The sequence below is a fragment of the Phenylobacterium sp. GW823-FHT02A09 genome, assembly GCF_058797775.1.
The window spans coordinates 989,193-1,042,697 of the sequence record NZ_JBXAJZ010000002.1; the positions used below are offsets into that span (position 1 = coordinate 989,193).

At 69.0% G+C, this 53,505-nt stretch carries 59 protein-coding genes (1 of these 59 cut by a window edge); 32 read left to right on the top strand and 27 right to left on the bottom strand.

Features of this window, described 5'->3' with window-relative positions:
- From ftsY to AC1Q87_RS12100, 3 genes are all read left to right on the top strand, one after another.
- Positions 1-361, top strand: partial view of a signal recognition particle-docking protein FtsY gene (gene ftsY, locus AC1Q87_RS12090; protein WP_492609171.1) — the 3' portion only. The gene continues 575 nt to the left of window position 1, outside the view; only the last 361 of its 936 coding nucleotides appear in the window; its start codon lies beyond the left edge, outside the window; it ends in the stop codon at positions 359-361.
- Positions 358-966, top strand: coding sequence for an inner membrane-spanning protein YciB (locus AC1Q87_RS12095; protein WP_492609172.1), 609 nt, complete (start codon positions 358-360; stop codon positions 964-966). The genes ftsY and AC1Q87_RS12095 overlap by 4 nt, the downstream gene beginning before the upstream one ends.
- A gap of 106 nt (positions 967-1,072) precedes the next feature.
- Positions 1,073-1,663 (top strand): MarR family winged helix-turn-helix transcriptional regulator, encoded by a 591-nt coding sequence (locus tag AC1Q87_RS12100; protein ID WP_492609173.1) that lies wholly within the window; start codon positions 1,073-1,075, stop codon positions 1,661-1,663.
- A gap of 131 nt (positions 1,664-1,794) precedes the next feature.
- Here AC1Q87_RS12100 and AC1Q87_RS12105 read toward each other — a convergent pair whose 3' ends face one another.
- The 6 genes from AC1Q87_RS12105 to AC1Q87_RS12130 form a co-directional block, all read right to left on the bottom strand.
- Positions 1,795-2,037 (bottom strand): hypothetical protein, encoded by a 243-nt coding sequence (locus AC1Q87_RS12105; RefSeq protein WP_492609174.1) that lies wholly within the window; start codon positions 2,035-2,037, stop codon positions 1,795-1,797.
- A 63-nt stretch (positions 2,038-2,100) separates the two neighbouring features.
- Positions 2,101-2,619: a DsbE family thiol:disulfide interchange protein gene (locus AC1Q87_RS12110; RefSeq protein ID WP_492609175.1), complete on the bottom strand. Its 519-nt coding sequence runs from the start codon at positions 2,617-2,619 to the stop codon at positions 2,101-2,103.
- Entirely contained in the window at positions 2,616-2,759 is a 144-nt protein-coding gene (gene ccmD / locus AC1Q87_RS12115; RefSeq protein WP_492609176.1) for a heme exporter protein CcmD, read from the bottom strand. Before ccmD ends, AC1Q87_RS12110 begins: the two co-directional genes overlap by 4 nt.
- A gap of 4 nt (positions 2,760-2,763) precedes the next feature.
- A complete protein-coding gene (ccmC, locus tag AC1Q87_RS12120; RefSeq protein ID WP_492609177.1) occupies positions 2,764-3,492 on the bottom strand; it encodes a heme ABC transporter permease CcmC in 729 nt (242 codons plus the stop codon).
- Positions 3,489-4,079, bottom strand: coding sequence for a hypothetical protein (locus AC1Q87_RS12125; protein WP_492609178.1), 591 nt, complete (start codon positions 4,077-4,079; stop codon positions 3,489-3,491). The genes ccmC and AC1Q87_RS12125 overlap by 4 nt, the downstream gene beginning before the upstream one ends.
- A 28-nt stretch (positions 4,080-4,107) precedes the next feature.
- Complete coding sequence (locus tag AC1Q87_RS12130) at positions 4,108-4,608, bottom strand: Spy/CpxP family protein refolding chaperone (RefSeq protein WP_492609179.1); 501 nt, start codon at positions 4,606-4,608, stop codon at positions 4,108-4,110.
- 171 nt (positions 4,609-4,779) lie between these two features.
- Here AC1Q87_RS12130 and AC1Q87_RS12135 point away from each other — a divergent pair, with 171 nt between their 5' ends.
- Positions 4,780-5,235: a nuclear transport factor 2 family protein gene (locus tag AC1Q87_RS12135; RefSeq protein WP_436059659.1), complete on the top strand. Its 456-nt coding sequence runs from the start codon at positions 4,780-4,782 to the stop codon at positions 5,233-5,235.
- Position 5,236: 1 nt separating this feature from the next.
- Here the strand turns inward: AC1Q87_RS12135 and ccmB are convergent, their stop codons facing one another.
- Together ccmB and ccmA are read right to left on the bottom strand one after the other, a co-directional pair.
- Entirely contained in the window at positions 5,237-5,902 is a 666-nt protein-coding gene (gene ccmB, locus AC1Q87_RS12140; RefSeq protein ID WP_492609180.1) for a heme exporter protein CcmB, read from the bottom strand.
- Entirely contained in the window at positions 5,899-6,510 is a 612-nt protein-coding gene (gene ccmA, locus AC1Q87_RS12145) for a heme ABC exporter ATP-binding protein CcmA (protein ID WP_492609181.1), read from the bottom strand. Before ccmA ends, ccmB begins: the two co-directional genes overlap by 4 nt.
- 210 nt (positions 6,511-6,720) lie before the next feature.
- Here ccmA and acnA point away from each other — a divergent pair, with 210 nt between their 5' ends.
- The 3 genes from acnA to AC1Q87_RS12160 all read left to right on the top strand — a co-directional run bounded on the left by acnA (position 6,721) and on the right by AC1Q87_RS12160 (position 10,930).
- Positions 6,721-9,411: an aconitate hydratase AcnA gene (gene acnA / locus AC1Q87_RS12150; protein WP_492609182.1), complete on the top strand. Its 2,691-nt coding sequence runs from the start codon at positions 6,721-6,723 to the stop codon at positions 9,409-9,411.
- Positions 9,412-9,567: 156 nt separating this feature from the next.
- A complete protein-coding gene (locus AC1Q87_RS12155; protein ID WP_492609183.1) occupies positions 9,568-10,257 on the top strand; it encodes a DUF1223 domain-containing protein in 690 nt (229 codons plus the stop codon).
- A 340-nt stretch (positions 10,258-10,597) separates the two neighbouring features.
- Complete coding sequence (locus AC1Q87_RS12160) at positions 10,598-10,930, top strand: DUF2794 domain-containing protein (RefSeq protein WP_269627335.1); 333 nt, start codon at positions 10,598-10,600, stop codon at positions 10,928-10,930.
- 60 nt (positions 10,931-10,990) lie between these two features.
- On the opposite strand, the gene AC1Q87_RS12165 is transcribed toward AC1Q87_RS12160, so the two are convergent.
- Positions 10,991-11,740 carry a Bax inhibitor-1/YccA family protein gene (locus AC1Q87_RS12165; RefSeq protein WP_492609184.1) on the bottom strand — a complete coding sequence of 250 codons (750 nt, stop codon included), beginning with the start codon at positions 11,738-11,740 and terminating at the stop codon, positions 10,991-10,993.
- Between the two features lie 127 nt (positions 11,741-11,867).
- Between AC1Q87_RS12165 and thpR the strand changes: the two genes are divergently transcribed.
- Complete coding sequence (gene thpR, locus AC1Q87_RS12170) at positions 11,868-12,404, top strand: RNA 2',3'-cyclic phosphodiesterase (protein WP_492609185.1); 537 nt, start codon at positions 11,868-11,870, stop codon at positions 12,402-12,404.
- Between the two features lies 1 nt (position 12,405).
- On the opposite strand, the gene AC1Q87_RS12175 is transcribed toward thpR, so the two are convergent.
- Positions 12,406-12,789, bottom strand: a complete 384-nt coding sequence (locus AC1Q87_RS12175) for a DUF2237 family protein (protein ID WP_267234350.1) — start codon at positions 12,787-12,789, stop codon at positions 12,406-12,408.
- Positions 12,790-12,847: 58 nt separating this feature from the next.
- Here AC1Q87_RS12175 and AC1Q87_RS12180 point away from each other — a divergent pair, with 58 nt between their 5' ends.
- On the top strand, positions 12,848-13,696 hold the full coding sequence (locus AC1Q87_RS12180) for an HpcH/HpaI aldolase/citrate lyase family protein (RefSeq protein WP_492609186.1): 849 nt from the start codon (positions 12,848-12,850) through the stop codon (positions 13,694-13,696).
- Between the two features lie 8 nt (positions 13,697-13,704).
- On the top strand, positions 13,705-14,412 hold the full coding sequence (locus tag AC1Q87_RS12185) for a hypothetical protein (protein WP_492609187.1): 708 nt from the start codon (positions 13,705-13,707) through the stop codon (positions 14,410-14,412).
- On the opposite strand, the gene AC1Q87_RS12190 is transcribed toward AC1Q87_RS12185, so the two are convergent.
- Positions 14,409-14,819, bottom strand: coding sequence for an HIT domain-containing protein (locus AC1Q87_RS12190; protein WP_492609188.1), 411 nt, complete (start codon positions 14,817-14,819; stop codon positions 14,409-14,411). The two genes, AC1Q87_RS12185 and AC1Q87_RS12190, sit on opposite strands and share 4 nt — an antisense overlap.
- A gap of 110 nt (positions 14,820-14,929) precedes the next feature.
- On the opposite strand from AC1Q87_RS12190, the gene AC1Q87_RS12195 reads away from it, so the two are divergent.
- Positions 14,930-15,916 (top strand): malate dehydrogenase, encoded by a 987-nt coding sequence (locus tag AC1Q87_RS12195; RefSeq protein ID WP_492609189.1) that lies wholly within the window; start codon positions 14,930-14,932, stop codon positions 15,914-15,916.
- Positions 15,917-15,980: 64 nt separating this feature from the next.
- On the opposite strand, the gene AC1Q87_RS12200 is transcribed toward AC1Q87_RS12195, so the two are convergent.
- Entirely contained in the window at positions 15,981-16,706 is a 726-nt protein-coding gene (locus tag AC1Q87_RS12200) for a lysozyme inhibitor LprI family protein (protein WP_492609190.1), read from the bottom strand.
- Between the two features lie 78 nt (positions 16,707-16,784).
- Here AC1Q87_RS12200 and AC1Q87_RS12205 point away from each other — a divergent pair, with 78 nt between their 5' ends.
- Positions 16,785-17,321 carry a GNAT family N-acetyltransferase gene (locus AC1Q87_RS12205; protein ID WP_436059673.1) on the top strand — a complete coding sequence of 179 codons (537 nt, stop codon included), beginning with the start codon at positions 16,785-16,787 and terminating at the stop codon, positions 17,319-17,321.
- Positions 17,322-17,358: 37 nt separating this feature from the next.
- Here AC1Q87_RS12205 and AC1Q87_RS12210 read toward each other — a convergent pair whose 3' ends face one another.
- Positions 17,359-18,132: a LytTR family DNA-binding domain-containing protein gene (locus tag AC1Q87_RS12210; protein ID WP_492609191.1), complete on the bottom strand. Its 774-nt coding sequence runs from the start codon at positions 18,130-18,132 to the stop codon at positions 17,359-17,361.
- 237 nt (positions 18,133-18,369) lie between these two features.
- On the opposite strand from AC1Q87_RS12210, the gene sucC reads away from it, so the two are divergent.
- The 7 genes from sucC (at position 18,370) to AC1Q87_RS12245 (ending at position 27,033) form a co-directional block, all read left to right on the top strand.
- Positions 18,370-19,569: an ADP-forming succinate--CoA ligase subunit beta gene (sucC, locus tag AC1Q87_RS12215; protein WP_436059675.1), complete on the top strand. Its 1,200-nt coding sequence runs from the start codon at positions 18,370-18,372 to the stop codon at positions 19,567-19,569.
- Positions 19,569-20,447, top strand: a complete 879-nt coding sequence (gene sucD, locus AC1Q87_RS12220; protein ID WP_183775121.1) for a succinate--CoA ligase subunit alpha — start codon at positions 19,569-19,571, stop codon at positions 20,445-20,447. The genes sucC and sucD overlap by 1 nt, the downstream gene beginning before the upstream one ends.
- A 112-nt stretch (positions 20,448-20,559) precedes the next feature.
- On the top strand, positions 20,560-23,514 hold the full coding sequence (locus tag AC1Q87_RS12225) for a 2-oxoglutarate dehydrogenase E1 component (RefSeq protein ID WP_492609192.1): 2,955 nt from the start codon (positions 20,560-20,562) through the stop codon (positions 23,512-23,514).
- A gap of 57 nt (positions 23,515-23,571) precedes the next feature.
- Positions 23,572-24,795, top strand: a complete 1,224-nt coding sequence (odhB, locus tag AC1Q87_RS12230) for a 2-oxoglutarate dehydrogenase complex dihydrolipoyllysine-residue succinyltransferase (protein ID WP_492609193.1) — start codon at positions 23,572-23,574, stop codon at positions 24,793-24,795.
- A gap of 77 nt (positions 24,796-24,872) precedes the next feature.
- Positions 24,873-26,270, top strand: a complete 1,398-nt coding sequence (lpdA, locus tag AC1Q87_RS12235) for a dihydrolipoyl dehydrogenase (RefSeq protein ID WP_492609194.1) — start codon at positions 24,873-24,875, stop codon at positions 26,268-26,270.
- Positions 26,270-26,686 carry a GNAT family N-acetyltransferase gene (locus AC1Q87_RS12240; RefSeq protein WP_492609195.1) on the top strand — a complete coding sequence of 139 codons (417 nt, stop codon included), beginning with the start codon at positions 26,270-26,272 and terminating at the stop codon, positions 26,684-26,686. The genes lpdA and AC1Q87_RS12240 overlap by 1 nt, the downstream gene beginning before the upstream one ends.
- A 62-nt stretch (positions 26,687-26,748) precedes the next feature.
- Complete coding sequence (locus AC1Q87_RS12245) at positions 26,749-27,033, top strand: hypothetical protein (protein ID WP_492609196.1); 285 nt, start codon at positions 26,749-26,751, stop codon at positions 27,031-27,033.
- A gap of 133 nt (positions 27,034-27,166) precedes the next feature.
- Here the strand turns inward: AC1Q87_RS12245 and AC1Q87_RS12250 are convergent, their stop codons facing one another.
- The gene (locus AC1Q87_RS12250; RefSeq protein WP_492609197.1) at positions 27,167-28,018 is read right to left on the bottom strand and encodes an SDR family oxidoreductase; all 852 of its coding nucleotides are present in this window, start codon (positions 28,016-28,018) and stop codon (positions 27,167-27,169) included.
- Positions 28,019-28,106: 88 nt separating this feature from the next.
- On the opposite strand from AC1Q87_RS12250, the gene AC1Q87_RS12255 reads away from it, so the two are divergent.
- Positions 28,107-28,475 (top strand): winged helix-turn-helix transcriptional regulator, encoded by a 369-nt coding sequence (locus AC1Q87_RS12255; protein WP_492609198.1) that lies wholly within the window; start codon positions 28,107-28,109, stop codon positions 28,473-28,475.
- Here AC1Q87_RS12255 and AC1Q87_RS12260 read toward each other — a convergent pair.
- The gene (locus tag AC1Q87_RS12260) at positions 28,472-29,401 is read right to left on the bottom strand and encodes a fatty acid desaturase (RefSeq protein ID WP_492609199.1); all 930 of its coding nucleotides are present in this window, start codon (positions 29,399-29,401) and stop codon (positions 28,472-28,474) included. The genes AC1Q87_RS12255 and AC1Q87_RS12260 overlap by 4 nt on opposite strands.
- Positions 29,402-29,580: 179 nt before the next feature.
- Between AC1Q87_RS12260 and AC1Q87_RS12265 the strand changes: the two genes are divergently transcribed.
- A complete protein-coding gene (locus tag AC1Q87_RS12265; protein WP_492609200.1) occupies positions 29,581-30,105 on the top strand; it encodes a winged helix-turn-helix transcriptional regulator in 525 nt (174 codons plus the stop codon).
- On the opposite strand, the gene AC1Q87_RS12270 is transcribed toward AC1Q87_RS12265, so the two are convergent.
- From AC1Q87_RS12270 to fsa, 5 genes are all read right to left on the bottom strand, one after another.
- Positions 30,102-30,551: a GNAT family N-acetyltransferase gene (locus AC1Q87_RS12270; RefSeq protein WP_492609201.1), complete on the bottom strand. Its 450-nt coding sequence runs from the start codon at positions 30,549-30,551 to the stop codon at positions 30,102-30,104. The genes AC1Q87_RS12265 and AC1Q87_RS12270 overlap by 4 nt on opposite strands.
- 108 nt (positions 30,552-30,659) lie before the next feature.
- Positions 30,660-32,213 (bottom strand): arylsulfatase, encoded by a 1,554-nt coding sequence (locus AC1Q87_RS12275; RefSeq protein ID WP_492609202.1) that lies wholly within the window; start codon positions 32,211-32,213, stop codon positions 30,660-30,662.
- Positions 32,214-32,466: 253 nt separating this feature from the next.
- On the bottom strand, positions 32,467-33,396 hold the full coding sequence (locus AC1Q87_RS12280; protein ID WP_492609203.1) for a tyrosine recombinase XerC: 930 nt from the start codon (positions 33,394-33,396) through the stop codon (positions 32,467-32,469).
- On the bottom strand, positions 33,381-34,058 hold the full coding sequence (locus tag AC1Q87_RS12285; RefSeq protein WP_492609204.1) for a DUF484 family protein: 678 nt from the start codon (positions 34,056-34,058) through the stop codon (positions 33,381-33,383). The genes AC1Q87_RS12280 and AC1Q87_RS12285 overlap by 16 nt, the downstream gene beginning before the upstream one ends.
- Positions 34,059-34,075: 17 nt before the next feature.
- On the bottom strand, positions 34,076-34,729 hold the full coding sequence (gene fsa / locus AC1Q87_RS12290; protein ID WP_492609205.1) for a fructose-6-phosphate aldolase: 654 nt from the start codon (positions 34,727-34,729) through the stop codon (positions 34,076-34,078).
- Between the two features lie 78 nt (positions 34,730-34,807).
- Here fsa and AC1Q87_RS12295 point away from each other — a divergent pair, with 78 nt between their 5' ends.
- Complete coding sequence (locus AC1Q87_RS12295) at positions 34,808-36,970, top strand: primosomal protein N' (RefSeq protein WP_492609206.1); 2,163 nt, start codon at positions 34,808-34,810, stop codon at positions 36,968-36,970.
- Between the two features lie 142 nt (positions 36,971-37,112).
- Here AC1Q87_RS12295 and AC1Q87_RS12300 read toward each other — a convergent pair whose 3' ends face one another.
- Positions 37,113-37,919 carry a TerC family protein gene (locus AC1Q87_RS12300; protein ID WP_492609207.1) on the bottom strand — a complete coding sequence of 269 codons (807 nt, stop codon included), beginning with the start codon at positions 37,917-37,919 and terminating at the stop codon, positions 37,113-37,115.
- Between the two features lie 61 nt (positions 37,920-37,980).
- Positions 37,981-38,559, bottom strand: a complete 579-nt coding sequence (locus tag AC1Q87_RS12305; protein ID WP_492609208.1) for a TetR/AcrR family transcriptional regulator — start codon at positions 38,557-38,559, stop codon at positions 37,981-37,983.
- A 73-nt stretch (positions 38,560-38,632) separates the two neighbouring features.
- Here AC1Q87_RS12305 and AC1Q87_RS12310 point away from each other — a divergent pair, with 73 nt between their 5' ends.
- The 5 genes from AC1Q87_RS12310 (at position 38,633) to AC1Q87_RS12330 (ending at position 43,560) form a co-directional block, all read left to right on the top strand.
- A complete protein-coding gene (locus AC1Q87_RS12310) occupies positions 38,633-39,046 on the top strand; it encodes a VOC family protein (RefSeq protein ID WP_492609209.1) in 414 nt (137 codons plus the stop codon).
- Between the two features lie 325 nt (positions 39,047-39,371).
- On the top strand, positions 39,372-40,472 hold the full coding sequence (locus AC1Q87_RS12315) for an acyltransferase family protein (protein WP_492609210.1): 1,101 nt from the start codon (positions 39,372-39,374) through the stop codon (positions 40,470-40,472).
- A gap of 67 nt (positions 40,473-40,539) precedes the next feature.
- A complete protein-coding gene (locus AC1Q87_RS12320; protein ID WP_492609211.1) occupies positions 40,540-41,223 on the top strand; it encodes a CHAP domain-containing protein in 684 nt (227 codons plus the stop codon).
- A 66-nt stretch (positions 41,224-41,289) separates the two neighbouring features.
- Entirely contained in the window at positions 41,290-42,243 is a 954-nt protein-coding gene (locus AC1Q87_RS12325; RefSeq protein WP_492609212.1) for a magnesium transporter CorA family protein, read from the top strand.
- Between the two features lie 105 nt (positions 42,244-42,348).
- Positions 42,349-43,560 (top strand): pentapeptide repeat-containing protein, encoded by a 1,212-nt coding sequence (locus AC1Q87_RS12330; RefSeq protein WP_492609213.1) that lies wholly within the window; start codon positions 42,349-42,351, stop codon positions 43,558-43,560.
- A 143-nt stretch (positions 43,561-43,703) separates the two neighbouring features.
- Here the strand turns inward: AC1Q87_RS12330 and AC1Q87_RS12335 are convergent, their stop codons facing one another.
- On the bottom strand, positions 43,704-44,564 hold the full coding sequence (locus AC1Q87_RS12335) for a crotonase/enoyl-CoA hydratase family protein (protein WP_492609214.1): 861 nt from the start codon (positions 44,562-44,564) through the stop codon (positions 43,704-43,706).
- 202 nt (positions 44,565-44,766) lie between these two features.
- On the bottom strand, positions 44,767-45,399 hold the full coding sequence (locus AC1Q87_RS12340; RefSeq protein ID WP_492609215.1) for a COQ9 family protein: 633 nt from the start codon (positions 45,397-45,399) through the stop codon (positions 44,767-44,769).
- Positions 45,400-45,578: 179 nt separating this feature from the next.
- On the opposite strand from AC1Q87_RS12340, the gene rpsU reads away from it, so the two are divergent.
- The 3 genes from rpsU to folP all read left to right on the top strand — a co-directional run bounded on the left by rpsU (position 45,579) and on the right by folP (position 48,786).
- On the top strand, positions 45,579-45,812 hold the full coding sequence (gene rpsU, locus AC1Q87_RS12345; protein ID WP_111275467.1) for a 30S ribosomal protein S21: 234 nt from the start codon (positions 45,579-45,581) through the stop codon (positions 45,810-45,812).
- A gap of 194 nt (positions 45,813-46,006) precedes the next feature.
- Positions 46,007-47,884 (top strand): ATP-dependent zinc metalloprotease FtsH, encoded by a 1,878-nt coding sequence (gene ftsH / locus AC1Q87_RS12350; protein WP_436059699.1) that lies wholly within the window; start codon positions 46,007-46,009, stop codon positions 47,882-47,884.
- Between the two features lie 89 nt (positions 47,885-47,973).
- Positions 47,974-48,786, top strand: coding sequence for a dihydropteroate synthase (gene folP / locus AC1Q87_RS12355; RefSeq protein WP_492609216.1), 813 nt, complete (start codon positions 47,974-47,976; stop codon positions 48,784-48,786).
- Here folP and AC1Q87_RS12360 read toward each other — a convergent pair.
- Positions 48,783-49,517, bottom strand: coding sequence for an SDR family oxidoreductase (locus AC1Q87_RS12360; protein WP_492609217.1), 735 nt, complete (start codon positions 49,515-49,517; stop codon positions 48,783-48,785). The genes folP and AC1Q87_RS12360 overlap by 4 nt on opposite strands.
- Positions 49,518-49,613: 96 nt before the next feature.
- Here AC1Q87_RS12360 and thiD point away from each other — a divergent pair, with 96 nt between their 5' ends.
- Positions 49,614-50,417, top strand: coding sequence for a bifunctional hydroxymethylpyrimidine kinase/phosphomethylpyrimidine kinase (thiD, locus tag AC1Q87_RS12365; RefSeq protein ID WP_492609218.1), 804 nt, complete (start codon positions 49,614-49,616; stop codon positions 50,415-50,417).
- Entirely contained in the window at positions 50,414-50,989 is a 576-nt protein-coding gene (locus AC1Q87_RS12370; protein ID WP_492609219.1) for a nucleotidyltransferase family protein, read from the top strand. The genes thiD and AC1Q87_RS12370 overlap by 4 nt, the downstream gene beginning before the upstream one ends.
- 64 nt (positions 50,990-51,053) lie before the next feature.
- Here the strand turns inward: AC1Q87_RS12370 and AC1Q87_RS12375 are convergent, their stop codons facing one another.
- Together AC1Q87_RS12375 and AC1Q87_RS12380 are read right to left on the bottom strand one after the other, a co-directional pair.
- Positions 51,054-51,422, bottom strand: coding sequence for a hypothetical protein (locus tag AC1Q87_RS12375; protein ID WP_492609220.1), 369 nt, complete (start codon positions 51,420-51,422; stop codon positions 51,054-51,056).
- A gap of 118 nt (positions 51,423-51,540) precedes the next feature.
- The gene (locus tag AC1Q87_RS12380; protein ID WP_492609221.1) at positions 51,541-53,442 is read right to left on the bottom strand and encodes an ATP-binding protein; all 1,902 of its coding nucleotides are present in this window, start codon (positions 53,440-53,442) and stop codon (positions 51,541-51,543) included.
- Between the last annotated feature and the right edge of the window lie 63 nt (positions 53,443-53,505).

The window sequence follows — 53,505 nt, forward strand, 5'->3', positions numbered from 1 at the left end:
GCTGATCGACACCGCCGGCCGCCTGCAGAACAAGCAGGGCCTAATGGACGAGCTGCTCAAGGTCATCCGGGTGGTCAAGAAGGTCGAACCCGACGCGCCGCACGAGACCCTGCTGGTGCTGGACGCCACCGTCGGCCGCAACGCGCTGGCCCAGGAGAACATCTTCGGCAACCAGATCGGGGTGTCGGGCATCGTCATGACCAAGCTGGACGGCACGGCCCGCGGCGGCGTGCTGGTGCCGGTGGCTCAGGCGTCCGACAGCCCCATCAAGCTCATTGGCGTGGGCGAGGGGATCGACGATCTCCAGCCGTTCAAGGCGCGCGCCTTCGCTCGCACCCTGGTCGGGCTCGACGAGGCATGAAGCTTTCCCCCAGCGCACGTAAGTGGGTCCGCGGCGTCGTCGACTACGGCGGTCTGGTCGCGTTCCTGATCGGCTTTTTCCTCAACCGCGGCGGCGGCATGACCTCACAGGAGGCCCTGGTTCAGGCGACCTGGTGGCTGGTCGGCGGTTCGGTGCTGGGCCTCGTGGTCGGGTTCGTGTTCGAAAAGCGCATCGCGCCGTTCCCGCTGATCGCCGGCGGCGCCGCCTTGGTGTTCGGCGGCCTGACGCTGTTCTTCCACGACGTCCGCTTCGTGAAGCTGAAGCCGACGGTGATGAACAGCTTGTTCGGCGTGGTGCTGCTGGGCGGGCTGATCCTGCGCAAGAACCCGCTGAAGCTGCTGCTGGGCGACGCGGTGAAGATGCCCGACGTGGGCTGGCGCAAGCTGACCCTGAACTACGGCCTGTTCTTCCTGGCGCTGGCGGCGTTGAACGAGTTCGTCTGGCGCACTCAGCCCGACGACGTCTGGGTGGTGTTCCGCTTCCCGGGCCTGCTGATCCTCACGGTGCTGTTCGGCTTCGCCCAGGTCCCGCTGATGATGAAGTACGCCAAGACCGACGAACCGCCGCCGCCCCACGTCGAATAGCTTTTCGGCGCCCCTGGCGCCGGCGCCGTCCACTGACCATGTGTCGTCAAATCGACACCGTACGCCGGTAGCGTCCAGGCGTGTCGACAGGCGGGGGTGGAACCGGATGGCCAAGTCGAAATCCCAGGACAAGAAGAAGGGTCTGCCGGCCCTTGAGAAATCGCCCAGCCATCTGCTGCATCGGGCGTTGCAGCTCGCGCTCGACATCTACGCAGACGAGCAGGGCGAGGGCGGCGTCACCCAACGGCAGTACGCGGTGCTGGCGGCGGTCGAGGCCTATGAGGGCCTGACCCAGACCGACCTTGTGCGGACCACCGGCATCGATCGCTCGACCCTGGCCGACATGGTCGCGCGGATGATCGTCAAGGGCCTGCTGGAGCGCCAGCGCTCGACCTCTGACGCCCGCGCCAACGCGGTCAGCCTGACGCAAGCCGGACGCCTGGCCCTGGCCGAGGCGAAGCCGAAGATGGCGGCGGCGGATGCGCGGCTGCTGCGGCTGCTGTCGACGGCCAAGCGCGAGGCGCTGACGACGGGCCTGCGCGATCTGATCCGCGCCGCCGACGAGGCGTCCGCCGCGCCGGTGCCGATCGCCGCGCCGACCAAGAAGTCCAAGGCGGACAAGGCCGAGAAGCCGAAGAAGGCCAAGGCCGACAAGGCCGACAAATCCAAGAAAAAGAAGCTCAAGAAGGCCGCCTGAGCGGCCGGCTTTTCCCATCCGCTCATCCCGGCGAAAGCCGGGCCCCATGGGGCGTTCGGCAATGTCGGGCGTTGCTGGTTTGCTTGTGATTCAGCTTGGGTCCCGGCTTTCGCCGGGATGAGCGCCTCGTCTCAAACTCGAATGTCGAGGATCGAACCGGGGCGCAGGATCTTCTGCGGCGGGTCGGCCGGCAAAGAAGCGGGCATGCGCTGGACCGGCGCGGCGGGAGCCTGCGGCTGAGCCTGCGTCGGGGCGGCCGCCGGACGGCCCAACGCCGCGGCGAAGAACGCCTGCTGGGCGCTGTTGCGCGCCGGCGCCGTGGGCTGGGCCTGCGGCTGGGGCGTCGGGAAGATCGGCGGGCGGATCGTGCTCACGGGCGGCGCAACTATGGTTAACGGAACCTTGGCGAGGTTTCGTTGCGCCGCCTCAAGGATTGGTTAACGCGGCGCCTTGGCCAGTAGCTCGCGCGCTTTTTCCGGGGTGAGCGGTCCGGTGTGCTTGGCCAGGATCGTCCCGCCAGGCCCGACCAGATAGGTCTCGGGCACGCCGGTGACGCCGAGGTCGATGCCGGCCCGACCGTCGCGGTCGACCAGGCGCTCGGAATAGGGGTCGCCGAGCCGGCCGATGAAGGCCTTGGTGTTCTCCGGCGCGTCCTTGTAGGCGACGCCGACGATGCGCACGCCCTGCTTCTTGAGGTTGACGAGCACCGGGTGCTCGATCTCGCAAGGGGCGCACCACGAGGCGAAGATGTTGACCAGCACCGGGGCCGGCTGGGCGGCGTCGTGCAGCCGCACGGGCCGGCCGGTGTCGAGCGCCGGCAGCGTCAGCTCGGGCAGCGGCTTGCCGACCAGGGCGTCGGGCTGAACCTGGGGATCGCGCTTGAGGGAATAGAGGCCAAACAGCAGGCCGAGCGCCAGCAGCGCGGCCAGCGGCAGGAAGGCGAGGGTGCGGTTCACTTGCCGTCCTGCTCGGCGCGGCGACGCCAGAGGTGCGACTGGCGCAGGGTGAAGACGATCATGCCGATGAACACGAGAGCCGTCAGGCCATAGGCCGGCCACACGAAGATCGCGTACTTGCCGGCGTCGAGATCGAGCATCGGATTATCCTCTCGCCGCGCGCAGGGCGGCGGCCTCGGCGCGGCGGCGCCAGACCTGGGCGCGGATGCCGACCAGCCACAGCGAGCCGAAGGCCGACATGTAGGCCAGGCCCATCAGCAGCAGCGGCCACAGATAGTCGTTGGTCATGGCCGGGCCGTCGGCGCGGAACACCGAGGCGCCCTGGTGCAGAGTGTTCCACCAGTCGACCGAGAACTTGATCACCGGCAGGTTCACCGCCCCCACCAGGGCCAGGATCGCGCAGGCGCGGGCGGCCTTGGTCTCGTCGTCCAGCGAGGCGCGCAGCGCCATGTAGGCGAGGTAGACCAGGAACAGCACCAGCACCGAGGTCATCCGCGCGTCCCACTGCCACCAGGTGCCCCACATCGGCCGGCCCCAGAGCGAGCCGGTGAACAGCGCCATGAAAGTGAAGGCCGCGCCCAGCGGCGCGGCGGCGCGGGCGGCCGCATCGGCCAGGGCGTGGCGGAAGACCAGGGCGAGGAAGCTCGCCACCGCCAGGCAGGCATAGACGAACATGCTCATCCAGGAGGCCGGCACGTGGATGAACATCAGCCGGACGGTGTCGCCCTGCTGGTAGTCTTCCGGCGCGGTGAAGCCGAGCCAGAGGCCGGCTAGCGCCAGGACGACGGCGATGGCGCCGAACATCGGAGCGGCCCAGCGGGAAAAGGCCATGAACCGCTCGGGATTCGACAGAAAGGCCGGCGCCGGGATCATGCCTGCGGCTTAGCCTCGGGCGACCCTTGCTGCAAGCGGCGCGTGCGCAAAGCCTGGCCGCGGGGCGACAGCCGGTAGCCGACCTCGAGGCTCTCGGTCAGGCCAAGCGCCTTCAGCTTGCGCACGTCGGTCTTGAAGCCGAGCGTCTCGCGGCCGAGCCGGGCGGCGAGGTCGGGCGCGCGCACGCCGGGGTGGGCGGCGATCAGGTCCAACACCGCGCCCGTCCAGGGGCCGCGGGCGTCGAGCCGGGCCAGCCGCGCCTCGATCTCGTCCAGCGCCGCGCCAGAGACATCCAGCCGCAGGGCCCGGCGCGGGTCCTCGCCGATCAGGCGGAAGGCGATGCGGTGGATGGGGGCTTCGCCCTCGAGGGCGGCCAGGGCCTGCGCCGCCGATGCGTAGCCGGCCCGCACGGCGTCGGCCTCGCTGATGGCGTCCGGCGCGACGATCGCGATCTCGTCGATCGCCAGCACCCCGACCGGCGTGGTCAGGGTCCCGCCGGCCTTGACGGTCGGCTTGCGCCATCGACGGAAGGCCAGGTCGACCCTGCCTTCCACGATGGCCGCCAGGACGGGCGCCTTGAACAGCATCGCCCGTCCCTTTTAGCACGAGAGCGGCCTAGCCGCGCTGCGGTCCGTGGCCGCCGCGGCCGCCCTTGCCCATGCCCTTGCCGGGGCCGCGCGGGGCGAGCGTGTCGAAGGCCTTCTGCTGGGCGGGGCTCAGCTGGGCGTAGAACTTCTTGGTCGCCGCGGCCCGTTGATCGAAGCGGGCCAGCCGCTCGGTCATCCGCGTCCGCTGGGCGTCCAGCCGCTGGGGCGTGCTCATCTGGCCCATGGCGGCGCGATCGCCCGGGGCCGGGCGGACAGCGGGCTTGCCGGCGTCGAGGAACGCCTTCAGCGCCGGCTCCTGGTCGGGCCGCAGTTGCAGCGCCGCGCGCAGGTGCTCGGCGCGGCGCGCCGCCATCGCTTCCGGGTCCGCACGGCGCCACTCGCCGCGGCCGTCGCGCGGCTGGCCGGGCGCGGCGGCGGGCGGCGGTTGCTGGGCGACGCTGGCGGAGGCCATCAGGCCGGTCAGCAGGACGCCGCCGAGCGCGACGGGCGCGAGTTTCTTGAAGGTCATAGGTCAAATGCTCCGATTGCCGCCCCTCTGACCCTTCAACGGCGCGGTTGGTGAAGTCCGTCGCGGCCGCACGGCTTTTCGTCGACAATGCTGCAAGCGGTTCTGCTGGTTCGATTACACGCCGCGTGGCTTTCGGGGGCTGCGCCCCAGCGCAACATGGAGATGGAACTCATGCGCAAGCTTTTCGCGGGCCTGGCGGCGACCTGCGTCCTGGCGGGCGGACCGGCCCTGGCGGCCGATCTCGACGAGGTCGCGGTGCGCAAGATCGAGGCGACCGCCTACGACTATGTCGACGGCCAACTGGAGGGCGACGCCGACCGCGTCGCGCGCTCGCTGCATCCCGACCTCGCCAAGCGGGCGGTGAAACCGACCCCGGACGAGGCGCTGGGCCTGCGCCGGATGAGCAAGGAGGAACTCGTCGACCTGACCCGCCGCGGGGTGCTGAAGACGCCGCGCGAGCAGTGGAGCCGCTCGGTCAAGGTGCTCGACATCGCCGGCGACGTCGCCGTCGCGCGGGTCGAGACGCCCTGGTTCGTCGACTATTTCCACCTCGGCCGGTTCGGCGACCGCTGGGTGATCGTCAACGCCATGTGGCAGCCCAAGCCGCAGCCGGCCGTCACCGACTAGGCTAGCTCAGCGCGTTGCGGCAGGCCGCGGCCATGGCGATCGGGCCGAGCGCCACGGCCGCCGCCGCATAGGCCGCCAGCAGCGCGAACCCGGCCCGCCACGGCAGGCCGCCGGCGAAGGCGTCCAGCGCCCCGCCGCCGAAGATCACCGGCGGCACGAACAGCGGCAGCACGATCACCGCGGTCAGCAGGCCGCCGCGGCGCGCGCCCAGGCTGAGCGCCGCGCCGATCCCGCCGACGAAGGCGAAGGCCAGGCCCCCCATCAGCGCGCAGGCGAAGATCAGAGGCGTCAGATGCGGCTTGGCGCCCAGCGCGATGGCCGCGACCGGGGCGGCGAAGGCCAGCGGCGCGGCGGTGGCCAGCCACTGTCCCAGGCACTTGATCGCGCAGGCGATTTCCAGCGGCACGGACGACAGGGTCAGCAGATCGAGCGCGCCGTCCTCGTAGTCGCGCTCGAACAGCCGGTCGAGCGAGAGCAGGGCGGCGAGCGCTAGCGCCACCCAGGCGGCGCCGGGGGCGATCGCGGCCAGCCGCGCCGGCTCCGGTCCGGTGGCCAGCGGCAACAGGGTGGCGACCCCGCCATAGAAGGCCAGCGACACCATCGGGCCGCCCCCCCGGCCCCAGGCCAGGGCCGCCTCGCGCGACAACAGCGCCATGGCGCGGTTCATGGCGCGGTCTCCCCGATCTCGACGGCGAGCGCCGGGATCGGCAACGGATCGTGCACGGCCGCTACGATCAGGCCGCCGCCGGCCAGGTGCTCGCGCATGATCTCGCCGAAGCGGGCGCGCCAGTCGGCGTCGAGCGGGCTGAGCGGCTCGTCGAGCAGCCAGAGCGACCGCGGCGCGGCCAGCAGCCGGGCCAGAGACAGCCGCCGGCGCTGGCCGGCCGACAGCCGTCGCACCTCCAGGTCCAGCAACCGGGTCAGGTCCAGCCGGGCGGCCGCCTCGCGGGCGGCCGATTCGCCGGCCCCGTTCCAGCGCGCCCAGAAGGCCAGCTCCTCCCAGGCGGTGCGGGCCGGCTTCTGGCCGTCCTGGTGTCCGGCCAGATGGACGTGCTCGGCGCGGGCGTCGACGGGGTCCAGCGACCCGAACCGGACGGCGCCGGCCTCCAGAGGCACGAGCCCGGCGATAGCCCGCAGCAGGCTGGTCTTGCCGGCCCCGTTGCGGCCGATCAGCGCCGCGGCCCGCCCGGCCGGGAGTTCGAAGCTAAGTCCCGAAAACAAAAGCCTTCCGCCGCGCTGGAGCGCCAGATTTTCGATCACCAGCGCCTCGATCACGCGCCGGCTCCTTGCGGGTGATTCTCAGGTAGCGAGGAAATGCCCCGCCCTGCATGGACGGTTAGGAAATCAGGGTCTATGACGCGCGCGGCCGTCGCCACCTTGGGGGGCGTACGCGGCGCTGGGACGAACGCTGTGTGTCCGCCCCGAAAAGCGCGCGATCCCCGAAGTGGTCCAAGAGCGGCCGAGAACAGAGGAAGGATCCCTGATATGGCGTCTAACGACAGCCTGAAGACCCGCCGCGAACTGGTCGTCGGCGACAAGACCTACGTCTACTACAGCCTTCGCGCCGCAGAGGAAGCCGGTCTTTCGAACGTGGGGCGCCTGCCCGTCTCGATGAAGGTCCTTCTCGAGAACCTGCTGCGCAACGAAGACGGCACGACCGTCGGCGCCGACGACCTGAAGGCTCTGGCCGCCTGGATCGACAACAAGGGCGCCGTCGAACACGAGATCAGCTTCCGCCCCGCGCGCGTGCTGATGCAGGACTTCACCGGCGTTCCGGCCGTCGTCGACCTGGCCGCCATGCGCGACGCCATGACCAGCCTCGGCGCCGACCCCGAGAAGATCAACCCGCTCAACCCGGTCGACCTGGTCATCGACCACTCGGTGATGGTCGACCACTTCGGCACCGCCAAGGCCTTCGGCGAGAACGTCGAGCGCGAGTACGAGCGCAACATCGAGCGCTACCGCTTCCTGCGCTGGGGCTCGTCGGCCTTCAACAACTTCCGCGTCGTGCCCCCCGGCACCGGCATCTGCCACCAGGTGAACCTCGAGTACCTGGCCCAGACCGTGTGGCTGAACGAAGAGGACGGCGCCTCGGTCGCCTATCCGGACACCGTCGTCGGCACCGACTCGCACACCACCATGATCAACGGCCTGGCCGTTCTGGGCTGGGGCGTCGGCGGCATCGAGGCCGAGGCGGCCATGCTGGGCCAGCCGATCCCGATGCTGATCCCGGAAGTCATCGGCTTCAAGCTGACCGGCAACCTGCCGGACGGCGCGACCGCGACCGACCTGGTGCTGACCGTCACCCAGATGCTCCGCAAGAAGGGCGTGGTCGGCAAGTTCGTCGAATTCTTCGGCCCGGGCCTGGCCAACCTCACCCTGGAAGACCAGGCGACGATCGCCAACATGGCTCCGGAATACGGCGCCACCTGTGGCTTCTTCCCGGTCACCAAGGCGACCATCGACTATCTGCGCGCCACCGGCCGTGATCCGGCCCGCGCCGACCTGGTCGAAGCCTACGCCAAGGCGCAGGGCATGTGGGTCGAGGTCGGCGACGCCGACCCGGTCTTCACCGACGCCCTCGAGCTGGACCTGGGCGCGGTGCTGCCGTCGCTGGCCGGCCCGAAGCGCCCGCAGGACCGCGTGCTGCTGTCTGACGCCGCTTCCGAATTCAAGGCCGCCCTGGCCAAGGACTTCGGCAAGTCGGGTGAAGAGCCCCGCGTGCCGGTGGCCGGCGAGAAGTTCGACGTCGGCAACGGCGACGTCGTGATCGCCGCGATCACCTCCTGCACCAACACCTCGAACCCCTCGGTGCTGATCGCCGCCGGCCTGGTCGCCAAGAAGGCCGTCGAAAAGGGCCTGAAGGTGAAGCCGTGGGTGAAGACCTCGCTGGCCCCCGGCTCGCAGGTCGTGACCGACTACCTGAAGGCCGCCGGCCTGACGAAGTCGCTCGACGCGCTCGGCTTCAATCTGGTCGGCTACGGCTGCACCACCTGCATCGGCAACTCCGGCCCGCTGCCGGAAGCCATCGCCGAAGCGGTCAACGCCAACGACCTGGTCGCCTGCTCGGTGCTCTCGGGCAACCGTAACTTCGAAGGCCGCGTGAACCAGGACGTCCGCGCCAACTACCTGGCCTCGCCGCCGCTGGTGGTCGCCTACGCCCTGGCCGGGAACATGAACATCGACCTGGCCACCGAGTCGCTCGGCGAAGGCAAGGACGGCAATCCGGTGTTCCTGAAGGACATCTGGCCGACCTCGGAAGAGATCGCGACGCTGCAGCGCAAGCACGTCACCCAGAAGATGTTCGCGACCCGCTACGCCGACGTGTTCAAGGGCGACAAGAACTGGCAGGGCATCAAGGTGTCCGGCGGCCAGACCTACGCCTGGGACATGGGTTCGACCTACGTGCAGAACCCGCCGTACTTCCAGAACATGAAGATGGAGCCGGAGCCGGTCACCGACATCGTCGAAGCCCGCATCCTCGGCGTGTTCGGCGACTCGATCACCACCGACCACATCAGCCCGGCCGGTTCGATCAAGGCGACCTCGCCGGCCGGCGTCTATCTGCGTGAACGCCAAGTGCCCGCCACGGAGTTCAACTCCTACGGCGCGCGCCGCGGCAACCACGAGATCATGATGCGCGGCACGTTCGCCAACATCCGGATCCGCAACAAGATCACCCCGGAAATCGAAGGCGGCGTGACCAAGCACTTCCCGTCGGGCGACGTGATGGCGATCTACGACGCGGCCATGCGCTACCAGGCCGAGGGCCGTCCGGCCGTCGTCTTCGCCGGCAAGGAATACGGCACCGGCTCGTCGCGCGACTGGGCGGCCAAGGGCACCAAGTTGCTGGGCGTCCGCGCGGTCATCGCCGAGAGCTTCGAGCGCATCCACCGCTCGAACCTGGTCGGCATGGGCGTGCTGCCGCTGCAGTTCACCCAAGACGGCTGGCAGAAGCTGGGCCTGACCGGCGAGGAGATCGTGACCATCCGCGGCCTCACCGAGCTGGCCCCGCGCAAGCAGCTGACCGTCGAGATGTACCGTCCGTCGGACGGCCGCATCGCCCGCTTCCCGGTCCGTTGCCGCATCGATACCCCGACCGAGCTTGAGTACTTCAAGAACGGCGGCGTGCTGAACTACGTGCTGCGCAACCTGGCCGGCGGTTCGGCGGCCTAAAGTCTTGGTTTGCCTCTCTCACGCAGAGGGGTAGATCATCGCGTTCGAGGGGGTCTGCCGCCCGTGCAGGCCCCCTCTTTCGTTTCCGCGACGCTGCAAGCTGGTCACGCCTTGTTGAAATCCAAAGCTCAGGGAAGTCCGCTTAATTGCGCCACGATGCGTAAGGCCGCGCTTTTCAGCCTCTTGCTCTGCGCCACCCCTCTCGCCGCGGCCGCCAAGCCGCCGGTGGTCGTCGAGCTTTTCACCGCCCAGGGCTGCGCGTCCTGCGGCGAGGCGAACGCCAACCTGGGCAAGATGGCCCAGCGCGAGGGCGTGCTCGCCCTGACCTTCCCGGTCGACTACTGGGATTATCTCGGCTGGCCGGACACCTTCGCCAAGCCCGAGTTCACCGCCCGCCAGAAAGCCTATGTGGCGCGGCTGGAGCTGCGTGAGCCCTACACCCCGCAGGTCGTCATCGACGGCCATACCCAGGCCGGCGGTCTTCAGACCGAGAAGGTCGAACGCCTGGTGGCCCAAGCCGCGAAGGGCCCGCACGATCCGCCGGACATGGCCTTCATCGGCCCGCGCCGGGTCGACGTCGGTTCCGGCAGGGTCCCGCGCGGCGGCGCCGAAGTCTGGCTGGTGCGCTACGACCCGCGCGAGCAGGACGTGGTGGTCAAGAAGGGCGACAATCGCGGCCAGACCGTCGTGCACCGCAACGTGGTGCGTGAGATCAAGCGGCTGGGGCCGTGGCGCGGCCGCCCGACCGCCTATCGCCTGCCGGCGGCCGAGGACGGCCTGGCGAGCGCCGTGCTGGTGCAGGGCGCCGACGGCGGCCGCATCATCGCCGTCGCCCTCAAGGACTGAATTTTCAGGGATCCAGACGCAAACAAGCCCGCGCGGGAGGGGGGGAGGATCCGCGCGGGCTCGCATTGGGGTGGTGCTCAATGAAGAAGCGTCGGCTGACCGAAGCCCACGATCCAGGGGGGCTGGGGGGGCTGTTCAGGATCCGGGACCAGCAGGTCTCCGATCAACCGACGATGTCACTATCGGAGGCGGATCAGGCGCGCGAACGACCGAAATAAGGTCTTTCCGTGGCGCAAGATTACCGTTGTTTTAGATTGGCGAGCGGCGTGTCGGCCGCGCAACGGACCGCCGTTCACTGAGCATTTGTCGGCGGCTGGAAATTGGGGCACGCTCTACGGCGATGGCGCTTGATCCGCAACAGCAGCCTCGGACCGTCCAGGTCTTCTTCGAGCGACGCGAGCTCGACCGCCTTCTTGCCCTCTATGGACGCATGGTCGCCGCCGGTGAATGGCGCGACTATGGAATCGGGGCTCTGGCCGACGCCTGCGTGTTCTCGGTGTTCCGGCGCGCCTCGGAAGCCCCGCTCTACCGTATCGAGAAGCGGCCGGCCCTGGCCCGCCGCCAGGGGGCCTGGGCCGTCATCGGCCAGGGCGGCATGATCCTGCGCCGCGGCCACGAGCTGGAGCAGGTGCTGCGGTTCTTCGACAAGGGCCGCTTCAAGGTCGTGGACTAGCCAAACAAAAACCCCGGCGGTTTCCCGCCGGGGCCCGAAGTCGTGGTTCGCTGTCAGCGCTTAGCGGCGGTCGCCGAAGATGCTGAGCAGGAATTGGAACAGGTTGATGAAGTTCAGGTACAGGCTCAGCGCGCCGTAGTTGGTGGCCACGGCCTGGGCCGTCTGGTCGCCGCCCATTTCGTAGTAGCTCATCTTCAGGCGCTGGGTGTCGTAGGCGATCAGGCCCGCAAAGATCAGCACGCCGGCGACGCTGATGATGAAGGCCATCATGCCGTTCGCCAGGAACATGTTGACGATGCTGGCGACCACCAGGCCGATCAGGCCGATGATCAGGAAGCTCCCGAGACCGGTCAGGTCCTTCTTCGTCGTGTAGCCGAACAGCGACAGGCCGCCGAACGCAGCCGCCGTGATCAGGAACGTCGAGAAGATCGAGGCGCCCGTATAGACGAAGGTCAGGACGCCCAGGCCCGCGCCGATCAGGCCGACGATGGTCCAGTAATAGATGCCCGACGAGCGCGGCGTGACGTTCTTCATGGCGAAGGCGCCGAAGAGGATCACGGCCAGCGGCGCGAAGGCCACGATCATGCCGAGCAGGGTGTAACCGACCTTGCCCGACGGCGAGACGCTGAACATCAGGTCGCGCACCGGCGGGAATGAGCCGGTCACGAACGCCAGAGCGGCGGAGAGCAGGAGACCCAGCGCTACCTTGTTGTAGACGCCGAGCATGAAGCTGCGCAGACCCGCGTCCACCGACATGTCGGCGCGATCTGCGGGGATCGAGCGCGCGTAGCCGCGGTTATAGTCGCTCATAGGGATGTTGGCCCTTCTAGGAAGCGCCCCTAGCGGACGCCGCTCAAATATCGTGGTCCAATGGCGTCCATGCAAGGCTGGGTCGATTACGATTGCGTCAGAACGTCAGCACCTTAGGTAGGTATCCATGATCCGCCTGTTCGCCGCACTCGCCATTCCCGAGGACATCGCGCAGGACCTGGTCGTCCGTCAGGACCGTTTGCCGGGCGCGCGCTGGCGGCCGGCCGAGGCGCTCCACATCACCCTGCGGTTCGTCGGCGACGTGCCCGAGAACGTGGCCGCCGACCTTGATGCAGAGCTTACCACCGTGGGTGGCGGGCCGCTTGAATTGTCCCTTCAAGGCGTGGGCGCGTTCGGCGAGGGCGCGGATATTCACGCGGTCTGGGCCGGGGTCGAGGAGAGCGAGGCCCTGCGCCACCTGGCCAGGTCCTGCGAGGTCGCCGCCCGCCGGGCCGGCCTCAAGCCCGACACCCGCACCTACAAGCCGCACGTCACCCTGGCCTATCTGCGCCGGCCCAATCCGGCCGACGTCGCCAAGTGGATTCAGGAGAACAACCTGCTCCGCACCGAGCCCTTCCGGGTGACCAGCTTCGGCCTCTACTCCAGCTGGCAGTCGGATCAGGGCTCCTGGTACCGGGCCGAACGCGAGTACCCGCTCTACTGACCTAGGCCTCGACGGCGTGGTCCTTGAGCACGCCCAGCGTCACGATGGCCAGGGTTTCCTCGTGGGTCGCCTCCAGCACCACCTGCGGCGCGGCCCCGGCGTCCAGCGCCTCCTTCCAGCGCGGCGCGCACAGGCACCAGCGGTCGCCCGGCTTCAACCCCGCGAAGCCGTACTCCGGCATCGGCGTCGACAGGTCGTTGCCGACCATCTTCGAATAGGCGAGGAACTCGGCGGTCATCACCGCGCAGACCGTGTGCAGGCCCAGGTCGTGCGGCCCGGTCTCGCAGCAGCCGTTGCGGAAGAACCCGGTCACGGGATCGAGCGAGCAGGCGAGCAGTTCGCCCCCCAACACGTTTCTGGCGCCGGCGTCGTAGCGGGTGGTCATGGCGCCATCCTAACCCTTATGACTGGGCCTTCGCCATCCCGCCTGGAGCCCGCCGACCTTGAACGTCGCCCGCCCGCGCCGCAGCGCCCTCTACATGCCCGCCGCCAACGCCCGGGCGATCGAAAAGGCCCGTGAGCTGCCGTGCGACGTGGTGATCCTCGACCTCGAGGACGCGGTCGCGCCGGACGCCAAGGAGGTCGCCCGCGAGCGGGCGGTCGCCGCGGTCCGCGCGGGCGGCTTCGGCCGCCGCGAGGTGGTGATCCGCGTCAACGGCCTGGACACGCCCTGGGGGCTTGAGGACCTGGCCGCCGCCATCGACGCGCGGCCGGACGCGATCCTGGTCCCCAAGGTGTCGAGCGCCCACGACGTGCGGGCCTATGGCGCGGCCGAGGCCCGCGGGGTGCCGCTGTGGGCCATGGTGGAGACCTGCGCCTCGCTGTTCGCCCTCGACGATATCGCCGGAGCCGAGGGGCTCGCCGCCCTGGTGGTCGGGACCAACGACCTGGCCAAGGAGATGCGCTGCCGGCTGACCGTCGGCCGCGCCGCGCTGACCGGTCCGCTGTCGCTGATCGTCGCCGCCGGCCGCGCCCACGGCTTGGCGGTGCTGGACGGCGTGTTCAACGAGATCGAGGACGACGCCGGCCTGGCCGCGCAGTGCGAGCAGGGGCTGGAGTTCGGCTTCGACGGCAAGACCCTGATCCACCCGCGCCAGGTCGAAGCGGCGAACGCCGCCTTCAGTCCGTCGGCGGAGGAGGTCGCGTGGTCGCGGGTGGTGGTCGCAGCCTTCGATTCGCCGGAAAACGCCGTTAAGGGTGTTCTTAAAGTCGAGGGGCGCATGGTGGAGCGGTTGCACTTGGCCCAGGCGCGGCGGGTGATCGCCGTGGCCGAGGCCATCGCCGCGGCGTGAGGCGTGATTTGAACCAATTTCTGAGGTCTGCGATCGGGCTTCTGGCCCTGGCTGCGGCGTCCGCGGCCCAGGCGCAGGACGTCGTCGATCCGATCGGCTCCATTCTCGATCAGGTCGACGAGGAGACCGCCGAGACCCTCGGCGCGCCGCCGCCTGCCCCGACCGCGCCGACTCCGGCCCCGGCCTACGTCCCGCCGCCCGCGCCGCCGCCGGCCGAGCGCCCCGCCGTGGTCAGCCTGCCGCCGGCCTACACGCCGCCTCCGCCGCCGGCTCCGCGCCGGCCGTTGCTGGGCCGCGCGGTCACTATCGACGAGTACGACAAGACGCCGGAGGGGCCGCTGAACGCGGTCGAGCGCAGCTATGAGAGCCGGTTGCGATCGTCCTTCGCTTCGGCCCAGGGCATGCAGGGGCCGATGGACGGCGCCTGGGTGCTGCGCGCGCGCTCGGGCGAAACGCTCTATTCGTTCCTGCTGGTCGACAAGGGCGGCGGAACCCTGGAAGGCGCCTGGCGCGATCCGCGTCGGCGCGGCACGCCTGAGGCGTCCGGTTTCCTGGTCGCCATCCAGCGCGTCGGCGCCCAGGTGACCGCCAGCTTCTATCCGCGGCCGGGCGGCGGGATCGCCACCCTGATGCTCAATCCGGGGACCGGCGGCGAGTGGTCGGGCGACCTGCTGGAAGGCCGCGACAGCACCGCTGTCACCCTGCGCCGCAACTAGGCGAGACCCAGCGCCGCCTTGGCCGCGGCGCTCGCCTTCGCCAGGTCGTCGTGGCCGTAGGGCTCGGCCGGGCTGTGGCCCCAGACCGGGCCGGGCCAGGCCGGATCGCCGGCCCGGCGGCCGATCACGTGCACGTGCAGCTGCGGGGTGACATTGCCCAGCGCGCCGACGTTCAGCTTGTCGACCATGAAGCCCAGCGCCCGCACGGCGCGGCCGGCGGCGAGGATCTCGTCGGTCAGGGTCGCAAGGTCCTCGCGGGCCAGGTCCTCCAGCTCGCGCAGGCCCGTGCGGCGGGGGATCAGCACGATCCAGGGATAGCGGCCGTCGTCCTGCAGTCGCGCATGGCTGAGGGCGAGGTCGCCGAGGGCGTGGGAGGTGGCCACGAAGGCCGGATCGATCTCGAACATGACCTTGGCTTGGTAGCCCCGGAGGCGCGGGGAGTCACTTGCGCTTGCCGCAAAGCCCTTGCGGGTCTAGAGCGCGTGCGAATTTCGCACTGCAAACACGGGACAGTTCCATGACCACGAAGAAGCCGATCCGCGTCGCTGTCACCGGCGCCGCCGGCAATATCGGTTACGCCCTCCTTTTCCGCATCGCCTCGGGCGAGATGCTGGGCAAGGACCAGCCGGTCATCCTGCAACTGCTCGAAATCCCGACCGAGGGCGCGCAGAAGGCCCTGAAGGGCGTGGCCATGGAACTGGAAGACTGCGCGTTCCCGCTGCTGGCCGACATGGTCCTGACCGACGACGCCAACGTCGCCTTCAAGGACGCCAACTGGAACCTGCTGGTCGGCTCCAAGCCGCGCGGTCCGGGCATGGAGCGCGCCGACCTGCTGAAGGACAACGGCAAGATCTTCATCGCCCAGGGCAAGGCCATCGACGCTGTCGCTGCTGACGACGCCCGCGTCGCCGTGGTCGGCAACCCCTGCAACACCAACGTCATGATCGCCGCGGCCCAGGCCAAGCGCCTGACCGCCGACCGCTTCACCGCCATGGTGCGCCTCGACGAGAACCGCGGCCGCGCCCAGCTGGCTAAGAAGGCCGGCGTGTCGATCAACGACGTCAGCGACCTGTACATCTACGGCAACCACTCGCCGACCATGTTCGCCGACTTCACCCACGCCAAGATCGGCGGCAAGCCCGCCGCCGAGGTCATCGGCGACGAAGCCTGGCTGAAGAACGACTACCTGCCGGCCGTCGGCAAGCGCGGCGCGGCGATCATCGAGGCCCGCGGCCTGTCCTCGGCCGCCTCGGCCGCCAACGCCCTGATCGACCACGTCCGCGACCTGACCACGGTCGGCGCGGTGCACTCGGTCGCCGTCAACAGCGAAGGCCGCTACGGCTTCGCCGAAGGCGTCTGGGCCGGCATGCCGGTGAAGACCACCGCCACCGGCTACGACGTGATCACGTCCTACGAAATGGACGACTTCGCCAAGTCGAAGATCGCCCTGACCAATGAAGAGCTGGTCGGCGAGCGCGACACCGTGAAGGACCTCCTGGCCTAAGCCAGACGTCGGGATCCATCGAAGGGCCGGCCCGCATAGCGGCGCCGGCCCTTTTTCGTGCGCGCTATCTGCCGCTTAGGCGGGCGCGTCCGGCGGCGATCGCTTCAAGCTCGCCGATGCGGCGGTCGTAGGCGGCGGCGACGGCGCGCGGCGAGCGCAGCGCCGCCTCCTCGCGATAGGCCAGCCAGTCGTCCTGGTCCTCGCGCAGCGCCTCGACCGGCGCGCCCGAGCGTTCGGCGCGGCGATAGGCGCGGGCCATGTGGCGGTCGGCGGCCGCGAGCACCGCGTCGGTGCAGACCATCTCCTCGGCCAGCGAGCCGGCGTTGCGGCAGTCGAAGCTCGGTCGCTCGCCCCAGGTCGGGTCCTGGGCCGTGGGCGCCTCCGGGGCCCAGGCGGCCTGCGGCGCGCGCGGCGGCGCAGGCGCGGGGCGCGGGATCGGGGCTGGCGGCGGTTCGGGCGGCAGCGGCGCCAGGCCCGGCGGCGGCTCTGTCATGTCCGGCGGCAGGGTCTCCAGCGGCGGCGCGGGCGGCGGCGGAACCGCCGGCGGCAGCTCGGCCATGGCGATGTCCAGCTGGCCCTCGGGCGTCGCCGCCGGCGCGGCCGGCTGCATCGGCGCGCGGGCCGCCAGGTCGGTGATCAGCTGCGGGCGCGCGGCGAGGCCAAGACCGATCCCCAGCACGGCGGCCAGCGCCACCCCGGCCAGCAGCGCCTTGCCGCCGATCCGCCGGCGCGGCGGAGGCGGCGGGTCGCGCGGCTCCAGGGTCAGGGGCTGTTCGCCGTCGAAGGTCATGACCCCAGCCTAGCGCCCGGGGCTGAACGCCGGCTGAACCGCTGGCGCGGCGGTCCGAACCGGTGGAAAATCGCCGCCATGAGCCTCGGACCCACTCTCGAAACCGCCCGCCTGATCCTGCGCCCGACCTCCGGCGAGGACTTCGAACCCTGGGCCGCCTTCTCGGCCGACGAGGAGGCTTCGCGTTTCCTCGGCGGCCCCCAGCCGCGCGAGACGGCCTGGCGCATGATGTGCACCATGGCCGGGTCCTGGGTGGTGCGCGGGTTCGGCATGTTCTCGGTGATCGAGAAGGAGAGCGGCCGCTGGGTCGGCCGGCTCGGCCCCTGGCAGCCCGAGGGCTGGCCCGGCACCGAGGTCGGCTGGGGCGTGGCGCGCGAATTCTGGGGCAAGGGCTATGCGCCCGAAGGCGCGACGGCGGCGATCGACTGGGCCTTCGACCATCTGGGCTGGACCGAGGTCATCCACTGCATCGATCCGGGCAACGTCAATTCCCAGGGCGTGGCGCGGAAGCTCGGCTCCTCGATCCTGCGCCATGCGATGCTGCCGCCGCCGCTCAGCGAGAGCGTCGATGTCTGGGGACAGACCCGCGAGCAGTGGCGCGCGCGGCTGTCCTAGTCCTTTGGTTCAGTCATCCATGCCCTGAGGTTATGGGTCAGATCCAGCCGCGCTCGCGCAATTGCCGGGCGTAGGTGCGGCTGACCGGGACTTCGGACCCGTCCTTCAGCGTCAGGGTGGCGCGCCCGTCGCCGCGGCGAGCCTCGGCGATCGCGCCGCGCGCGACCCACCACGAGCGGTGCACCTGCGCGCCCTCGATCCCCTCCAGCTCGGCCACGGCGTCGCTCAGCCGCATCAGGATCAGGTCCTGGCCCTGCGAGGTGTGCAGCCGCAGGTAATGGTCCTCGGACTCCACCGCCCAGACCTCGGCGTCGCGCAGTTTGAGCGGCAGCCGCTCGAGGAAGCGCGGCGGCGCAGGGGAGGGCGGGCTTTCGACGGCGGCCTGCCGGCGGCCCGCCAGCACGTTGACCGCGGTGATCGCCAGCGTGACCAGGGCGACGCTCACAAAGAGCGAGACGAGCGCCCGGGCCGGGATCGGCGAATGCAGCAGATAGGTGTTCACCAGCCAGACCAGACCGGTCAGCGGCCCGGCGATCACCAGCGCGTAGAGAACCGTGCGCAGCCACGGGTTCGTGTTCGCGTCGCGGGCCGGGAACGCGAAGTGCGTGACCAGTCCGCCCCATACCGTCCCGACGCTCAAGGTTCCGGCCCAGTAGGCCAATCGTTCGACGAGGCTGAGCTGGCCCATGCCGAAGGCGCCCGAGACCGCCAGGAACACCGCCGCGGCCGCGGCGATGGCGAAGCCGCGCCGCCATCCGGCGACCCCGCCCATGGGGCCGTATTCGAACCACTTCGCCTTCACTGAGCGCATGCGAAGGAGAAAACACGATTGGGTCCGATGAGGAAGCGCGGCGCTGGCGCGTCCTTATGGTCGAGCGATTGTTGTGATTGGTCTTTCTTCGATGACGCAGGCGTCAGGATTGTATACAGTAGTCGAAAATACGCGGTTTTGTTGGGGGCTCGCGGTTGCCACATTGAGCGGTGGCGCCTATAACCCCGGCCGTCCGCCGAGCCCGGCGGGTTTCCCGATCACGCGTTACGCGGCCTCATGAACATCCACGAGCATCAAGCCAAGTCCGTCCTCTCCGAGTTCGGCGTGGCGGTCCCGCGCGGCTATGCCGCCTTCTCCGTCGACGAAGCGGTCAAGGCCGCCCAGGACCTCGGTGGTCCGGTCTTCGTCGTGAAGTCCCAGATCCACGCCGGCGGCCGCGGCAAGGGCCGCTTCGAAGGCCTCGGTCCCGACTCCAAGGGCGGCGTCCGCGTCGTCAAGTCGGTCGACGAGGTCAAGGCCAACGCTGAGGAAATGCTCGGCCGCGTGCTGGTGACCCACCAGACCGGCCCCAAGGGCAAGCAGGTGAACCGCCTCTACATCGAGGAAGGCGCTGCGATCGCCAAGGAATTCTACCTGTCGCTGCTGGTCGACCGCGAAACGAGCCGCGTCTCGGTCGTGGCGTCGACCGAAGGCGGCATGGACATCGAGGAGGTCGCCCACTCGACCCCCGAGAAGATCGTCACCTTCTCCATCGACCCGGCCACCGGCGTCTTCCCGCACCACGCCCGCGCGCTGTCCAAGGCGCTGGGCCTGACGGGCGGCCTGGCCAAGGAAGCGGCCACGCTCCTCTCGCAGCTCTACACGGCGTTCCTCGCCAAGGACATGAGCATGCTGGAGATCAACCCGCTGATCGTGACCGGCGACGACCACCTGCGCGTCCTCGACGCCAAGGTCAGCTTCGACTCCAACGCGCTGTTCCGTCACCCGGACATCGTCGCCCTGCGCGACGAGAGCGAAGAGGATCCGAAGGAGATCGAGGCCTCGAAGTTCGACCTCAGCTACATCGCCCTCGACGGCGAAATCGGCTGCATGGTCAACGGCGCGGGCCTGGCCATGGCCACCATGGACATCATCAAGCTCTACGGCGCCGAGCCGGCGAACTTCCTGGATGTCGGCGGCGGCGCGGACGAGCCCAAGGTGACGGCGGCCTTCAAGATCATCATGGCCGACCCGAACGTGAAGGGCATCCTGGTCAACATCTTCGGCGGCATCGCCCGCTGCGACATCCTCGCCAACGGCGTGGTCAACGCGGTGAAGCAGGTCGGCCTGAACGTCCCGCTGGTGGTGCGCCTCGAAGGCACCAACGCCGAGCTGGGCAAGAAGATCATCAACGAAAGCGGTCTGAACGTGATCGCGGCGAACGACCTTTCGGACGGCGCTGAGAAGATTGTCAAAGCCGTGCGGGAGGCGAACTGATGTCCATCCTCATCGGTAAAGAGACGCGCGTCATCTGCCAGGGCATCACCGGCGCCCAGGGCACCTTCCACTCCGAGCAGGCCATCGCCTACGGCACCAAGATGGTCGGCGGCGTGACCCCCGGCAAAGGCGGCCAGACGCACATCGGCCTGCCGGTGTTCGACACCGTCGCCGAGGCGGTCAAGCAGACCGGCGCCGACGCCAGCGCGATCTACGTCCCGCCGCCCTTCGCGGCCGACTCGATCCTGGAAGCCATCGACGCCGAAGTCCCGCTGATCATCTGCATCACCGAGGGCATCCCGGTGACCGACATGATCAAGGTCAAGAAGGCCCTGGCCGGCTCGAAGTCGCGCCTGATCGGCCCGAACTGCCCGGGCGTGCTGACGCCGGACGCCTGCAAGATCGGCATCATGCCGGGCAACATCTTCAAGAAGGGCTCGGTCGGCGTGGTTTCGCGCTCCGGCACCCTGACCTACGAAGCCGTGTTCCAGACCACCAACGTCGGCCTCGGCCAATCGACGGCGGTCGGCATCGGCGGCGACCCGGTCAAGGGCACCGAGTTCATCGACATGCTCGACCTGTTCCTCAAGGACCCCGAAACCGAGTCGATCATCATGATCGGCGAAATCGGCGGTTCGGCTGAAGAAGACGCGGCCGAGTTCATCAAAAATTCGCCCATCAAGAAGCCTATGGTCGGCTTCATCGCGGGCCGTACGGCGCCTCCGGGCCGCCGCATGGGTCACGCCGGCGCGATCATCTCCGGCGGCAAGGGCGGTGCGGAAGACAAGATCGCAGCGATGGAGGCCGCGGGCATCCGCGTCTCGCCGTCGCCGGCGGCTCTGGGCGAAACACTTCTTCAGGTGCTGAAAGGCGCCTGACGGCGAGCCGGGCGCCTGGAAGGCGCCCGGCGACAACCTAAGTAGTATGGGCGGTCCGCGCTCGGCTCCTTCTTCCTGAAGTCCGCGCGACGGACCCCGGGAAACGGACGAAATGGCGGACGACGGCAGTCTGATCAACGAGGTGCTCGCGGAGACCTCTTTCCTCTACGGCGGCAACGCCGCATTCGTGGAGGACCTCTACGCGAAATGGGCGGCGAACCCCGCCTCGGTCGACGCCTCCTGGCAGGCCTTCTTCTCGTCGCTGAACGATCGCGCCGAAGAGGTTAAGGCCGCCGCCGGCAAGCGCTCCTGGACCAAGCCGGGCGCGCCTGCGGCCCGTCCCGACTGGCTCTCGGCCATCGACGGCCTCTGGCCGGCGGTCGAGGCGAAGGTCGGCGCCAAGGTCGCCGAGCGCGCCGCGCCCAGCGCCTCGCCGGAATCGGTCCGCGCCGCGACCCTCGACTCCCTGCGTGCGATCATGATGATCCGCGCCTACCGGATGCGCGGCCACCTGCGCGCCAACCTCGACCCGCTGGGCATCACGGTGCCGGACGGCGACGCCTCCGAGCTCGACCCGGCGACCTACGGCTTCACCGAGGCCGACTTCGACCGTCCGATCTTCCTCGACTTCGTGCTCGGCCTCGAGACCGGCACGATCCGCGAGATCCTGGCGATCCTCAAGCGCACCTACTGCGGCGACATCGGCGTCCAGTACATGCACATCTCCGACCCGGCCCAGAAGGCCTGGCTGCAGGAGCGCATCGAAGGCCGCGACAAGGAGATCCAGTTCACCAAGGAGGGCAAGGTCGCCATCCTCAAGAAGCTGATCGAGGCCGAAGGCTTCGAACGCTTCCTGCACAAGCGCTATCCCGGCACCAAGCGGTTCGGCCTGGACGGCGGCGAAGCCATGGTCCCGGCCATGGAGCAGATCATCAAGCGCGGCGGCGCGCTGGGCGTGCGCGACATCGTCCTGGGCATGCCCCACCGCGGCCGTCTGAACGTGCTGGCCGCCGTCATGGCCAAGCCGTACCACGTGATCTTCCACGAGTTCCAAGGCGGCTCGTCGGTGCCCTCGGACATCGAGGGTTCGGGCGACGTGAAGTACCACATGGGCGCCTCGTCGGACCGCGCGTTCGACGGCAACAACGTCCACCTGTCGCTGACCGCCAACCCTTCGCACCTGGAGATCGTCAACCCGGTCGTCCTGGGCAAGGCGCGCGCCAAGCAGGCCTTCACCCTGCGTGATGCGCCCGAGAGCGGCCGCGGCCACGTGCTGCCGCTGCTGCTGCACGGCGATGCGGCCTTCGCCGGCCAGGGCGTGGTGGCCGAGTGCTTCGCGATTTCGGGCACCAAGGGCTACCGCACCGGCGGCACCATCCACTTCATCGTCAACAACCAGATCGGGTTCACGACGGCGCCGCAGTACAGCCGCTCCTCGCCCTATCCGTCGGACGTGGCGCTGATGGTCGAGGCGCCGATCTTCCACGTGAACGGCGACGATCCCGAAGCCGTGACCTACGTGGCCAAGGTCGCCACCGAGTTCCGCCAGCAGTTCGGCAAGGACGTCGTCATCGACATGTTCTGCTACCGGCGGTTCGGTCACAACGAGGGCGACGACCCGACGATGACCTCGCCCTTGATGTACGCCAAGATCAAGGACCACCCGCCGACCCGCGAGCTCTACGCCCGCAAGCTGGTCGCCGAGGGCGTGGCCACCCAGGACGAGGTGACCGGCTGGGTGACCGAGTTCGAAGACTTCCTCGACAAGGAATTCGAGGCGGGCAAGACCTACAAGGCCAACAAGGCCGACTGGCTCGACGGCAAGTGGGCCGGCCTGGCGCTGCCGGAAGGCGACGACCGCCGCGGCGACACCAGCGTGCCGATGCAGAAGCTGGTCGATCTCGGCCAGAAGATCACCGCGATCCCCGAGCGCCTGGACGTCCACAAGACCGTCCGCCGCGCCATCGAGAACCGCCGCGCGGCCATCGAGTCGGGCGAAGGCCTCGACTGGGCGACCGGCGAGCACCTGGCCTTCGCCAGCCTGCTCGACGAGGGCTTCCCGGTCCGCCTCGCCGGCCAGGACAGCGTGCGCGGGACCTTCGTGCAGCGTCACACCGACCTGATCGACCAGAAGACCGAGGAGCACTACACCCCGCTGTCGCACCTGCGTCCGGGCCAGGCTCACTTCGAGGTCATCGACTCGGCGCTGTCGGAAGAGGCGGTGCTGGGCTTCGAGTACGGCTTCTCGCTGGCCGACCCGAAGACGCTGACCCTGTGGGAGGCCCAGTTCGGCGACTTCGCCAACGGCGCCCAGGTGGTCATCGACCAGTTCATCTCGTCGGGCGAGCGCAAGTGGCTGCGGATGAGCGGCCTGGTGATGCTGCTGCCGCACGGCTACGAAGGCCAGGGCCCCGAGCACTCCTCGGCGCGCCTCGAGCGCTTCCTGCAGCTCTGCGCGGAAGACAACATGCAGGTGGTCAACTGCTCGACCCCGGCCAACTACTTCCACGCCCTGCGCCGTCAGCAGCGCCGCGAGTTCCGCAAGCCGCTGATCGTCATGACGCCGAAGTCGCTGCTGCGGCACAAGAAGGCGACCTCGACGATGGCCGATCTGGCCGAGGGCTCGTCGTTCCACCGCGTGCTGAACGACGACGCCGAGCGCGGCGTCAACACGTCGGTGAAGCTGGTCGAGCCGGACAAGATCCGCCGCGTCGTGCTGTGCTCGGGCAAGGTCTATTACGACCTGCTCGACGCCCGCGAGGAGAAGGGTGTCGACGACGTCTACATCATGCGCCTCGAGCAGTTCTATCCGTGGCCGGTGAAGTCGCTGTCGACCGAGCTGTCGCGCTTCCCGAACGCTGAGCTGGTCTGGTGTCAGGAAGAGCCGAAGAACATGGGCGGCTGGACTTTCGTCGACCCGTGGCTGGAGCTCACCCTCGAGCGCCTCAAGGTCAAGGCCAAGCGCGCCCGCTATGTCGGTCGTCCGGCGTCCGCCTCGACCGCCGCGGGCCTGATGAGCCGCCACATGCGCGAACTGCAGAACTTCCTCGCGGACGCCTTCGCTTAAGGCGTCCCGGGACTTCCAAGTAAAAGAACAGAGCGAAGAGAGAGACAGGTACTTCCAATGGCCGACATCATGACCCCCGCCCTGGGCGAGTCCGTCACCGAGGCGACGGTCGCGCGCTGGACGAAGAAGGCGGGCGACGCCGTTCGGAAGGACGAGATCCTGGTCGAACTCGAAACCGACAAGGTGAGCCTCGAGGTCGCCGCCCCCGCGGACGGCGTGCTCGAGTTCATCGCCGCCGAAGAAGGCGCGACCGTCGAGCCGGGCGCTGTGCTCGGCCGCCTGGCCGAAGGCGCCGTGGCTGCGGCCCCGGCCGCCGCCGCGGCTCCGAAGGCCGAAGCGCCGAAGCCGGCTCCGGCTCCGGCCGCCGCTCCGGCCCCTGCGCCGGCCGCGGCTCCCGCCGCCGCCGCGCCGTTGGCCCCCTCGGCCCAGCGGATCGTCGCCGAGAACAACCTCGACGCCGGCGCGATCGCCGGGTCGGGCAAGGCCGGCCGCGTGACCAAGGGCGACGCCCTGGCCGCTCTGGAGGCCCGCGCCAACGCTCCGGCGGCGCCCGCCGCCCCGGCCGCGCCGCGTGAGATCCACGAGCGTGAAGAGCGGGTCCGCATGACCCGCCTGCGCCAGACCATCGCCCGCCGCCTGAAGGAAGCCCAGAACGCCGCGGCGATGCTGACGACCTTCAACGAGGTCGACATGAGCGCGGTCATGGCCCTGCGCAACCAGTACAAGGACGGCTTCGAGAAGAGCCACGGCGTGAAGCTCGGCTTCATGAGCTTCTTCGTGAAGGCGGTGATCCACGGCCTGAAGCACGTGCCGGACGTCAACGCCGAGATCGACGGCACCGACGTCATCTACAAGAACCACTATGACATCGGCGTCGCCGTCGGCACCGAAAAGGGCCTGGTGGTTCCGGTGCTGCGCGACGCCGACGCGCTGTCGCTGTCGGGCATCGAAAAGGGCATCGGCGCCCTCGGCAAGAAGGCCCGCGACGGTCAGCTGGCCCTCGAAGACCTGCAAGGCGGTACGTTCACGATCTCGAACGGCGGCGTCTACGGCTCGCTGATGTCGACCCCGATCCTCAACGCCCCGCAGTCGGGCATCCTGGGCATGCACAAGATCCAGGAACGCCCGATGGCCGTGAACGGCCAGGTGGTGATCCGTCCGATGATGTACCTGGCGCTCAGCTACGATCACCGCATCGTCGATGGTCAGGGCGCGGTGACCTTCCTGGTGAAGGTCAAGGAAGCCATCGAAGACCCGCAGCGTCTGCTGCTGGACGTCTAAATCACGCCGTCACCGGCGAACGCATTTCATGGCGGCGGGGCTTCACGCCTCGCCGTTTTGCTAAGGACTGAAGAGCAATGGCTCAATACGACGTCATCATCATCGGCGGCGGCCCCGGCGGCTACAACGCCGGCATCCGCGCGGGCCAGCTGGGCCTGAAGGTCGCCGTGGTGGAGAAGCGCACGACGCTCGGCGGCACCTGCCTCAATGTCGGCTGCATGCCGTCCAAGGCCCTGCTGCACGCCTCGGAGCTCTACGAGGCCGCCGGCGGCGAGTTCGCCACCCTCGGCATCGAGGTGAAGCCCAAGCTGAACCTCGTGCAGATGATGAAGCAGAAGGCCGACTCGGTGACCGCCCTGACCAAGGGCATCGAGTTCCTGTTCAAGAAGAACAAGGTCGAGTGGATCAAGGGCGCCGGCAAGATCGCCGGCCCCGGCAAGGTCGAAGTCACCGCCGAGGACGGCTCGGTCTCGACCCTGGAAGCCAAGAACATCGTCATCGCCACCGGCTCGGAACCGACCCCGCTGCCGGGCGTGACCATCGACCAGGAACGCATCGTCGACTCCACCGGCGCCCTGTCGCTGCCGGAAGTGCCCAAGAGCCTGATCGTCATCGGCGCCGGCATCATCGGCCTGGAGCTGGGCTCGGTTTGGCGCCGCCTGGGCTCCAAGGTCACCGTCGTCGAATTCCTCGACCGCATCACCCCGGGCATGGACGCCGAGACCGCCAAGACCTTCCAGCGCTCGCTGACCAAGCAGGGCGTCGAGTTCAAGCTGGGCGCCAAGGTCACCGCCGCGACCGCGTCGAAGAAGGGCGTCTCGCTCACCGTCGAGCCGGTGGCCGGCGGCGCGGCCGAGACCCTCGAAGCCGAGTACGTGCTGGTCGCCATCGGCCGGCGTCCCTACACCGAGGGCTTGGGCCTGGAGAACGTCGGGATCACCCCGGACAAGCGCGGCTTCATCGAAACCGACCACTTCAAGACCTCGGCGCCGGGCGTCTGGGCGATCGGCGACGCCATCCATGGCCCGATGCTGGCCCACAAGGCCGAGGAAGACTCGGTCGCCTGCATCGAGATCATCGCCGGCAAGTACGGTCACGTGGACTACAACCTGGTCCCCAGCGTGGTCTACACCTACCCGGAAGTGGCTTGGGTCGGTCAGACCGAGGAGCAGCTGAAGGACGCGGGCGTCGCCTACAAGGTCGGCAAGTTCCCGTTCAGCGCCAACAGCCGCGCCAAGATCAACCACGAGACCGAAGGCTTCGCCAAGGTCCTGGCCGACGCCAAGACCGACGAGATCCTCGGCGTCCACATCGTCGGCCCGCAGGCCGGCGAGATGATCGGCGAGTACTGCGTGGCCATGGCTTTCAAGGCCGCCAGCGAGGACATCGCCCGCGTCTGCCATCCGCACCCGACCCGCTCGGAAGCCGGCCGTCAGGCCGCCATGGGCGTCGAAGGCTGGACGATGCAAGCCTGATGAACGTGAGGCGCGCGCAGGCCGACGAGATCGCGGCCTGCGCGGCGCTTTACGAGCGCGTCTTGCGCGAGACCTTCACCTGGACGCCGCCCGAGCAGCACCAGGCCGCCGACTTCCTGCGCCACGCCGAGCAGGAAGAGATCTACCTGGCGAAGGACGGCGAGCGCCTGCTGGGCGTCGCCGGTTTCCACCGGCCGAGCAACTTTCTGCATTCGCTCTACGTCGAGGCCCGCGGCGCCGGCGTCGGCAAGGCGCTGCTCGACCATGTCGCGGCGACCGCCGACGGGCCGCTGTCGCTCAAGTGCCAGTCGCCCAACTTGCGGGCCCAGGACTTCTATCTGCGCGAGGGCTTCCGCATCGTCGACGTCGGCCGCGACCCGGGCGCGGACTTCACTTGGCTGCGGATGAGCCGCTGAACCCGATTTAACTTCGGCCCGTCACGGTCGGGGCGTAGATTCTCCCAAACAGGAGGATCGACATGGCCGTTTCCCTGCTTCTGACCGCCCTGGCGGCGACCACGCTGACCGCGCCGCCCGCTCCAGCCTGCCCGAAGGAGGCGACCCTGCAGGTCGCCGATCCCGCCCGGCCCGCCGCCCTGCTGCGCCCGCAGGACCAGCGCGGGCCGAACGGCGCCCAGACCCTGGCCAGCCTGCCGCCGGCCGGCATGCACCTGACCGTCATGCGCTCAGTGGGCGGCTGCGCGGTCTCGACCCAGGTCCGCCAGGACGTCCACGGCGACGGCCGCTTCGCCAAGCCGCGGTAGGCGGCCTGCCCCCAACACCGCTCATCCCGGCGAAAGCCGCGACCCAAGCTGAGTCCCAGCTAGTCGCCAGTGGCCCGGTCGTGATCGGAGCGCCGCTTGGGCCCCGGCTTTCGCCGGGGTGAGCGGGGGATGTTTATCCCGCCAGCCCCGTCGCCAGAGTCTCCTTGAACGGCGTCGTCGGCCGCCCGATCAGGCCGCTCAGCACATGCCCGTCGTCGAACAGCGCGCCCTGAGCGGCCGAGGCGTCGCTCTGCGCCAGCATCTCGGCGATCGGCGCCGGCAGGCCCGCGCCCTTCAGCGCCGCCGCATAGTCGGCCTCCGGCAGGTCGGTGTAGCCCACCGGCTTGCCGGCGACCTGCGCCAGCGCCTGGGCGAACTGCGTCAGCGTGAACGCGGCGTCGCCGGCCAGTTCATAGGTCCTGGTCGCCGCTTCGCCGGTCAGCACCTTCACCGCCGCGGCGGCGTAGTCGGCGCGGCTGGCGCCCGAGATCTGGCCGTCGCCGGCGCTGCCCAGCAGCGTGCCGTGGGCCAGCGCCGCCGGCGCGGCCTGCACATAGTTCTCGGTGTACCAGCCGTTGCGCAGCAGGGCGTGGGCCAGGCCGCTGGCCTGCAGCGCCGCCTCGGTGGCCCGGTGCTCGACCGCCAGGCCCAGCGGGCTCGTATCGGCGCGCAGCAGGCTGGTGTAGGCGATGAACCCGACCCCGGCCGCCTTGGCCGCGTCGATCACCGCCTGGTGCTGCACCGCGCGCTTGCCGACCTCGCTCGACGAGATCAGCAGCAGCCGCTCCACCCCAGCCAGGGCGGGCGCGAGGGTCTGCGGCGCGTCATAGTCGAAGGCGCGGACCTGCACCCCGCGCGCGGCGACCTCGGCCAGCTTGGCCGGATCGCGGGCCAGGGCGACGATCTGGTCGGGCGCGACGGTCTCAAGCAAGGCGTCCAGGGCGAGCCGGCCGAGTTGGCCCGTGGCTCCGGTGATGGCGTACATGGCTGTCCCTCATTCTTTGGGATTGAAGTTGCAGCCGGGCATCTAGGTTCCTAACTTCTTTTTCGTAAGTACGCACACGGGAGTAAGTATGGACGCGCCCATTCGCCTGGCCGACCGCATGCAGCGCGGCGACGTCTTCGCGCCGCGCTGTCCCTCGCGCGCCATCCTCAAGCACGTCACCAGCACCTGGGGCGTGCTGGTGCTGATCGCCCTGCGCGGCGGGACGCTGCGGTTCAGCGAATTGCGCCGCAAGGTCGCCGGGGTCAGCGAACGCATGCTCGCCCAGACCCTGCAGCAGCTGGAGGGCGACGGCCTGCTGGTCCGGCGCAGCTACCCGGTCGTGCCGCCGCACGTGGAGTACAGCCTGACCGAGTTCGGCGCGGAGGCCGCCCAGCATGTCGAGGCGCTCGCCGACTGGATCGAGGAGCGCCTGCCTGAGCTGACCAAGGCGCCTTAGTCGGCGATCGTTCGGCGCTGCGGCCCGACCCTCAGCCCCTCGATGCGCGAGCCTTCGAGCTTCAGCACCGGCCGCAGGCGGTGGAACAGGCGCGCATAGTTGTAGAACGGCACGCTGGGCCACAGGTGGTGCATCAGGTGCAGGTTCTGCTGCAGCAGCAGGAAGGTCCCGCCCGGCCACAGGCTGATGCGCGTGTTCAGGTAGCGCTCGGTCTGGTCGAACGGGTGGTGCGGCAGCCACTGGAAGAAGATGTTCAGCGCCAGGATGCCGATCCGGGTCGGCAGGAACCACAGCATCAGCCACTCGGCGACGTGTCCGGTGGCGATCGCCGCGACCAGCAGCGCCAGGGTCAGCAGGCTCACCGCGCTGACCTGGGCGATCTCGCCAGGACTGAGGATCAGTCCGACCCGCTTGTAGCGCTCGGCGCTGATGAACCGCATGGCGCCCAGCGGGATCAACGACATCGGAACCATGATCGCCCATTTGCGCAGCAGCTGGACGAAGGTGCCCTTCACCGAGATGTCGGGGTCGCGCTCGGTGTTGGTGTGGGAGTGGTGCAGCACGTGGGTGCGCTGCAGCGCCGGCCAGCCCGAGCCCATGCCCAGCGAGCCGATCCAACCGACCACGGTGTTGATCCAGGCCAGGCGCTTGGGCGCGGCGACGACGTTGCCGTGGATGGACTCGTGGACCAGCGTGTAGTGCGCGTAGGAAATCACCGCCAGCACCGGGGTGCAGGCCCACAGCGGCCAGGCGCCGGTGAAACCCAGCGCGATGACGCCGATCAGCGCCGCGGGCAGGGCGAGAGCCAGGACCAGGGTCGGCCAGGCCACAGCGGGCGACAGCTCCTGTGCGATCCGCCGTTCGTCCGCGTGCGAAATCCCGATCGCCGCGCGCAGCGCCTTCGGGTCATGAGCGCCGTCAGCCATGGCCGTTCCTCCAATCCCACTGCCTGGGGTTTGGCGGTGACGATAGCGGCTTTGAAAATCAAAGCGACTCAAAAATGACGCGAGCGTCACGAATTTCGGCCATGGATTCCGCGTCGCTTTGAATTTCATGGTATCTGACGCGGGCCGCATCCTTCGCGGCGGCCGGGGAGGCGGCAGGCATGAGCGCATCGGAGTCCGACTACGGCGACGACACGCTGTGCCCGGTCGCGCACTCGACCGGCCTCGTGGGCGACCGCTGGTCGATCCTGATCGTGCGCGAACTGCTGATGGGGCAGAGCCGCTTTCAGGACCTCCAGGCCCAGACCGGGGCTTCCAGCCAGATGCTCGCCGCCCGGCTCAAGCGCCTCGAGGCCAACGGCGTGGTCGAACGCCAGGCCTATTCGCAGCGCCCGCCGCGCTACGAGTATCACCTGACGACCAAGGGCCGCGGCCTGATGCCGGTCATCCTGGCGCTGCGGACCTGGGGCGAGCAGTGGTGCAAGCCGGCCCCCGGCGGCCCGGCGACCCACATGTTCCACAAGACCTGCGGCGCGGAGCTGGAGCTCAACGGCCGCTGCCCGAGATGCGACGTCCTGGTCGACTGGCCGGAGATGCGCGGCCAGCCGAGCGAGGCCTGGGCCGAGGAGCGCGCCCGCCGTTCCGCCGAGTTCGCCGAACAGCGCCGGGGCGGGACCGACTCCTAGCTCCGGCGGATCTCGAAATAGGTCTTGGCGTCCCGCGTGAACCCGACGCCCTCGTAGAAGCGCAGGGTCGATTCCCGGCGTGACCCGGTCGCCAGCAGCACCTTGTAGCAGTCGGCCTTCCAGGCCTTGTCGAGCGCTGCTTCCAGCACCGCGCGGCCCAACCCGCTGCGCCGATGGCCCTCGTCGGTCACCACGTTCTCGATCACGCCGTAGGGACGGGCGCCGCGCGACAGATTGGGCACGATGGCGAGCGTGCACGACGACACCAGCCGCCCGCCGATCTCGGCGACGAAGGGCGTCGTCAGTCCCGAGCCGAGCACCGCGGCCCAGGTCGGCGCGGCCTCGGCGACGTCCAGCACCGGATCGCCGGGATTGAGCTGCCGGTAGAGCGCCAGCACGCCGGCCAGGTCGTCGGGCGTCGCCGGGCGGATCACAGGCTTGAGCATGGGCGGAAGGCTAATCCACGCCCTCGATCAAACGCAATCGCCCCGCTCCCGTCGAGGAGCAGGGCGAAAGCGTTGGCTGGCCCGCCGCGTCAGGGCGGCGTTGGCGCGTCAGCCGCCGCCGGTCGGCTTGTCCAGCTGCGCCATGGCCTTCTCGAGCGCGACGTGCATCGAGAGCGTGTCGGCCGCCTGGCGTGGCGGGTACTTCTTCAGGCTTTCCAGATGCTCGGCGATGAACGGCGAGCCGGCATGGGGCGCCCAGAGCTTCGAGGCGAAGAACTTGCGGCCGATGTAGCCCCACTCTTCGCTCTCCGGATCCATCTTCTCCATCGGGTCCATGCGCAGATGGAACAGGTAGGGAATGGACGGGTAGGCCTTCTCAGTGAACCAGCTGCCGTTCTTCTTGACCCCGATATGCATCTTCCAATTGTCGACGCGCACGGCCATCAGGTCGGTCTCGTCGTAGTAGAAGAGCGACCGGCGGGCCGACTTCTCGGTCTTGCCGCTCCACATCTCCAGCTGGTTGAAGCCGTCGAGATGGCAGGTGTACTTGACGCCGTTCATCGTGTGGCCGTTCAGGAGCTTTTCCTTCACGTCCTTGGCGCCGGCGGCCTCGGCCAGGGTCAGATACAGGTCCTCGTGGTTCTGGACGCCGTTGCAGCTGGTCCCGGCCGGGATCACGCCGGGCCACTTGATCAGGCAGGGCACGCGGACGCCGCCTTCCCAGGTGGTGCCCTTCTCGCCGCGGAACGGAGCGTAGCCGCCGTCCGGCCACAGCATCAGTTCGTTGCCGTTGTCGGTCGAGTAGATGACGATGGTGTCGTCCTCGACGCCCATCTCCTTCAACTTGGCCAACAGGGCGCCGACGTGCTCGTCGTGCTCCAGCATCTTGGCGCGGACCACGTCCTCCTCGGCCCGGCCCTCGTCTACCGCCTTCTGCAGATACTGCTTTTGCGGGTGGCTGAAGATGTGGATGGCGGTGGTGTTGAACCAGCAGAACCAGGGCTTGTCGCCCTTGCCCACGCGGTCCATCCAATCAAGCGTCTTGTCGAGCACCTCCTTGTCGAAGGTCTCCATCCGCTTGCGGGTGAGCAGGCCGGTGTTCTCGATCTTCTGCTTGCCGCGCAGTCCGAAGATGCCGTCGTCGGTCTTGTCGAACTCGTCCTGCGCCCAGGCGTGCAGCACGCCGCGCGGGCCGAACTGCTTCTGATACTCGGGGTTCTTCTGACCCGGATAGTCGAGTTCCTCGGGCTCTTCCTCGGCGTTGAGGTGGTACAGATTGCCGAACCACTCGTCGAAACCGTGGCTGGTCGGCAGGAACTCGTTGCGGTCGCCCAGGTGGTTCTTGCCGAACTGGGCGGTGGCGTAGCCCTGGTCCTTCAGCACCTCGGCCAGGGTCGGATCTTCCTTCTGGATGCCGCGGGCCGAGCCGGGAATGCCGATCGTGGTCATGCCGGTGCGGATCGGCAGCTGGCCTGTGATGAAGGCGGCGCGGCCGGCCGTGCAACTGGGCTGGCCGTAGTGGTCGGTGAACAGACAGCCGTCCTTGGCGATGCTGTCGATGTTGGGGGTTCGCCCCATCATGCCGTGGGTGTAGGCCCCGACATTCCACATGCCGATGTCGTCGCCCCAGATGACCAGGATGTTTGGTTTGCCCTTAGGCATGGCTGCGCTCCGTTACGCGTAAGGATGTGCAGCAGTCTGGGCGCCCTCTCCACCGAACGGCTATCGGGCGAATCCCTCTTCGCTCTGCGCCCGATTGCCCGGCGCCCTCGCCGGTTCTCTGCACCTAATCGGACTCACGCCTGCAGGTGGGCCTTGGCGGAGGCGCTGAGCAGGGACGCGGCGATCTACCAGTGGCCGACCGCGCTCGCCCTGGTGTCCAGCGCTGCGCCTGACCAGGCGGCGCGACGACGCCTTAGGCGTGCGGATGCGCCTTGGCGTAGGCGCTGAGCAGGGATGCGGCATCGACCTCGGTATAGCGCTGGGTGGTCGACAGCGAGGCGTGGCCCAGCAGTTCCTGGATCGAGCGCAGGTCGGCGCCGGCGCCCAGCAGATGGGTGGCGAACGAGTGGCGCAGGGCGTGCGGCGTGGCGCTGTCGGGCAGGCCAAGGCGGCCGCGCAGGCCCTGCACCGTCGCCTGCACGTGGCGCGGGCTCAATGGGCCGCCGCGCTTGGCGCGGAACAGCGGCTCGTCCGGATCGAGCACGAACGGCAGGTCGGCGACATAGGCGGCGATGGCGGCCTGCACGGCCGGCAGCACCGGGACCATCCGGGTCTTGCCGCCCTTGCCGAGGATGCGCAGCGTCTCCGGGACCGGCGCGTCCGAGCGCTTCAGCGACAGCGCCTCGGAGATTCGCAGGCCGCAGCCATAGAGCAGGGTGAGCACCGCCTGGTCGCGGCTGACCTCCCAGTCGTCGCGGTCGGGATCGAAGGCCGGCTCGGCGATCAGCCCGGCGGCCTGGTCTTCGCTGACCGGCCGCGGCGCCGAGGGGACGACGCGCGGGCCGCGCACCAGGGCGATGGCGGCGTTGGGGGTGTCCAGCCGGCGGTCGAGGAACTTGTGGAAGGTGCGGATCGCCGACAGCGCCTGCGACAGCGAGCGCGCCGACAGCGGGTGGTCGCCTTGGCGCAGGTGCGCCAGCCAGGCCCGGATCTCGCTGGGGGCCAGGGTCCCCATATCGGCAAGGCTTAGCGCTTCGCCGCGATGGCGTTCGAGAAAGCTGATGTAGCGGCCGCCGGCGAAGGCGTAGGCCTCGACCGTGCGCGGCGAGGCGCGGCGTTCCTTGGCCAGATGCTCCAGCCATTGGGCGAGCGCCTGGCGGGCGGAGGTCACAGGACCGGCCACCGCTCCGCGGTCCGCTCGACCACGCGGGCGAGGAAGGCGACCAGTTCGGCGCCCATGTCTTCGGTGAAGCCGTGCTCGTCGGCCGAGCCGAAGGCCAGCAGGCCCTCGCGGGACGGCTCCCAGATCGCCATGCGGACCATGGCCATCGAGCGCACCTGCGGCGCGCGCTCGCCGAACAGGCCGAGCGCCACGGGTTCGAAGCCCATTAGCGCCACGCGGTCGTGGCCGATGATCATGTCGATCTGTCCGTCGACCAGCATCCGCCAGCCGGCCGGGGTGCGCTCGGGGCCTTCCAGGGCGACGACGCCGGCGATCAGGCCAAAGCGCAGTTGCGCCAGTTCGTCGACCCGGCGTGCCAAGTCGGCGTGGTTGCGCGATTCCAGCATGTCGACGACCGCGCCGTGGGTCTGGGCCTGGGCGGCGAAGTTGGCGCGGGCGGTGGCTTCCAGATGCTTGCGCGCGCTCGATTCGCGTTTGTGCGCCTCGTGGACCCGGGCCAGCGCCGCCGGCCCGAAGTCGATCACATTGCCGGCGTCGGCGCGCAGGCCGAGCTCGGCCAGCAGCGCCGTGTCGCCGCGCAGGAAGTCGGGATTGTCGGCCAGGAAGGCGCGAACCTCGCGGGGCTCGAGACCATGTTCCTTAGCCTTCGCCCCGCTTTCCATATGCCGCCCCCAGCTTTCTACAGGATCGACTGGCCCGTCTTGGCCCAATCGCTGAGGAATTGTTCAAGACCCTTTTCGGTTAACGGGTGCTTGAAGAGGTCGGCGAAGGTGGTGGGCGGAATGGTCGCGCAGTCGGCGCCGGCCAGGGCCGCGGCGGTCACGTGCGCCGGGGTGCGGATCGAGGCGGCCAGGATCTCGGTGTCGAAATCGTAGTTGTCGTAGATCGCCCGGATTTCCTGGATCAGGCCCATGCCTTCGGCGCCGTAGTCGTCCAGGCGGCCGATGAACGGCGAGATGTAGCTGGCCCCGGCCTTGGCCGCGAGCAGCGCCTGGGCGGCGCTGAAGCACAGGGTGACGTTGGTGTGGATGCCCTGCACCGCGAACTCCGACGTCGCGATCAGGCCGTTGCGGGTCAGCGGCAGCTTGACCACCACGTTCGGGGCGATCGCGGCCAGCTTGACGCCCTCGGCCAGCATGCCCTCGACCTCGGTCGCGGCGACTTCGGCGCTGACCGGACCCTCGACGAGCTCGCAAATCTCGGCGATCACCTCCAGCATGGGGCGGCCGGACTTGGCGATCAGCGTCGGGTTGGTGGTCACCCCGTCCACCAGGCCGGTGGCGGTGAGCTCCTTGAGCAGGCCGATGTCGGTGGTGTCGAGGAAGAGTTGCATGGGTGACCTTCTGGCGCGGAATATCGCGGGCTCTTTACCGTTTGCAGGCGCCCTCGGCCAGCCTATCTGGACGGGGCCATGAGCCGCATCGCCTCCGTTCTTCTGCCCATGCCCCTGCCCGAGGCGTTCGACTACGCCGAGCCGGAGGGGATGGACCTCGTCGTCGGCGACCAGGTCGCCGCGCCGCTGGGGCCGCGGCTGCTGCGCGGCGTCGTCGTCGCCCTGCGCGAGGGGGCGGGCGGCAACCGGCCGCTGAAAGCTCTCGACAGCAAGCTGGACTCCCCGCCGCTGCCGCCCGGCGCGATCGAGTTCGTGCAGTGGGCGGCGCGCTACTCGGTCGACGCCCCCGGCCAGCCGCTGGCCATCGCCATCCGCGGGGCCCGCGCGCCCAAGGCCAAGCCGGAGAAGGTGCTGGAGGCGACGGGCGTCCTGCCGGCCCGCGCGACGCCGGCCCGGCTCAAGGTGCTGGAGGCCGCTGCGGCCGGTTCGCTGGCGCCCGCCGATCTGGCCCGCGCCGCCGGGGTCTCGGCGGGCGTCGTCAAAGGTCTGGTCGACGAGGGCGCTCTTGCCCTGCGGCTGATCGAGGCCGACGCGGCGTTTCCCGAACCCGACCTCGCCCGCGCCGGTCATCCGCTGAACCCCAGCCAGGCCGCCGCGGCTCAGGCGCTGGTCGACATGGTCGGCGAGGGCGGCTTCAACGTCGCGCTGCTCGACGGCGTCACCGGCTCGGGCAAGACCGAGGTCTATCTGGAGGCGGTCGCCGCCGCCCTGGCCCGCGACCCGTCCGCCCAGGTGCTGGTCATGCTGCCCGAGATCGCCCTGACCCAGGCGGTGATCGCCAGGTTCGTGGAACGCTTCGGCGTGATACCTGCCGAATGGCACTCCGACGTCGCCCCGCCGATGCGCCGCAAGACCTGGGACGCCGTCGCCACCGGTCAGGCCCGCATCGTCATCGGCGCCCGCTCGGCGCTGTTCCTGCCGTTCACGCAGCTGTCGCTGATCATCGTCGATGAAGAGCACGACGGCTCCTACAAGCAGGACGAGGGCTTCATCTACCAGGCCCGCGACCTCTCGGTGATGCGCGGCAAGATCGAGGGCGCGGGCGTGATCCTGGCCTCGGCGACGCCCTCGCTCGAGACCCTGCGCAACGCCGAGACCGGCCGTTACCGTTGGCTGAAGCTGACCAGCCGCCACGGGACCGCGCAGCTGCCCGACATCACCCTGATCGACCTGAAGGCGACGCCGCCGCCGCCCGGCCGCTGGCTCTCGCCGCCGCTGGTCGACGCCATGGGCCAGACCCTGGCCGCCGGCGAGCAGACCCTGCTGTTTCTCAATCGGCGCGGCTACGCCCCGCTGGTGCTCTGCAAGGCCTGCGGCGAGAAGCTGACCTCGCCCGACACCGATTCCTGGCTGGTCGAGCACCGCTATAGCGGCCGCCTGGTCTGCCACCTGACCGGCTTCTCGATGCCCAAGCCCGACAAGTGTCCGCACTGCGGGGCCAAGGACAGCCTGACCTCGATCGGTCCGGGCGTGGAGCGGGTGGAGGAGGAGGCCCGCCACCTGTTCCCGAACGCCCGCATCGCCGTCTTCTCGTCCGACACGGTCTGGGACGCCAAGGAGGCGCGCCGGCTGGTCGACTCCATGGCCGACGGCGAGATCGATATCCTGGTGGCGACCCAGGCCGCCGCCAAGGGCCACAACTTCCCGAAGCTGACCCTGGTCGGCGTGGTCGACGCCGACCTTGGCTTGCGCGGCGGCGACCTGCGCGCGGCCGAGCGCACCTACCAGCTGCTGGCCCAGGCCACCGGCCGCGCCGGCCGCCGCGACCGTCCCGGCCGCGCGCTGCTGCAGACCTACGCCCCCGAGCACTCGGTGATGCAGGCGCTGAAGGCCCAGGACCGCGACGCCTTCGTCGAGGCCGAGATGGCCGAGCGCGAGATCATGAAGTTGCCGCCGTTCGGCCGGCTGGGGGCGATCGTGGTCTCCGGACCCGACGCCGCGGCGCTGGAGGCCTTCGCCCGCGAGATGGCCAAGGTCGCGCCCAACGCCGAGGGGGTCGAGGTCTACGGCCCCGCCGACGCTCCGCTCGCCCTGGTGCGCGGCCGGCGGCGCAAGCGCTTCCTGGTCCGCGCCGACCGCAACGTCGACCTCTCGGCCTACCTCGCCACCTGGCGCGCCCGCGTGCGGCCGCCCGGCGCGATCCGGGTGGCCATCGACGTCGATCCGTACAGTTTTCTGTAGAGCAGAGTTCCTCCCCTCCTGGGGAGGTGGCTCGCCGCGACAGCGGCGAGACGGAGGGGGACTGCTCTCGATGAGCTCCAAAGTCCCCCTCAGTCAGCTTCGCTGACAGCTCCCCCAGCGGGGGAGCATCGTCAGTCCCGCCTTAGTGCTTGGTCGCGTCCTGACCCAGCGCTTCGCGCTTCTTGGCGGCGTTGCGGCTCCACATGTTGAGCCCCTCGACCATCGCCGAGAACGCCATCGCCGCGTAGATGTAGCCCTTCGGCACGTGCACCCCGAAGCCGTCGGCGATCAGCACGGTGCCGATCATCAGCAGGAAGCCCAGGGCCAGCATCACGACGGTCGGGTTGTTGTTGATGAAGTTGGCCAGCGGGTCGGCGGCCAGCAGCATCACGGTCACCGCCACGATCACCGCGATGACCATGACCGGCAGGTGCTCGGTCATGCCGACGGCGGTCAGGATCGAGTCGATCGAGAACACCAGGTCGAGCAGGATGATCTGGAAGATGGCGGCGCCGAAGTTCTTGGCGACCTCCTTCTTGGCGTCGAACACGTCGTTGTTCGGGGTCGGGTCGACGGTGTGGTGGATCTCGGTCGTCGCCTTCCAGACCAGGAACAGGCCGCCGGCGATCAGGATCAGGTCACGCCACGAGAACGCCAGCTCCCAGGCCGGCTTGCCGTGCTCGTCCAGCGCCCCGTGCCAGGGCAGTTCGAACACCGGCGCGGTCAGGCCGACGATGAAGGCCAGGGTCGAGAGCAGCACCAGGCGCATGATCAGCGCCAGGCTGATGCCGATGCGGCGGGCCTTGGTGCGGTGTTCCGGCGGCAGCTTGTTCGAAAGGATCGAAATGAAGATGAGGTTGTCGATCCCTAGGACGACCTCCATGACGATGAGCGTGATCAGCGCCGCCCACACGGCCGGATCAGCAGCTAGGGTCATAAGGGTGTCCATCGAGGTCCTCTCAGTTTTGTGGAAATTCTATCGAGCCAACCGCGTCAGATAAGGTGGAGTTTCACCGCCGCAAGCGGGCGAGGGTCTCAACAAAGCTCGATTTCAGCCGCGCCAGCGCCTCAGGTCCCTCGGCGTGGCCGGCCCAGACCACCCCGTAGTTCAGCGCCCCGTTGATCATCACGGCCAGGGATTCGGGATCGCCCTGCAGGCCGCCTTCGTCGACCGCGGCCCGCACGCCTTCGACCAGCAGGCCGAAGCCGTGCCGGCGGTCCATCTCGTTCCAGGCCTCCCAGCCCAGCACGCTGGGTGCGTCGAGGATCAGGATCCGGCGCACCTGCGGGGCGGCCATGAAGTCGAGAAAGGCCAGGCACCCGGCCACCAGCCCGTCGAAGGCCGAGCCCTGCGCGTCGGCGTCGGTCTCGATCGCCTGCTCGGCCTCGCCGTGCAGCGCCTCGCACACCGCTGCGAACAGCGCCTGCTTGTCGGCGAAGTGGTGATAGAGCGCCCCGCGGGTCACCCCGGCCGCGGCCAGGATCGCCTCGGTGCTGGTCGCGCCGTAGCCCTGGGCGGCGAACAGGTCGCGCGCCGCGTTCACCAGCCGCGTCCGTGTCGCCGCCGCCCGCTCCGCCTTAACGCCCATTGCCGATTCCCATTTGACATACAGACAGTCTGTATCTTAACTCGACGCCGAAACCGATCAAGGGACAGACGCCATGAAGTTCGTCGACCGCTACCCGATCATCGTCACGCCCAAGCTCGCCGACTGCCGCGACTTCTGGACCGCCCACCTGGGGTTCGAGGTTGTCTTCGAGGCCGACTGGTTCATCCTGCTGGCCGCCGACGGGGCGACCCTGGCCTTCATGCACCCGAACCACCCCTCCAACCCGCCGGGCCCGCAGGCGTTCTCCGGCCACGGCATGTGTTTCGAGCTGCAGGTCGAGGACGCCACCCTGGCCTACGAGGAGTTCCGCGGCCGCGGGCTGCGCGTCGACTACGCCCTGGCCCAGGAGCCGTTCGGCCAGCTGCGCTTCGGCTTCTTCGATCCCTCCGGCCTCTGGGTCGACGTTGTCGAGCAGATCGAACCGGCCGAGGGCTTCTGGGACCGCTACATGACCGCGGCGGCGTAGGCGCGGCCGACGCCATCGTGTCATTCCGGTTTCGGCCGCAGGCCGAAGACCGGGACCCATTCGCGCTGGAGCTTCAGAACTGAACTCCGCGCCGTAGTCCGCGCCATCTGGTGTTCATGGGTCCCGGTCTTGCTGCGCAAACCGGGATGACAGTTTTGGCGAAGATGAAGTTCTTCGTCCGCCCAGAAGGGGAGCAACGGAACGCCCCGTAACCGAATGGTCAGGCTTGCCGGCCTAGTCTTCGCGCTGGGGTTCGCTCGGTGCGCGAATTGCACTCGCCCCAGAAGCGCGCCGAGAACGGCGCCGGAACGGGACGAAGCCGCCTATGAACGACGCCTCGAACATCCGCCAGCTCACCTCCTTGCGGTTCTTCGCCGCCTTCTGGGTGGTGCTGTTCCACTACTGGCCGAAGCTCGACTTCGACGCGGCGATCCCGCTGTTCGTGCAGAAGGGCTATCTCGGCGTCGAGCTGTTCTTCGTCCTGTCCGGCTTCATCCTCTGCCACGTCTACCGGACCAGCCTGGAGGAGGGGCGCTTCCGCTACGGCTCGTTCCTCTGGAACCGGCTGGCGCGGGTCTACCCGCTGCACCTGGCCACCCTGCTCGGCATGATCGTGCTGGCGCTCGGCGCCCAGGCGGCCGGCTTCGGCATCGACTCGAACATCCTCTCCTGGGAATCGCTGCCGGCGAACCTGCTGCTGGTCCAGGCCTGGGGGCTGGCCCCGCAGGCGGCGTTCAACCATCCCTCCTGGTCGATCTCGGCCGAATGGTTCGCCTATCTGACCTTCCCGCTGTTCGCCTGGGGCGCTCTGGCGCTCAAGGACCGGCCGGTCGTCGCGCTCGGCCTGGCGGTCGCTTTCCTGGCAGGACTCTATGCGGTCTTCCAGCATCTGGCCGGCTTCCCGCTCACCCAGGCGACCATCCAGTGGGGCGCGCTACGCATCGTTCCGTGCTTCGCCTACGGCTGCGCCCTGCACGCCCTCTGGCGCGCGCGGCCCTCGCAGAATCGTCGCAGCGCCCTCAACGGAGCGCTCGTTTCGACCCTCGCGGTGCTTATTATGGCGGCGATCGCCGCTCCTGATGCCGTAATTGTGACCGGCCTTGGCGCCGTGATCTTCTTCCTCGCGCGCATGGCGCAAAGCGGCACTGAAACATTTGGTAACGCGCAGCTCGTTTATCTGGGCGAGATCAGCTACTCCGTCTACATGGTCTGTGTTCCGTGGAAGATAGTATTCGTGAACGCGGCCTCGAAAGTATTTGAGCTCAACGACGAGCGCCTGCCTCTTTGGCTGTGGTTAGTTTTCCTGGGCGGAGTCGTTCCACTGGCCGCGGCGTCGTATCATCTTATCGAAAAGCCGGCTCGGGCCCGCATGAAGCTGTGGGCGGATGCGTGGGAGGCTCGGCGACCTTCTACCGCAGGCGCGTAAAGACTCTTTTCATCGCGGCGTGAGATGGTTACCCCTTACGCTGTTCGCGTGGGGGAGTACCCGTAACATGCTTAAACGCCCGAGGGCCGTGATCGGCTCCCTGGCCGCCGCGGCGGTTATGTTTTTCGCCCCCATCTCGGGTGCGATGGCCGACACCTATTGGCAGTGCGTCCCGTTCGCGCGGCTGATTTCGGGCGTGCAGATCTATGGCGACGCCTGGACCTGGTGGCGTCAGGCGGTCGGCAAGTACGAAACCGGCTTCAGCCCCAAGGCTGGCGCGGTCCTCTGCTTCAAGCCCACCGGCAAGATGCGTCTCGGCCACGTCGCCGTGGTCAGCCAGGTGCTGACCGACCGCGTCATCCAGATCACCCACGCCAACTGGTCGCGCATCGGCGGCACCCGTGGACAGATCGAAAAGGACGTCACCGTCATCGACGTCTCGCCGGCCGGCGACTGGTCGCAGGTCAAGGTCTGGTACGATCCCGTGCGTGATCTTGGCTCGTCGACCTATCCGACCCACGGCTTCATCTACCAGGACGCCAACGCCCTGCGCATGGCCAGCAACAAGCTCAACGGCGCGCAGAACACCGCGCTCGCCGTCGCCCAGGGCGCGGCCAACCAAGTCGCCTCGGTCGTCCGCCCCGGCGCCGGCCCGCTGCAGATGCTGAGCCAGGCCGCCGACTCCACCGACCGGATCGCCGCCCTCATCCAGGCCGCGACCCAGATGTCCCCGCCGGCCGAGTCCAACTGACCGGCCGGGCGTTGACGCCCACCCTCCGACGTTTCAGATGGGGCTCCTTCCCGCGCGGAGAGCTCCATGCTGAACCTGCTTCGCCGCTCCGGCCGCGGACTGACGCCTGAGACCATCGGCGAAGGCTGGCGGCCCGGCGAAGACATCATCTGGATCGACCTGGTCTCGCCGTCCGCCGAGGAGGAGCGCGCCGTCGAGCAGGCCTACGGCATCGACCTTCCGACCCGCGAGGAGACCGCTCACGTCGAGCCGTCCTCGCGCCTCTACCAGGAAGACGGCGCGACCTTTCTGACCGCCACCCTGCTGGCGCGCGCCGACGAACCGCATCCGGTCGCCACGCCGGTGACCTTCGTGTTGCTGGCCGATGTGCTGATCACCATCCGCTACGAGCCGCTGAAAGCGTTCTCGATCTTCTCCCAGCGCTGCGCCAAGCTCCCGATCGGCGACGGCGGCGAGGCGGCGCTGGAGCTGCTGGACGCCATCGCCGAGCGCTGCGCCGAGGTCCTCGAGCAGCAGTCGTCGCTGGTTCACGAAACCTCGGTGGCGATCTTCAATCGCCCGCCCAGCACCGCCTTCGGGCCGTTGCTCACCGACCTCTCGCGGGCTCAGTCCATTACCTCGATGGCGCGCAAGAGCCTGGTCTCGCTGAGCCGCCTGGCCAGCTTCGCGGCCTTGGCCCCGGAGTTCCAGAAGCCCGAGGGGCGCCGCAGCCACCTGACGTCGATCCAGCACGACATTCAGGCCCTGACCGAGCACTCCAGCTTCACCTCCGGCCATATCTCGTTCCTGCTCGACGCGGCCCTGGGCCTGATCAACATCGAGCAAAACAGCATCATCAAGTTCTTCTCCGTGGTCGCAGTCGTCTTCCTGCCGCCCACGCTCGTCGCGTCTATATATGGGATGAACTTCGACGTGATGCCGGAATTGCACTGGATATTTGGGTATCCATTGGCTCTTCTGCTTATGGTTATCACGGGAGTTACCCCGTTTATCTGGTTCAAGAAGAAAGGTTGGCTGTAGATCGCCGACCGGCGTTAGATGTCGCCACGGTGAAGTCACAATTGTGCAACCGTTCCTTAAGCGCGATGTCTGATCCTGAGGGCCTCGTTCCTCAAACCGGTCCACATGTCCGCAGTCGCAAATCTTCATCGGCCGCTGGATCCCCAGGCGCTTCGGCAAACCCTGGAGGCCCATCGCCGCTACCTCGCCCACCGCACCGGCGGGCGTCGGGCGAACCTGGCCTATGCGGATCTGTCGGGTTTGAAGCTTGAGGGCCTCGACCTCAGCGACGCCGACCTCACTGGCGCGCGGCTGTCGGGCGCGATGCTGGCCGGAGTGAAGCTCGACCGCGCGATCCTGTTCGGCGCGGACCTGCGTGATGCGAACCTGCGCAAGGCGAGCCTCTCCAAGGCCGACCTGCGCGGCGCCTCGCTGCGCGGCGCGAACCTGACCGGCGCCAATCTCGCCGGCTGCGACCTGCGCGAAGGACGCATCGCCTTGCAGGACCGCACCGAGGGCTTCCGCTACCTCGATCACGCCGGCGGCCCGGGCGAGCTCAACTTCGCGGTGCTCGCCGGCGCCGACCTCACCGGCGCCCAGATGACCGGGGCCTCGGCCCTGGCCACCGATTTCACGGACGCCAACCTGACCGACGCCCAACTGGGCGGGGCGCGCCTGATCAAGGCCAAGCTCGATGGAGCTAACCTGACCGGGGCCCAGGTGGCGGGCGCCGACCTCTCCGGCGCTTCGCTGCGGCGCGCCATTCTCATTCGCGTGGATTTCAGTTTCGCCACCGTCGAGGGGGCCGACCTCTCCGACGTGCTGCGCGCGCCGCCGGCGGTGGTCTATGTCGACGAACGCCCGCTCAGCCATGTGTTGGCTGCGCACGAGGCCTTCTGCGATAGCGGCGGCCGGGCCGGCGCTGCGGCCCGGCTGGCCGACATCGACTTCCGTCCCGTCGGCACGCTCAAGCGCCGCAAGCTCAGCGGCCTGTTCGCGCCCGGCTCGGTGCTGTTCGGGATGAATCTCGAGGGCGTCGAGCTGCAGGGGGCGGATCTGTCGCGCTGCGACCTGCGCGGGGCAAATCTGCGCATGGCCGACCTGCGGGGCGCGCGCCTGATCGACGCCCAGCTCACCCGCGCCGACCTCCGCGGGGCGATCCTCGGTCCGCTGGAGATCGGCCAGGGCCGCTTCGTTCGCGCCGACCTCTCTCGCGCCAATCTGCGCCAGGCCGACCTGCGCCGCGCCTTCGCCTTGCGCGCCCGCTTCGTGGAAGCCGACCTCTCCGACGCCAAGCTCGACGGCTGCGTGCTCACCGACGCCGAGCTGGACGGCTGAGGCGTAACACCCACCCGTTCGTCATGGCCGGCCTCCGTGCCGGCCACCCATAAGCGCCATCGTCATGGGGCTTTTCGCTAACGTCCCGACGGGGCGTCTATGGGGCGCCGGGACAAGCCCGGCGATGACGATCGTAGGTGGCCCTACATCCCGTGCTTCAGCGGCTGCAGCCCCTGCCACACCGGCTCGCGCTTCTCGGACTTCGCCGCGAACGCCTCGCCCATGTGCGGGCCCGAGAACATGCCGGTCTGCCAGACGGCGATGTAGTCCAGGCCGTCCTGGATGGTGTGGTCGCGGGCGTAGTTGATCATCACCTTCGATCCGGTGACCGCCAGCGGCGCCTTGGACGCGATCTCGTGGGCGGTGGCCAGGGCGTGGGCGACGCAGTCCTCGTGGGTCGGCAACACCTCGTTGACCCAGCCGATCTCTTTGGCCTTGGCGGCCGGCATGCGGCGGCCGGTATAGGCCATCTCGCGCACCCAGCCCTCGGGGATCAGCTTGCACAGGCGCGGGAAGGTCCCGACGTCGGCGGTCATGCCGATGTTGATCTCCTGGATGCAGAAGAAGGCGTCGGCGCTGGCGTAGCGGATGTCGCAGGCGCTGGTCATGTCGACCGCCCCGCCGATGCAGCCGCCCTGGATGGCGACGATCACCGGGATGCGCGCCGCGTCCAGGCAGCCGAAGCAGTCCTGCAGCCACAGGATATGATGGCGCTGCTGCTCGGCGTTGAGGTGGCGGTCCTGGTTCTGGTTGGCCGAGGACGAGCCGCCGCCGCCGAACACCGCCAAGTCCATGCCGGCGCTGAAGTGCTTGCCGGTCGAGGAGATCACGATGGCCCGGGCGCGGGCGTTGTGGTCGATGTCCTTCACGATCACCGGCAGCTCGTTCCAGAACTCGCGGATCATCGAGTTCATCGCCTCGGGGCGCTTGAGCTGGATGTGGGCGACGTGGCCGTCGAGGCTGACGTCGAAACAGGTCCACTCGGTCGAAAAGGCGTCGGTCATCGGCTGCTCCCTGAATTGTCGCGCAGTCATATCGCGCGCGACGTCAGGGAAAGGGAGCTTCTTTTCCTCTCCCCGCTCGAGGGGAGAGGAGAGGGTGGGGGGTAAGCGGCGCGGAGCGACGCATCTGCGGCGACGTCGGCGGAGCGGCGAGCCCCGCCCCCTCACCTAACCTCTCCCCGCGGGGGAGAGGAAAAGTTTGGTGTCAGCCGTAGCGCATCTTGCCGAGCGCGCCGGCGACGTCGGTCAGCAGCTGCGAGGGCTTCAGGCCGCCCTTCCACTTCTCGAAAGCCATGACGTTCTCGATGCGGGCGTCGACGAAGGCGGCGGCCGCGTCGCGGCCCGACGACAGCCGGATGGCCAGCGCGCTGGCCAGGATGCCCGAGAGGATCGCGCGCTTGGAATAGTGGTTCTCGTCGGTGGCCGTGTCGCCGGCCCAGCGCCACAGCTGGTCGGCGCTCTCCCAGAGCAGCCGCAGCGCCAGCGGCAGGTGTATCGGCAGGGCGAGGAAACCTGCCCAACGCCGAACGGCGGCTTCGTCCTGCGCCGCGATGTCGATCCGGGTCATCGCCGCGGTGCGGATGCGTTCGCGGATCTTAAGGCCGTCCGGGGCGGGCAGGGCGGCCAGGGTCAGGGCGTCGTGTCGCTTGGCCAGCAAGGCGGCGAGGTCGCGCGGACCGTGCGGCAGCAGCAGTTCGACGTCGGCGTCCGACAGCCCGCCGGCCGCGCCGGCCGCCTTGACCGTCGGCCAGGTCCAGCCGCGATCGGCGGCGATCTGCAAGGCGGCGTCGAGAACCTGCCGTTCGGCGTCCTGCGCCCAATCGTCTACATTGGCCATGCGCGGCATCTTAGCGGTGGTTTTTCCGCCTGTCCGCCGTGGACATCGCCGCCGGGTTCTGATATCTCGCCGCGCTCAACCCGAAGGGCCTTCGCTCGACGGGTCGCAAGGCTTTTATCCGTTCGCCGCCGCCTGATGTCAGGAAGGCCGAGCGGGAACGGGTGATAGGAGAGAGACCTCTGGTTCAGATTTTCGTCCGCGACAACAATGTCGATCAGGCCCTCAAGGCGCTGAAGAAGAAGATGCAGCGCGAGGGCTCGTTCCGCGAAATGAAGCGGCACGTGCACTATGAAAAGCCGAGCGAAAAGCGCGCTCGCCAAAAGGCCGAAGCCGTGCGCCGCGCGCGCAAGCTGGCCCGCAAGCGCGCTCAACGCGAAGGCCTGATCGCCGCGCCGAAGAAGCCGAGCCGGTAAGAAATTAAGGCTTTATGCCTAAGTGTGGGGGGCCGCGCGGGAGACTGCGCGGCCCTTTGCATGTCTGGAATCGGGCCCGGCCAAGCTCGTTCAACGAACCGCGATATTCGGTCGCGCGGCACGAGGCTTGCTAGTGCCCATGGCCACTCCCACCTACAGTGGGCTTTGAGAGACACTTTTCACGAAGGCGCGTCATGAACCTGCGTAATCTCGCCATCTGGGGCGTCATCGTCGTCGTCCTGATCGGCCTCTACAGCATGATGACCGGCGGCAGTCAGGCGGCCGGGGCGTCGGGCCAGATCTCCTACTCGCAGCTGCTGAGCAAGGTGAACTCCGGCGAGGTCAAGGCCGCGACGTTCCGCGGCACGGCGATCGAGATCAAGGACGCCGGCGGCAAGTCCTACACCGCCCTGACCCCGAACAATCAGGACGACCTGATCAAGCGGCTGGAATCCGGCGGCGCCGACATCAGCGTCAAGTCGGCCGGCGGCGGCCTGCTGGGCCTGTTCCTGAACAGCCTGCCGATCCTGCTGCTGATCGGCGTCTGGATCTTCTTCATGCGTCAGATGCAGGGCGGCGCCCGCGGCGCCATGGGCTTCGGCAAGTCCAAGGCCAAGATGCTGACCGAGAACAAGAACCGCGTCACCTTCGACGACGTCGCCGGCGTGGACGAGGCCAAGGAAGAGCTGACGGAAATCGTCGACTTCCTGAAGGACCCGCAGAAGTTCCAGCGCCTGGGCGGCAAGATCCCGAAGGGCGCCCTGATGGTCGGCCCTCCCGGCACCGGCAAGACCCTGCTGGGTCGCGCCGTCGCGGGCGAAGCCGGCGTGCCGTTCTTCTACATCTCCGGCTCGGACTTCGTTGAAATGTTCGTCGGCGTCGGCGCCAGCCGCGTGCGCGACATGTTCGAGCAGGCCAAGAAGAACAGCCCCTGCATCATCTTCATCGACGAAATCGACGCCGTCGGCCGTCACCGCGGCGCCGGCCTGGGCGGCGGCAACGACGAGCGAGAGCAGACCCTCAACCAGCTGCTGGTCGAGATGGACGGCTTCGACCCGTCGGAAGCGATCATCGTCATCGCTTCGACCAACCGTCCCGACGTTCTGGACCCGGCCCTGCTGCGTCCGGGCCGCTTCGACCGCCAGGTCGTCGTCCCGAACCCGGACATCGGCGGCCGTGAGCGCATCCTGCGCGTCCACATGAAGAACGTTCCGCTGGCGGCCGACGTCGAGGTCAAGACCATCGCTCGCGGCACCCCGGGCTTCTCGGGCGCCGACCTGGCCAATCTGGTCAACGAAGCCGCCCTGATGGCTGCGCGCAAGAACCGCCGCATGGTCACCCAGCGCGACTTCGAAGACGCCAAGGACAAGGTCATGATGGGCGCCGAGCGCAAGTCCATGGCCATGACCGAGGACGAAAAGCGCCTGACCGCGTACCACGAAGGCGGCCACGCCCTGATCGCCCTGAACGTCCCGGCCACCGACCCGGTGCACAAGGCCACGATCATCCCGCGCGGCCGCGCCCTGGGCATGGTCATGCAGCTGCCGGAGCGCGACCAGCTGTCGATGTCCTACGAGCAGATGACCTCGCGCCTGGCCATCCTGATGGGCGGCCGGATGGCCGAGGAGATCATCTTCGGCAAGGACAAGATCACCTCCGGCGCCTCGTCCGACATCGATCAGGCGACCAAGCTGGCCCGCGCCATGGTCACCAAGTGGGGCTTCTCCGACAAGCTCGGCGTGGTGTCCTACGGCGAGAACCAGGACGAGGTGTTCCTCGGTCATTCGGTGTCGCGGACCCAGTCGGTGTCCGAAGAGACGGCCAACCTGATCGACGCCGAAGTGAAGCGTCTGGTCCAGGGCGGCTTCGACGAGGCCCGGCGGATCCTGACCGAGAAGCTCGACGATCTGCACACCCTGGCCAAGGCTCTGCTCGAGTACGAGACCCTGACCGGCGACGAGATCATCAACGCGCTGAAGGGCGTCCCGCCCGTCCGCGACGACGCCGACTCCAAGCGACCCACGGGTCCCTCGGTGGCGGTGCCGATCTCGCCGCGGCCCGAGCCTGCCTAAGGCCGAACAGACGACCTAGCGATCTTGACGCCCTCCCGGCCCCGCGCCAGGAGGGCGTCTTGCTGTCTGCGCCTAGAGGAGATCCGCCCATGCCCGGTTCGGTGAAGGTCATGGGGATCGTCAACGTCACGCCCGACAGCTTCTCGGACGGTGGGCGCTTCCTCGATCCCGACGCCGCCCTGACGCACGCGCGCCGGCTGATCGCCGAGGGCGCCGACATTCTCGACATCGGGGCGGAGTCGACGCGGCCCGGCTCCGAGCCGGTGTCGGCCGAGGACGAGATCGCCCGCGCCGTGCCGCTGATCGCGGCGATCCGGGCCGAGAGCCCGGTCGCCATCTCGATCGACACCATGAAGCCGCAGGTCGCCCGCGCCGCGGTCGCGGCGGGCGCCGACATCTGGAACGACGTGGCGGCCCTGCGCTATGCACCGGACGGACCGCAGGTCGCCGCCGAGTTGGGCTGCGATCTGGTGCTCATGCACATGCGCGGCGAGCCGCGCACCATGCAGGCCGATCCGCAGTACGACGACGTGCTGGCCGAGGTCTGCGGCTTCCTGGCCGAGCGGGCGCAAGCGGCGATGGCGGCCGGGGTGGCGCGCGAGAAGATCTGGCTCGATCCCGGGGTCGGCTTCGGCAAGCGGCCCGAACACAATCTGGCGCTCATCGCCCGCCTGGACGCGGTCGCGGCCCTGGGCTTCCCGGTGTTGCTCGGGGTCAGCCGCAAGCGGTTCATCGCCGCGCTCGACCCGGCCGCCGGCGCGGCGCTGGACGGGCGTCTGGCGGGCTCTCTGGCCGCCGCCCTGGCCGGCGTCGAGCGCGGGGCCGACGTCCTGCGGGTGCACGACGTCGCCGAGACCGTGCAGGCGCTGAAAGTCTGGGACGCGGTGGCGGCCGCCCGCTAGCCGCGGCCGACGAACGGCATCTTGGTCGCCATCACGGTCATGAACTGAACATTGGCGTCCAGCGGCAGGCCGGCCATGAACACCACGGCGTCGGCGACGGCCTTGACGTCCATCAGCGGTTCGGGCGCGAACGAGCGGTCGGCCTGCGGCACGCCCTTGGCCATGGCCAGCGTCATTTCGGTAGCCGCATTGCCGATGTCGATCTGGCCGCAGGCGATGTCGTAGGCGCGGCCTTCGAGCGAGGCCGAGCGGGTCAGGCCGGTGATCGCGTGCTTGGTGGCGGTGTAGGCGACCGAGTAGGGCCGTGGCGCGTGGGCCGAGATCGAGCCGTTGTTGATGATCCGGCCGCCGCGCGGGTCCTGGGCCTTCATCAGGCGGAAGGCGGCGCGCGTGCAGAGGAAGGTGCCCGTCAGGTTGGCGTCGACCACCCGCTTCCAGGCGTCCAGCGACAGGTCTTCCAGCCGGCCGCCGGCCGAGACGCCGGCGTTGTTGAACAGCACGTCCAGCCGTCCGAAGCGGGCGCGGGTCGCTTCGAACGCCGCATCCACGGCGGCCTCGTCGGCGATGTCGGCAGCCTGGATCAGCGTTTCGCCGGGCAGGGCGGCCGCGGTTTCCTGCAGCTTGTCGGCGCGGCGGCCGACGAGGACGAGCGAATAGCCGGCTTTTCCCAGGGCGATCGCGCTGGCGCGGCCGATCCCGGATCCGGCCCCGGTGACGAGGGCGACTTTCATGGCGGGCAGGTTAGCAGCGGGCTGGGCGCAAGCGCCACAGTGGACAGCCGCGCAAATCCCGATGCATTCGCCGCGCGCTCGCGCTACCTGCAGTCCATGAGCGAGACCTTGGGCCGAGTGCTGATCATCGCAGGTTCGGATTCCGGCGGCGGCGCCGGAATCCAGGCCGACATCAAGACCGTGACCATGCTGGGCGCCTATGCGGCGACGGCGATCACCGCGGTGACCGTGCAGAACACGCTGGGCGTCACCGGCGTGCACCCGATTCCGCTCGAGGTGGTCGAGGCCCAGGCCCGGGCGGTGCTGGACGACATCGGCGCCGACGCGATCAAGACCGGCATGCTGGGCGACGTCGCCATGGTGGAGACCGTGGCGCGGATCCTGGACTCTACGACGGCGCCGGCCGTGGTCGATCCGGTCATGGTCGCCAAGGGCGGTTCGAATCTGCTGGCGCCCGAGGCCATGGACGCGGTGCGCACCCTGATGATCCCGCGCGCGGCGCTGCTGACGCCCAATGCGCCCGAAGCCCAGGCGCTGACCGGCTTGGCGGTCGAGAACCTGGACGACCAGCGCCGGGTCGGCGAGGCGCTGCTGAAGCTCGGCGCGCGCGCCGTCCTGATGAAGGGCGGCCACGTGCCGGGGGAGACCGTCACCGACGTGCTGCTGACGCCGCAGGGCGAGACGACCTACGAGGGCGAGCGCATCCACACCCGCCATACCCACGGCACCGGCTGCACCCTGGCCTCGGCCTGCGCCGCCGGTCTGTCGCAGGGGCTGCCGCTGACCGAGGCGGTGGCCCGGGCATGGGCCTATGTGCATGAGGCGATGCGCGCCGCGCCCGGTCTCGGCGGCGGCCATGGTCCGCTGGATCACGCCTGGGCGCTGCGGGGCGGCAAATGAGCGAAGATCTCGCCGCGCGGCTCGAGGCCATCGTCCGCTCCACCCCCAGCCTGATGCACGTGCTGACGACGGTGCGCGGCCTGAACCTGCCCGACTGGCTGGTGTTCTCGGGCGCGGTCTATCAGCCGGTGCTGAACCACCTGACCGGCCGCGACCCCGACTATGGGATCAAGGACTACGATCTCGGCTACTTCGACGCGTCCGACACCTCGTACGAGGCTGAGGACGTGGTGATCCGCAAGGTCGCCGCCGCCTTCGCGCCGCCGTTCCAGGAGATGGTCGAGGTCCGAAACCAGGCCCGCGTGCACCTCTGGTTCGAACAGAAATTCGGCGAGCCGTACGAACCGCTGAGCTCCAGCACCCAGGCCCTGTCGCGGTTCACCTCGACGGTGTTCGCAGTTGGGGTCCGTCTGGAGGACGATGACCGACTGACCGTCCACGCCCCGTTCGGGCTGGAGGACCTGTTCGCCATGCGCCTGCGGCGCAACCCAAGTCGCGTGACCGGCGGCTTCCTGCGCACCGCCCAGGCGGCCCAGAAGCGCTGGCCCGAGCTGTCGATCCTGGACGCCTAAGGTTCGGAGACGCGAAAAGGGGCGGCCTCTCGACCGCCCCTTCCCGGTGTCTCAAGCTCGCGCCCTAACGGCGATAGTCGTTTCCATAGCCGTAGCCGTAGCGGCGGTCGTCGCGGTCGATGCGGCGCGCCAGCTGGTCGTAGCGGCGGTCGATGTCCTGGCGCTCCCATTGGCTGAAGCCGTCGCGGCTATAGCGCCAGGCGAGGCGTTCGGTGTTGTTCACTTCGCGACGCAGCCAACCGGCGGCGCCGGAGTTCAGCGAGCCGGTGCGCTCGGCGCGGTCGATGCGCCACATCAGGCGGTCGGCGCGGCCGTTGTCGGCGCGCTGCGTCCGATCGTAGCGGTCATAGCCGCCGTGCGGCTGGGCGACGGCGGGAACGGCGGCGGCCGCCAGGGCGGAAGCCGCAGTCAGGGCCAGAACGATCTTTTTCATGACGGTCCTCCTTGGACATCCGCGTCGCGGGAAGCGACGTTGATGGGCAGAAGACCATCGGCGACCTGAAACGCGTCTGAGGCCGTCGTTGTCTGTCGTTCAGCTTGATGAAGCGCGGTCAGGCCGCGGCGACGGCCCCGGCGGGGTTGGCGCCGGCGGCGGCGGCCTCGGTCAGGGCCCGGCTGATCGCTTCGTAGAGCTTGGCGATCTCGATTGGCTTGGCGACGTGGCCGTCCATACCGGCCGCCAGGTACTCTTCGACCTGGTGCGACAGGGCGTTGGCGGTCAGAGCGATGATCGGGGTGCGCAGGCGGCCGGCCTCGCGCTCGGCGGCGCGGATGGCGCGGGCGGAATCGATGCCATCCATGACCGGCATCTGGATGTCCATCAGGATCAGATCGTAGGACCCGTCGCGCCAGGCTTCGAACGCCAGGCGGCCGTTGGCGACGATATCGATGTCGATGCCCAGCGAGCCCATCACCGCAGCCAGCACCTGCTGGTTGGTCGGGTTGTCCTCGGCGGCCAGCAGACGCAGCGCCCCCTCGTCGGCTTCCCCGGCGGTCTGCGGCGCGATCGGCTCCTCGAAGGTCAGCTCGCCGCGCTCGAGCGGCAGCTCGACAGTGAACATCGAGCCCTGGCCTTCGCGGCTCTCGACGCTGATCACGCCGCCCATCATCTGGGTCAGCTCGCGGCAGATGGCGAGGCCCAGGCCCGTGCCGCCGAAGCGGCGGGTGGCGGAGTTGTCGGCCTGGGTGAACTTCTCGAACAGGCCGGCCTGCTTCTCGGTGGCGATGCCGACGCCGCTGTCGCGGATCACCAGGCGCAACACGCCCGACGGGCCGACGTCGAAGCGGGCGCTGACCTCGCCCTGCAGGGTGAACTTGACCGCGTTGGAGAGCAGGTTGCCGACGATCTGGCGGATGCGGTCGGCATCGCCGCGCCAGGCGCCGCGGGCGTCGTCGGCCACCTCGACCTTGAAGTCGAGGCCCTTGTTCTGGGCGATCACCGAGAACGAGTCGCGGGTCGGGGCGACGGCCGCTTCCAGATCGAAGTCGTCGACCAGCAGGGTCAGCTTGCCGGCCTCGATCTTGGAGAGGTCGAGCACGTCGTTGAGCACGGCCAGCAGCAGGCCGCCCGACTGGCGGATGACATCCAGGCGTTCGCGCTGCACCTGGGTCAGGTCGCCCATCGACATGACTTCGGCCATCGCCAGCACGCCGTTCAGCGGCGTGCGGATCTCATGGCTCATATTGGCCAGGAACTGCGACTTCAGCACGTTGGCGGCGTTGGCCGCGTCGCGCGCCTCGACCAGTTCGCGCAGGGTCCGTTGCAGCGCTTGTTCGCGCTCGTCGAGCTTCGCCAATAAGTGGTTAAAGCTGTCGGTCAGGCTGCGGAACAGGGCGTCGTCGGCTTCAACCTCGACGGGCGCGAAGCGGCCGCTGGCGGCGACATCATGCATCGCCTCGGAAAGCTTGAGCACGGGTGCGATCACCCGAGAGGCGAGTCCGCGCGCCAGGAACAGCGCCACGCCGACGCCGCCGAACAGCAGCGCCAGGGTCAGGGCGACGAATTGCGGAAGCAGGGCCGTGAAGGCGGGGGTCTCGAAGGTCAGGCTCAGCTCGCCGACCTCGCGACCGTCCGCTGTCAGCGGAGTGTTGATGACTTCGAAGGAGTCCGAGGCCAGCGGCGTCGGACGCTCGAACCGCGCGACCGTGCCGCCGGATCCGTCCTTGAGAACCGCCAGGGTGACGCTGCCGTCGCTGCCGAGCGTAGCAATGGAGAGCTTTGCCCCGTCCCGGTCCCCGGCCGCGAGGGCGGGGGCCGCGGCGCGCGCCACGACGTCCGACAGGGCGCGGTGAGCCTGGTGGTTCTGTTCGCGCGCGACAGCCCACTGCTGGAGCATGAAGGTCAGGCACGCGGCCACCAGGACGACCACGGTCGTGATCAGGGCCACGCCCGCCACGCGCGCGTGGAAGGTCATCTGCGGCCGAGAGACGGTGGTGCGAGGCTGGTCAGTCATGGAGCCCGGGCTTCATCCGAGCTCCCGATTTAGGCGAATTCTCCTAACGGTTCGCTTCCAGAA

Coding starts and splice junctions, on each gene's coding strand:
- ftsH (WP_436059699.1), top strand. CDS start 46,007: ATGAACCTGCGTAATCTCGCCATCTGGGGCGTCATCGTCGTCGTCCTG.
- AC1Q87_RS12095 (WP_492609172.1), top strand. CDS start 358: ATGAAGCTTTCCCCCAGCGCACGTAAGTGGGTCCGCGGCGTCGTCGAC.
- AC1Q87_RS12320 (WP_492609211.1), top strand. CDS start 40,540: ATGCTTAAACGCCCGAGGGCCGTGATCGGCTCCCTGGCCGCCGCGGCG.
- AC1Q87_RS12245 (WP_492609196.1), top strand. CDS start 26,749: ATGGCCGTTTCCCTGCTTCTGACCGCCCTGGCGGCGACCACGCTGACC.
- AC1Q87_RS12125 (WP_492609178.1), bottom strand. CDS start 4,079: ATGCTGTTCAAGGCGCCCGTCCTGGCGGCCATCGTGGAAGGCAGGGTC.
- ccmC (WP_492609177.1), bottom strand. CDS start 3,492: ATGATCCCGGCGCCGGCCTTTCTGTCGAATCCCGAGCGGTTCATGGCC.
- AC1Q87_RS12175 (WP_267234350.1), bottom strand. CDS start 12,789: ATGACCACCCGCTACGACGCCGGCGCCAGAAACGTGTTGGGGGGCGAA.
- AC1Q87_RS12265 (WP_492609200.1), top strand. CDS start 29,581: ATGAGCGCATCGGAGTCCGACTACGGCGACGACACGCTGTGCCCGGTC.
- AC1Q87_RS12160 (WP_269627335.1), top strand. CDS start 10,598: ATGGCGCTTGATCCGCAACAGCAGCCTCGGACCGTCCAGGTCTTCTTC.
- AC1Q87_RS12260 (WP_492609199.1), bottom strand. CDS start 29,401: ATGGCTGACGGCGCTCATGACCCGAAGGCGCTGCGCGCGGCGATCGGG.
- AC1Q87_RS12315 (WP_492609210.1), top strand. CDS start 39,372: ATGAACGACGCCTCGAACATCCGCCAGCTCACCTCCTTGCGGTTCTTC.
- AC1Q87_RS12295 (WP_492609206.1), top strand. CDS start 34,808: ATGAGCCGCATCGCCTCCGTTCTTCTGCCCATGCCCCTGCCCGAGGCG.
- thiD (WP_492609218.1), top strand. CDS start 49,614: ATGAGCGAGACCTTGGGCCGAGTGCTGATCATCGCAGGTTCGGATTCC.
- AC1Q87_RS12375 (WP_492609220.1), bottom strand. CDS start 51,422: ATGAAAAAGATCGTTCTGGCCCTGACTGCGGCTTCCGCCCTGGCGGCC.
- AC1Q87_RS12275 (WP_492609202.1), bottom strand. CDS start 32,213: ATGCCTAAGGGCAAACCAAACATCCTGGTCATCTGGGGCGACGACATC.
- AC1Q87_RS12205 (WP_436059673.1), top strand. CDS start 16,785: ATGAGCCTCGGACCCACTCTCGAAACCGCCCGCCTGATCCTGCGCCCG.
- sucD (WP_183775121.1), top strand. CDS start 19,569: ATGTCCATCCTCATCGGTAAAGAGACGCGCGTCATCTGCCAGGGCATC.
- thpR (WP_492609185.1), top strand. CDS start 11,868: ATGATCCGCCTGTTCGCCGCACTCGCCATTCCCGAGGACATCGCGCAG.
- AC1Q87_RS12310 (WP_492609209.1), top strand. CDS start 38,633: ATGAAGTTCGTCGACCGCTACCCGATCATCGTCACGCCCAAGCTCGCC.
- sucC (WP_436059675.1), top strand. CDS start 18,370: ATGAACATCCACGAGCATCAAGCCAAGTCCGTCCTCTCCGAGTTCGGC.
- AC1Q87_RS12250 (WP_492609197.1), bottom strand. CDS start 28,018: ATGTACGCCATCACCGGAGCCACGGGCCAACTCGGCCGGCTCGCCCTG.
- AC1Q87_RS12330 (WP_492609213.1), top strand. CDS start 42,349: ATGTCCGCAGTCGCAAATCTTCATCGGCCGCTGGATCCCCAGGCGCTT.
- odhB (WP_492609193.1), top strand. CDS start 23,572: ATGGCCGACATCATGACCCCCGCCCTGGGCGAGTCCGTCACCGAGGCG.
- AC1Q87_RS12210 (WP_492609191.1), bottom strand. CDS start 18,132: ATGCGCTCAGTGAAGGCGAAGTGGTTCGAATACGGCCCCATGGGCGGG.
- AC1Q87_RS12285 (WP_492609204.1), bottom strand. CDS start 34,058: ATGGAAAGCGGGGCGAAGGCTAAGGAACATGGTCTCGAGCCCCGCGAG.
- AC1Q87_RS12195 (WP_492609189.1), top strand. CDS start 14,930: ATGACCACGAAGAAGCCGATCCGCGTCGCTGTCACCGGCGCCGCCGGC.
- AC1Q87_RS12200 (WP_492609190.1), bottom strand. CDS start 16,706: ATGACCTTCGACGGCGAACAGCCCCTGACCCTGGAGCCGCGCGACCCG.
- AC1Q87_RS12100 (WP_492609173.1), top strand. CDS start 1,073: ATGGCCAAGTCGAAATCCCAGGACAAGAAGAAGGGTCTGCCGGCCCTT.
- AC1Q87_RS12165 (WP_492609184.1), bottom strand. CDS start 11,740: ATGAGCGACTATAACCGCGGCTACGCGCGCTCGATCCCCGCAGATCGC.
- AC1Q87_RS12370 (WP_492609219.1), top strand. CDS start 50,414: ATGAGCGAAGATCTCGCCGCGCGGCTCGAGGCCATCGTCCGCTCCACC.
- AC1Q87_RS12380 (WP_492609221.1), bottom strand. CDS start 53,442: ATGACTGACCAGCCTCGCACCACCGTCTCTCGGCCGCAGATGACCTTC.
- lpdA (WP_492609194.1), top strand. CDS start 24,873: ATGGCTCAATACGACGTCATCATCATCGGCGGCGGCCCCGGCGGCTAC.
- AC1Q87_RS12225 (WP_492609192.1), top strand. CDS start 20,560: ATGGCGGACGACGGCAGTCTGATCAACGAGGTGCTCGCGGAGACCTCT.
- AC1Q87_RS12325 (WP_492609212.1), top strand. CDS start 41,290: ATGCTGAACCTGCTTCGCCGCTCCGGCCGCGGACTGACGCCTGAGACC.
- folP (WP_492609216.1), top strand. CDS start 47,974: ATGCCCGGTTCGGTGAAGGTCATGGGGATCGTCAACGTCACGCCCGAC.
- AC1Q87_RS12305 (WP_492609208.1), bottom strand. CDS start 38,559: ATGGGCGTTAAGGCGGAGCGGGCGGCGGCGACACGGACGCGGCTGGTG.
- AC1Q87_RS12130 (WP_492609179.1), bottom strand. CDS start 4,608: ATGACCTTCAAGAAACTCGCGCCCGTCGCGCTCGGCGGCGTCCTGCTG.
- ccmD (WP_492609176.1), bottom strand. CDS start 2,759: ATGCTCGATCTCGACGCCGGCAAGTACGCGATCTTCGTGTGGCCGGCC.
- acnA (WP_492609182.1), top strand. CDS start 6,721: ATGGCGTCTAACGACAGCCTGAAGACCCGCCGCGAACTGGTCGTCGGC.
- AC1Q87_RS12300 (WP_492609207.1), bottom strand. CDS start 37,919: ATGGACACCCTTATGACCCTAGCTGCTGATCCGGCCGTGTGGGCGGCG.
- ccmB (WP_492609180.1), bottom strand. CDS start 5,902: ATGAACCGCGCCATGGCGCTGTTGTCGCGCGAGGCGGCCCTGGCCTGG.
- AC1Q87_RS12135 (WP_436059659.1), top strand. CDS start 4,780: ATGCGCAAGCTTTTCGCGGGCCTGGCGGCGACCTGCGTCCTGGCGGGC.
- AC1Q87_RS12155 (WP_492609183.1), top strand. CDS start 9,568: ATGCGTAAGGCCGCGCTTTTCAGCCTCTTGCTCTGCGCCACCCCTCTC.
- AC1Q87_RS12270 (WP_492609201.1), bottom strand. CDS start 30,551: ATGCTCAAGCCTGTGATCCGCCCGGCGACGCCCGACGACCTGGCCGGC.
- AC1Q87_RS12360 (WP_492609217.1), bottom strand. CDS start 49,517: ATGAAAGTCGCCCTCGTCACCGGGGCCGGATCCGGGATCGGCCGCGCC.
- AC1Q87_RS12340 (WP_492609215.1), bottom strand. CDS start 45,399: ATGGCCAATGTAGACGATTGGGCGCAGGACGCCGAACGGCAGGTTCTC.
- AC1Q87_RS12255 (WP_492609198.1), top strand. CDS start 28,107: ATGGACGCGCCCATTCGCCTGGCCGACCGCATGCAGCGCGGCGACGTC.
- AC1Q87_RS12190 (WP_492609188.1), bottom strand. CDS start 14,819: ATGTTCGAGATCGATCCGGCCTTCGTGGCCACCTCCCACGCCCTCGGC.
- AC1Q87_RS12335 (WP_492609214.1), bottom strand. CDS start 44,564: ATGACCGACGCCTTTTCGACCGAGTGGACCTGTTTCGACGTCAGCCTC.
- fsa (WP_492609205.1), bottom strand. CDS start 34,729: ATGCAACTCTTCCTCGACACCACCGACATCGGCCTGCTCAAGGAGCTC.
- AC1Q87_RS12240 (WP_492609195.1), top strand. CDS start 26,270: ATGAACGTGAGGCGCGCGCAGGCCGACGAGATCGCGGCCTGCGCGGCG.